Genomic DNA, 41,907 nt, shown 5'->3' on the forward strand with positions numbered 1-41,907 from the left:
ATTTAGTTTTCAAGGAGCGAAATTAAATAAGCAGAATCATAACGATTTTAAGTTGACACTATATTGCTAGCATTGGGTCCGCAAGTGGTTAACTGGCCAAAAAGAGGGGGAAGTGGTTAACCGAGAGCCGATTTTTGGGGTGCTTTTCAGCCCTCCTTCCCCTCGTTTTTTGGCTGTGGCAGTTTGGCATAGTTTGAGCTAATTTGAATAATTAAATATGAATTTGATGTAGCACACAGTATAAATGCTGGGTGTTTTTTTCATTTCAGGAACTCGTATTCCGGCGATAGAAAGAGCCGTCACTTCACTGTTAATTTTGAAGTGGCGGCTTTTTCTATTTAGAAAAGTTTTTAGTTGATATATTCGAACCAGACAGCTCCGTCAATTCCCAAAGGATGAAGACCTGTATTGACAGAAGGTGCATCTTTGATCAGCGGAAAAACAGTTGTGGTATTGTCGATAATTAGCTGATTTTTCCCGGGGACGATATAGTCGGTAATATCAAAGCGATAAGGTGCACCGATGGCCGGAAACAATGTATGTTGGTTGACGGTGAGCTGAATGACTTCATTGGCACCTTCGATAACAAGGAATACACCGGAATTGCTCTTTGCAGGGGAATCTATGGTAAAGGTTGTCTCGTATCGTATGATACCGTGGAAGCTTTCAAAGCCTGGCTCTATGCACAGATTTTCGAAAGAACTCCGACCGTGTACGGGACGAAAACTCCCGTGATCTTCGTAGGTTGAAACGGAAATAGCTACGGGTGTTTCGAGTTTATAGCGCTCTTTTACAAGTGAAGTATCCACTTTTTTGATACGAATTCCAGTAGTGTCTATGCCGGAGACAAGCAGGCGGGATTCGCCGGGTTCGAGATCCAGCATATAACTTTCAGCAGATGATTTCAGTGCGTATATACAGTTATGATAGACATCATATTCCGCAGAAGGTTTAAAAAACGAAAATGTTATGTCTTCATGAATCGGCTGCCAGATGGATTCGTTTCGAAGCATCATACACTGATAGTCATCCCCCTGATACTGATAAACCCGCAAATCTTTGTAAGGCTTCTCGGAGAGAATATGTACCATAGGAAGCTGTTGATTCTTTAAAAAAGCAGCAAATGCAGTGAGTGGAAGACAAGTGGCTTTTTTACGAATGATAGAAAGCAGCTTTGTGGCATCAACATGTTCACAGGAGTCAGACGGAAAAGCATCGATAAAAAGAACCGGAAAACCATGTTCGGACAGTGCAGCGATCCCATGAAGAACAGAAATTGGAAGTTTCTGTGCATAAGGAATGATCAGATACTTTAAGTGGAGTGTACCAAGTATCAGTTCCTGATTATCATTGAGGCAGGAGAGAAGATCTGGATAACTGATCTTCTCAGCCGGGATAACATCGTAATCTACCTGCTGTTCCATACAGATCCTTCCAAGCTTCTGAAAGAGCATGGCATCACCGGCCCATTCTGCTTCGCCGTGGTAAAGGATACCTACTTGTGAACAACTTCGTCCACCATTCAGAATATGTGCCATACGGTTCATATAGGTAAATAAGTATTTCATATATGGAGCCTGCAGATTATGTCCATGGGCATAAAAGTGGGGCGGGCAGTCCGGATCCGGAAAATCTTTTGCGGAAAAGGCATGTGGAACGAAGATATTGATTCCGCGGATCAGCATAAAATCTGTCAGCCATTTCATCATTTCCAGTCCTTCTGACCAGCCGTAGTTGCCAAATAGTTCGCACATAGCCCGCCCTTTCTTGGCCGGTTCAAGGTGGGCATCGCTGGAAGCGAGTTTCGCAAGGGCATAATGATAAAACTCTCCGTCAGAATAAGTATTCACAGAGGCGTGAGTGGTATGTGTATGCGTACGCCCCGGCATGACCTGGGAGGTTACAATGTCGATACCTGCCATATCCTGGCCAGCCATAGCGCGAAAATAGTGTCCGGCGCTTGGACCAAGACGGGAAGACGAATTATTGTCTTCCATAATATGTCCGATATATTCAACATTATGTGCACGGCACCACTGACCTAATTGCATGGAAAAATTCTTTTTATACAGATCCGTCACCAGATTCATGTACTGATAACGAAACAGAGAATCTGTTTCAGGAGAAACATCAAACCAGAGACGGACAAGACCTTCACGAGTGATGTTTTTTTCATAAAGAAGTTTTTCAAGTTCATCTGACCATGGCAGAGGCATATCTGTCTTGCCAACAATCGCGGAAAAATTAAACAAGCTATCAATACAATTGTAAAATCCAGGCTCATCTGAAAAGAATCCTGCAATGGTATTACCGAAATATTCATGATAATGTGCAAAATGAGGTTCATATACTTCATCCAGTAAAACCTTTACAGATTTTTTCTGCAGAAGATTGATGTAATCGTTGTAGGCAAGTCCTGCATGGTATGATTTATAGATAAGAAATAAACGATAGAAACCATCAGGGACTTCCAACGGTAAAAGACCGTTTTTAATAGATGAGGTAAGGGGAATACACTCATTGGTCAGATCATCGGATACCTCATCTTTTCGTCGATACAAAACAGCTGTAAGAAGTTCTTTTTCCTTTGCGAGAGGATGGTTTTCAGGGAGTGGAAATCCAGAGGAAAATTCACCCAGCAATGCATTTACATCCACGTAGGTTCGAGCCGGACCGACAAGATCTACACAGAGATGATAGACTGAGCACTTTTGCAGTTCTTTTCCCACTTTTTTCATTCCACCGTTTGCGTAGCCGGTAGGAAAATGACTGTCATCCAGAATCCATACTTTCATATTCCGCTGTTTTGCCTCATCAAGGATAATATCCAGATCGTGCCACCAGCCGGGGCCTGCGAAGTCAGGATGTGGACGGGATTCCAGACAAACAGCCTGAATTCCCATATCCTGGATGGTCTTCATGTACGTTCTGAGTACTGTTTCGGTTTCGCCATGCTGCCAGAAAAAAGGCAGGATGTAGTTTTGATAAGTTTCGTTCAGGGCTTCGTGAATTCTTGTTTCCATAGTACCTCCTAAAATGAATTGATTTGTGTATATTTTTTTCTGAACTCTCCTGGAGTCATATTCTGATATTTTTTAAACTGAATACTGAAATATTTATCATTGCTGTAACCCACCCGCTTGGCAATCTGTTTCGCAGAAAGACTGGTGTTTTGCAAGAGCTCTGCGGCATTTTTCAAACGTAACTGATTGATATAATCGTTAAAAGTATATCCGGTGTCTGCTTTGATTTTTCGCCCAAGATACAATGCATTTACGTGAAAACGGTCAGCGATCGTTTTAAGATTAATGTCTTCGGCGTAGTGGGATTCCAGAAAACGCAGAATCATTTTACAGGAAGCACCGGTAGTAAATTCCCCGTTATTTTGCTGGCACAAGAAAATGGTGTGAATAATGGCAAAAGTCTGATCGCGAATGGAACGATAGTCTGTGCAATCGGCCAGTGGATTGATCAGGTCATGAATATCGGTCTTGGAAGGAGCAGAGTCTGCTTTGGAATCAAGGTAATTTTCATATACTTTTGAAAGAGTCATGACAGCAAGCATCTGCAGTCCTTCCAGTGGAATAAAGCGGTTGTTGTACAGAACATCTGCAATGATTTCCTGAATCGAATCTTCGCTTTTATACAGACATTTTTCATTTAGATGAACCAGCTGATCGATTTCAATATGTGGGAGCATAAATGCATGGTTCTTTTCCAGATCTTCCGACCAGCGGATCTCATCCGCAGATTCACAGACAGTAGCCGTGTTGATCAAAAGAAAAGCGGAACGATAGCTGCCAACAATCTCGTCAACAGTGGTTACCAGTTTTCCGACCGCGATGGAGATACGGAAGTCGGACGTGACGGACAGGTACTGGGAAAGCCTGGAAAGGCAGGGATTTATCCGTTTTTTCTGTCCATCGTAATTACAAAAGAGAAGATACAAAAAACGCACGGTGTAGTCCGTAATCGGAAAGATATCCGGATAACAGGATAAATGGTGAATCACAGAATTCAGAGGCGGTTTGCCCTGCAATTGTGCGGAATCCATGGTGGCAGCAGAAAACTTGATGACAGCAATCTGGTAATTACAGTTTTCAAGGGGAAGATCTACATAATCCTGACGTTCCTGCAGATCTTCCACAGAAATTTTTCCGGTGATCAGTCGAAACAGCAGATTGTTTTTAAAAATCCGAATTCCTTCATCGACAAATATTTTATTTCGCTGTTCCGCCTCAATCTTCTTTTGTACCTGGCGAAGTGTGCGGGACATTTCCTGATGATCAATTGGTTTTAACAAATAGTTTTCAATACCGATCTGTGCGGCACTTTTTACGTAAGCAAAGTCAGAAAAACCGCTCAGAACAATGAATTTGGTTTTTATGCCGTGATTTCTGCAGGCTGTCATAAAGTCTATCCCGGTCATAACGGGCATTTTGATATCCGTGATCACAAGATCGACAGGATGCGTCTGAATATATTCGAATGCAAGACTTCCGTTTGGGAAAACCGCAGATATTTCCATATGAAAGTCCTCCCAGGAAAACATTTTCTGCAAACCGTTGCGGATTAATGGTTCATCGTCTATAAGAATTACATGTAGCATAACAATTCCTCCCTGCTAGTTCTGAGAAACTTTTACTGGAAATATAAATATGATTTCCGTGCCTTCCCCTGGGGTCGATAAAACCTCTAAATTGCTTTCGGGTCCATATAAAAGCTGTGCTCTCTGATAAATATTTTTTAAACCGATACGTTCAATATGATCCAGCGATTTTTCGGTAAAAGACTGTCTTAGCGTATGGAGATCTTCCTTTGTGATCCCGAATCCATTATCTCGCACATGAAATACGGCGAAGGTGTCCTGAAGTTTTCCTGTGATGGTGATGACATTAGTCTCATGGGAACTGTCAAAACCATGAAGAATGAAGTTCTCGATCATGATGATCAGTGCGTGCTGGATAATCGTTTCCGACAATAGTCTGTTGTCAATGTCAAAGCTGTAGTGAAGAAGATTTTTGTACTGAATATCACACAACCGCAGATAATTTTTACAGTTCTCAATTTCCTGCCGTACGGAAACCATGCTGTTTCCCTTGATGGAATTTCTGAGAATCTTTGACAGAATGTAGATCATTTCCGTGGTTTCAGAATCCCCATGCAACAGTGCGTTCATACGGATGGTTTCCAGGGTGTTAAAAAGAAAATGTGGATTAATCTGAGATTGCAGGAGCTTTAACTGATACTTTTGGGATTCAATCTCTGATTTATATACTTTATCAATATAACTGTTCAGATTCTCCAACATATCATTAAATGCGAATGAAATATCATCAAATTCATTTCTAGGTAACGGTTGTGTAGGGATTCTGGTATTCAGATTGCCCTGTTTTACTTCCAGAATAGAAAGATAAATTTTGTTTAGCTGGTTTGTGCTTTTATTCAGAAAAAGATACACACAGATTAAAGTAATTACAGTAACCGTAAACGTAATCAAAAGAATCAGAAAAATTGGGTAACGGATATCATTCCAGAGTGAGCCGCGAGAGATAAAACCGACAACATGGATAGAAGAATCTTCCGTTTTATCCGTGTTGATATAATATCGTTCTCCATGAAAGGCTATGGTTGTATCAGAACTTTTGGCAGGGGTTGCTGCAAGTTGTTCTTTCTCTGAGGGCTTCAGTTTGTTATCCGTTTCAAAAAGGATGTTGTTATCATTATCGAAAACCAGAAAAGCCCCCTTTACACCGGGATAATTGGTGGAAAGATAATTCTGTAGCCCTTTTGCACTGTAATCCGCCTGAATAGCACCGATGTTCTGAAAAGTAATTGTATTTTTCAGACAGTAAAGGAAACTGTATCCGGTGGAAGTGCAGAGCAGCTTATATACTTTGGACGGTATAACGCCCAGGCGCGTATAAGGATCCTGGTAAGTAGAAAGCATAGCGCTGAATTCGGCCTGATTTTCCGGAAAATCATATCGTCCGTTTTTGGTCACAGAATAGATACGGTTATCGTATGCAGAATAAATGGACATAGACGTTATCTGCTGGTTCAGAGAAAACGATTCACTCAGAAAACGATAGCAGTTTTCGCGAATGATCGGAGCATCGCTATCCGGTGAGATAAAGAAAAGTCCTTCACGATAAGAGTAGTAATCAAGATAAGCGTTGTTGATACACTGCATGAAACTGTCTTCCTGTTCTTCAATCATATGGGTCAGTCCGGATACTGCGGACATATTATAGTTGATACTATAGGTATGGTTCTGACGCGAAAAATTATAGTAAGTAATAATTCCAATGATTGTGATGGCCAGTAAAATAAGAAAAAATATAAAACGGTAGATATTTGAAATAAAGTGCATCTTATATTGTCTGTCTGTTGATCTCATAAAGTCACTCCTGTAAACGATTCTAAAGAGTAAAAGGATGAAAGTGGTATATCTATATTATATTCAGTATTGATAATTACGTCAATCGTTTGAAATTATAAAAAAGATAGGATGAATTATAAAAATAATCGCATAAAACAATAAAATTTTTGTAATCTCATGTATGATTTTTGAAATGGCAGTAAAAAAGATAATATGTGATAATAAAAGCAGAACAGGAAAACAAAACAGAGAAAGGGAGGGGTAATATGAGTAGTAAAAGTACAACAGGGAGATACAAAAACACACACATGACTAGAGGACAAAAAACGTTGTTACTGATGACGGTTCCGTCAATTTTGTTTATTATTGTGTTTTCCTATTTGCCAATTTCAGGATGGATTTATTCTTTTTTTGATTACCGGATCGGTTACAAATTATCGACCTGTGAATTTGTGGGACTGGATAATTTCCGATATGTATTCGGAGACCCATATATACTGAAGGTAATCGGAAATACGTTGATTATCAGTCTGGCAGGACTTCTCGGACTTCCGCTTGCAGGAATGATAGCTATTCTGTTGTCAGAAGTACGCGGAAGAATGTTCAAAAAAACAGTGCAGACAGCCATTACGATTCCAAACTTTATCAGCTGGATCATTATTTATTCAATTATGTTTTCTCTGTTTTCCAATGATGGATTACTTACGACTGTCATTCGGGGGATCACCGGAGAAACGGAAGCAACTACAACGCTTCTGACAAATCCCAATACGGCAAAGTTATTCATGATTTTAACAAATATATGGAAAACAGTAGGTTATAACTCCATCATTTTCTTTGCGGCAATCACTGGAATAGATTCCCAGTTGTATGATGCGGCAGCGGTAGATGGGGCTGGAAGATGGAAAAAAATGTTACATATCACAATACCTGGCATGCTTCCAACGCTGATTACGTTACTGATCATATCAATCGGAGCAATTTTAAATAACGGATTTGAACAATATTATGTCTTTGTCAATCCGATGATCCAGGAAAAAATGGAAGTATTAGACTACTATGTTTACCGGATCGGGATGTTGAACAATGATATTCCGGCATCAACAGCGGTCAGTATGGTGAAAACTTTTATCAGTGTCGGGCTTGTATTTGGTGTCAATAAACTGTCGAAAAAAACACTCGGACAGTCCATCTTGTAACAGACAGAAAGGAGGATGAGAAGATGAGAAACAAAAAGAAGATACAGCCAAAGGAGGTTGTCTTTCAGGTCTGTATGATTGTTCTTTTCTCCATCATAGTACTTAGTTGCATTTATCCGTTTTACTATATCTTTATTGCATCGATCAGCAGTCCGGATGCCGTGCAGAAAAGTACCATTACCTGGTATCCACTGGAACCTACATTGAAAAATTATAAGCAGATTTTTGAACTGAATGGGATTCTCCGTGCATTTTTTGTATCGGTTGCAAGGACGGTGGTCGGGACTGCGGTAACGTTGTATTTTACAAGTATTCTGGCATATACGTTAACAAAAAAAGAACTGCCGTTCAGAAAATTCTTTTATTCTATTGCAATTATTTCCATGTATATCAATGCAGGATTAATCCCGTGGTATCTGACAATGCGCAGTATCGGATTGAAAGATAATTTTCTGGTGTATATTTTGCCGACAGCCGTTTCGGCTTACAGTATGATTCTGATTAAAACCTATATGGAATCTATCGCAAGTGGAATTGAAGAATCGGCAATGATAGATGGAGCGGGATATTTTACAATTTTTTGTAAAATTATTATCCCGATCAGCAAGCCGGTTCTGGCAGCTATTGTTGTGTTTACAGCAGTAGGACAATGGAATTCCTGGACAGATAACTTATTGCTTGTAAATGATATAGATCTGAAAACGTTGCAGATGACTTTATTGGAGTATCTGAATCAGGCCACCAATATAGCGAATATGGCCAGGACAGGAGGTGCAGGAGCAGTTTCGGGTGCTGCGATCAGTCCATTTACGTTAAGAATGACGATTACGATGGTAGTCACAATACCAATTTTGGCAGTCTATCCATTTATGCAGAAATATTTTATCAATGGAATTATGATTGGAGCGGTAAAAGGGTAAGAAAAGAAAGAACAGGAGGAAATAATATGAAACGGAAAAACAGAAGAAAACGGATCGTGGCAACGGCAGGAGCAGCCATTCTTGCGTTACATATGATGGCGTGCGGAGGGACAGGAGAAGAAAGCAGCAGTTCGACAGGTGATTCCGGACAGAGCACGCAGGAAAATAATACAGATGCGCAGACAGATGGAGTGGAAGAGGTAACACTGGATATTTTTATCGACAGCGCAGGAGAAAATCCGATGACAGCGGGAATTCAGGAGGATCCGGTTGCACAGTATATTAAAGAGCAGACGGGTGTTACGCTGAATGTGGTTTTATACAGCAATGAAAAGGCACAGGCTATGGCGGCTAGTGGAGATTTGTATGATCTGAACCGTATGGATGCCAAGTATATCACACCGTTGATTCAGGCCGGCGCGTTGCAGAATCTGGATGATTATATGGAATATGCGCCAGATCTAACAGAGAATTTTTCCGGTATGCTTGAGTATAGTAAGGAGTATATGAGTGCAGGGAATGAGAAAGTTTATGCAATTTTTGCAAGAGGAAAATCAGAGCCTTCGGCGCTGGCTACTTCCAGATATGGAAACTTTATCCGATGGGACTGGTACAAAGAAGCAGGAAGTCCGGAGATTCAGTCGGTTGATGATTTTCTGAATCTTTTAAAGACGATCCAGACGAATCATCCGGAAACAGAATCCGGTAAGAAAACATATGGTATTTCCAGATTTAATGACTGGGGATTAAATCATGCTTTATCAGATCCGGTAATCTGGAAATATATGGGACAATATGGAATTAATGATGTAGCATCATTTAGTATACCTGATCTTGAATATATAGATCTGTATGATGAAAATCATATGTACTGGATTACGTCGGAAATGTATTTTAAAGCCAACCAGATGGGACTGCTGGATCCGGAAACATATACACAGAAAAATGAGAATTATACGCAGAAAATCAATGAAGGACAGATATTGTTCAGTTCTATGGAGTGGGATTGGGACACACTGAATGCAGAGTTGAACAAAACAGGAGAAGATAAAGTAGTAGATATTCCATGGGCAGACACAGAAGAATTTCCAGCATGGGTGTCCAGAGCATCAGAGTTTGGAATGTCAGCAAGAACGTATGTGGTTTCCTCAAAATGTGATGAGACAAAGATGAAAGGCATCATGCGCTTACTGAATTTTATTTTCTCAGAAGATGGTGCACGTACTATTATGAACGGGCCTAAAGGTGTTACCTGGGATTATGACGAAAATGGTGTTGCGGTGTTTACGGATGACTGTATTGAAAAAATGAAAGAGACCCCGGATTATCTGTTGGAACAGGGAGCAAACCGCTATCTGTCCATGATTGGGCAGGATTACGATTCCTATGCGATCAGTGCAGCAAATGAAGGGCAGTACATTGATCTGAGATTAAATAATGATTATGTGAAGGAACATATGACAGATGCAGACAAGGATTATTGTGCGTATTATAATGCAGAGACTCCGATTGAGGTAAGTACAAACAGAAAAAATCAGTCTACTATCTATGAAGGATATATTAACTTGATGCCGGCAGAGAATCCTACTGCCGTTCAGAGAAGCATGACAAAAATTGCAGATTACTTGCAGCAGGCAGTTCCGGATATGGTAATGTCTGATACACAGGATGCGTACGATCAGAAATACGAAGCGATTCAGAAACAGTTAAAAGAACTTGGCTATGATGAAGTAACGGAGTATTTCAAAGACGCATGGGAAAATGCGAAAACAGAATATGCAAAACTGACAGCAAAATAATGGCGGGTAGGATACAGATGTTTGCCAAGGATACTGAGGTCTGATATAATAAAAATTACCGTTTACAGAGAATGTAAGCGGTAATTTTTTGTATAATTTATTCGGAACGAACTGTAATATATTTTTGATTGCGACTTTTAGGTTTATCGGGAATAGTCATTTCTAATTGCCCGGATTCTAAAAGCGGATTGATATGCTTCAAAGTGAAGTTTCTTAAATCTTTGAAGCCGCAAAATACTGCAAGCTCTTTCTTGGATTTTGGTGTTGTGCAAAAAGCCAAAATCTGTTTGGACATCGTTGATAGTTCAATATCTTGGTGGGTAACTTGGTGGGTATCACCCTCTAAGTTGTAGTTTACATTTTTCAAGATGACTCTGAAATCTGTCGCTGTTGAGGAAAATTCGGGCTTATATGCCTCTGTGTATCCAGGCAGCTTTTCGGTTTCACTGACGATTTTGCGCAGACCACTTCCACGGCGTTCCATGTACTTCATGCGGTGGAACAGGTCAGCAATCACAGGGTTTCGTCGCATGGAACGAATACTGTAAATATCGTATTCCTGAATTGAGCCGCCGCCAAACATACCGCCAGGAGATGTGATTTCCACCCGATCATCAAACATATCAATATGGATTTCGCTGCCAAGCACAATATAATCACGATGGATAAGCGCATTGACAAGAGCCTCTGTCACAGCTCGTTCAGCATAATCCGGCTTGTCTACACGATACTGTGCCTCTTTGACAAAACGGACTTTGGAATTATTGCGAATAAATTCACTGCCGCTTTTCAGTAGATAAATCAGATTCCCTTCGTATTCTTTATCGTCCAGCGCATCATCAAAGATAGAGCCTTTTTCCAAGCCATTCCACCGGGTACAGAACATACGGGAGTTATAAACTGTGTGCTGATCGGTCATGAGCTTTCCGGCATTGGTCAAGAACCCATTTTTGTCAGCCAAACCGAAGGAGACATAATCGGATGGCTCGAAGCGGAGGCCGGTTCGTTCCAGATAGGTTGCTTCCAGAAGTGTAAAGCTGTAATCCTTTTTTACCGCGTCTGTTGTTAGGGTATCAAAGGACTGATTGGTTCCCTTTAAGATTAATTCATTCACAATGTAATCAGGGGCAATTACGCTTTCATTTCCAACACGGATATATGCTTCCATCACGCCGTCTGCCTTGTAATAATATGGGGTGCTGCGGCCGGGAGAAACCTCCAGAGCTAATAGATTTTTACCATCTTCCTGTAATGGTTTTAAGATAAACTGAGGTAATGGTGTGATTCGTTCTTTGATTAAGCGGCTGATCGCCTCAGCATCCTTTTGAACATCGGACAAGCCAATAGGTTTCCTGTCATCAGAGATTCCGAAAAACAGAGTTCCGCCGATTCCATTAGAAAAGGAACTGACACTTTTTAACTAGCTTTTGGGTTTCTTTATTTCAAGTGCAACTTTGAAATCACATTCGGTTGCTTCAGCAATGAGCTGTTCTATCATAGAAATCCCTCCTTTGAGGTTGTAGAAAGTTCTTTTTTATTATACCCAGCGGAGAAAGTTATTGCAACGATAGAAACAAAGAGTTCAGGGAAAACAAAAATATTTATGAGAAGAGGTAGGTGCTGTGCAAAGAAATTGAAAGACTGTGTTGGATAGGTTATATTATATATAGCAAAAGAAATGCCATGCTAGCGTTAAGTTTGCTAAGGAGAATAATATGGAATGGTTTGGAATTGTAGCATTGTTGCTGTTACTTTGTTATTCGGCGTATCCGGGAAAAGTAAAGCGTTTAGAAACGAAAGTAAAACGATTGGAGAAAAAGCAGAGAGGAGTGGCATATATGTCAAAGCTGATTAATGATCTTGTAGGAAAACAATGTATTATCAGATCAGAGTTCATTTTTAGTTTTGCGGGAAAAACTGAATTATCCTGCAAGATAATAGACGCAGATGATGAATGGATAAAAATTTGCTATACAGAGAAAAAAGATAAGCAGGTAGTTAAGCTGATGCGGATTGAAAATATTGAATCAATAGAAGAACAGTAAGTTCTATTTTAGAAATTCAGAGGAGTAAAGAGCATGGATTATAATTTACAAAAAAATCAAAATGCAGAACAGACTTATCATTCTATTCGTAATTCTATTGTGTCGGCACAACATCGTTTAAGCACAGCGGTAAATTCTGCTATGGTAACAACTTATTGGAAAATTGGAGAACAGATTTTTAAAGCATGTGGAGAAAATGATCGTGCAGAATACGGAAAGAAATTATTGGAATATCTTTCTGAGCAGCTGACCGCAGAGTTTGGAAAAGGCTTTGATAAATCGAATCTTCGTAAGATGAGGCAGTTTTATTGCACTTTTCCAATTCGAGACACACTGTGTCCTGAATTGAGCTGGTCACATTATCGTGTCTTGATGCGTATAAATGATGAACAGGCAAGAAGATTTTATATGGAAGAATGTGCAAAAGCAGCATGGAGTGTTCGTCAACTGGAACGGCAGATCAATACGATGTATTAGCAGCGTATTTTAGCAAGCCAGGATAAGATAGCGGTTGCAAATGAAATTCAAACAACAGAGCCAAAACCAGAATATGAGAAAATAGTGAAAGATCCTTATGTTATGGAATTTCTGCAGATTCAGCCTGACACACATGTATATGAAGGAGATTTGGAACAGGCATTGATTGATCATCTTCAACATTTCCTTTTGGAACTTGGAAGAGGATTTTCATTTGTAGCACGTCAGAAAAGATTTACATTGGATGGACAGGACTTTTTTATTGATCTGGTATTTTACAACTATATTTTAAAATGTTTCGTTCTCATTGACTTGAAAATGGGTAAACTGACCCATCAGGATCTAGGAAAAATGCAGATGTATGTGAATTACTATACTCGTGAAATGATGAATGAAGGAGATACGCAGCCTATTGGGATTGTACTTTGTGCAGATAAGGGAGATTCTATTGTAAAATATACGCTTCCTGAAGATAATCACCAGATATTTGCATCGAAATATTTCACCTATCTGCCGTCAGAGGAAGAATTGAAACGTGAATTAAATTTGAAAGAATTTCACAAAAAAGAATAAAAACGAAATATAGTAAAGGAGATTTACAATGGAGTTTTGGATTTTTATGTTGATTATGGATTTGCTTCTTCCATTTACGATGATTGGTTTTGGAAGATATTTTATGAAAAAGGCTCCAAAGGAAATAAATTCAGTATTTGGATATCGAACTTCGATGTCTATGAAGAATAAAGACACATGGGAATTTGCTCATAAATATTGTGGTAAAGTCTGGTATGTCTGTGGAATGGTTATGTTGCCAATAACAGTAATATTCATGCTTTTAGTAATCGGAAAAAATGAAGATTGTGTTGGGAGTATGGGAGGAATTATCTGTGGTGTTCAACTTATTCCTTTAATTGGGTCTATTCTCCCAACAGAAATAGCATTAAAAAAGAATTTTGATAAGAATGGAACAAGACGATAAAGTTTGCAGAATCAAGGAAATCGGGATTTAACGCTTGAAAAAAGGAGGAATAAACATGGCAAAGAAAGAAAAAAGATTTGAAGTTATATTTAGAGATGGAGGTGGGCTTAAGGATGAAGGAGTTCGCCAAATTCTTGTAGATAAAGAGACGGGAGTTAATTACCTTTGTTGGAAGTCCGGATATGGAGCCAGTATTACACCTCTTCTGGATTCGGAAGGAAAAGTCATAGTCACAAAGTAAAATCGGGAGTTAAAGGACAAAGCTTATGAAAAGCAAAAAGATAATTATAGGAGTCACTATCGGAATAGTCGCAGCAATACTTTGGAGCATTGTTTTCATAAACTCATTAAATAGCATGGCCGGAATTGGAATATGTCTGGGTATATCTTTTGGCATATCTGGCAGTCTTATTTTTTCAAAAAAAGATAAAGATAAGTGATGATACAACTCCAAGTTTGTAGAATTCAAAAATTTAATATGAAATGTGAGATAGAGCGTATGGAAATTAACTATACGTTCTATTTTTTTGCCTTTTTTGAAAAAGTGATTAAAAAACTATTGACATTTTGTTACTGGCAAGACCTTAAAGTCGATTCTGGTGAGCTGTGGCGCACGGCTGGCTCCTTTCGATATTGAGGAAGTTCGTGATATCACCATGTATGATGAGCTGTCCCTGGATACAGTGGGAGATGAGAAAACGGCTCTGTTCCTCATTATGAGCGATACAGACCCGACTTTTAATTTCCTGATTTCCATGATCTACACACAGCTGTTTAACCTGCTGTGCGAAAAAGCGGATGATGTTTATGGCGGCAGGTTGCCGGTGCATGTGCGTTGTCTGATTGACGAGTGTGCGAACATTGGTCAGATTCCGAATCTGGAAAAGCTGGTAGCCACCATCCGATCAAGAGAAATCTCGGCATGTCTGGTACTTCAGGCGCAGAGCCAGCTGAAGGCGATCTACAAGGACAATGCTGATACTATCATCGGCAATATGGATTCCCGTATTTTCCTTGGCGGTTCGGAGCCGACTACGCTAAAAGAGCTGAATCAGGCACTGGGGAAAGAAACGATTGATCTGTACAACACTTCCGATACCAGAGGCAACAGCCCATCTTACGGCACTAATTACCAAAAGGTTGGGCATGACCTGGCTTCGGTGGATGAACTGGCTGTGCTGGATGGCGGAAAGTGCATTTTGCAGCTACGCGGTGTCAGGCCGTTTGAGTCAGATAAGTACGATCTGACCCAGCATCCGAACTACAAGCTCACTGCCGGAGCTGATAAGAAAAACACATTCAGCATCGAGGCGTTTCTCGACCATCGGCTGAAGCTCAAGCCCGGCGATAAGTACGAAGTGGTTGACGCAGATCATGCCAAGTAAGTTTATTCCGGTGACGAAGATGTCATGGGTGCGCTGCTGGCAACAGAATAAGAAGAGGCGGCGAGCTGCCGCCTCTTTACATAGCCAGGTTTCTGATAGGGATTGGAGACCTGGCTATATGTTTGCCCATTTGCAGGTGCACATGCAGATGGAAAATCACTATTCATCAGCCCATAAGGGCGCAACGTACAAGGAGGTACACATTTATGGCATTTTTCAACAGCGCAGTAACAGTTCTTCAGACTCTCGTCATCGCACTGGGTGCCGGTCTCGGCATCTGGGGAGCCATCAACCTGCTGGAAGGCTACGGCAACGACAACCGTGCGACACGTTCGTAAGTGAAAAGCTTACGCACAAAGTCGAAGGGCAATTGTAGCCCGAAACTTTGGAGAACTGATATTCCGATTGGTGAAATGAGGGGGTAACGTCCCGAAGCGCCACCCTAATACTCCGAATGGCGGGGAGCATGCAACGGCTCTCTCCAAAAGTTTATAGAGCTCGGTGAAGTCGGCAGAGAGCAACCGTAAGACTGGTTTTCAGACCAGACACGAAAGCTGTCCAGAGGTGGATGGTGTTGCCTATATGCCGGGGGTCGGATATCCATGGTGAGAATGTATGAAAATACTGACGAAATTCTGAATGTACGAGTCTAAACGTTGATGCTGTCGAAAGGCAGTACACCTTTCATGGTGGTATCTGTGGGCGAGTAAAATTGGTTGTTATGAAAGTCCATGCATCGTTACAGGCGGTGCGGTTATGCATGACCAGATACAGGCTTAGAGGAAGAACCTAAAGATATCCAATGATAGGAATATCGGAACGTGGAAAGCTGGGAACACGGAGGCGGTTGCAAGCCAGTGATGTGGTGGATGGGAATACCTTCGCGAGAGGGCAATAACCATTCTTTATTCCAGTGAGAGTAGTGGCACAGTACCTGTGAAGCCGTGAATAAGTAAGCGGTGGAGGGATAGCCACAAGTCGAATTCAGCAAAGAAAATGAAAACACAACAAACACAGCTTCGAGTATGACAAAGAAAATCCAAACCGAAGGGAGAGGATGCCTGTGTTGACTTCGGGGCAGCAAGAAAGGAAAAGTAAACAGAGAAAAATCCGCAACTCAGAGTATTACGACATGGAAGGTACTCTTGACAGGCTGTATGCAGAAAGTAAGAAAGATAAAACCTTCAACCATCTGACGGAAATCATCGAGAGTGAAGAAAATATCAAGCTTGCATATAGAACGATAAAGAAGAATACAGGAAGTGATACTTCGGGAGTGGATAAAAGGACGATAGCCGACCTCGCAAAGTTAAGCGAGGAAGAATACGTCCATCTCATACGGAAACAATTCAGTAATTATCATCCACGACCCGTAAGGCGAGTGGAGATACCAAAGCCCAATGGAAAGACCAGACCTCTGGGAATCCCAACTATCGTAGATCGGATCGTACAGCAATGTATTTTGCAGGTCATGGAACCGATATGTGAAGCAAAATTCAGTGAGAACTCCAACGGGTTCCGCCCGAACCGTTCCGCTGAGACTGCTATTGCGCAATGCATGAGGCTGATACAGGTACAGCATCTGTACCATGTGGTTGACCTCGATATTAAAGGCTTCTTTGATAATATCAGCCATACAAAGCTGATTCGTCAGATATGGGCATTGGGAATCCGGGACAAAAAGCTGTTATGCATTATAAAAGAGATGCTGAAAGCACCTGTTGTTCTGCCAGATGGGAAGAAAACATATCCCGCACGGGGTACCCCGCAAGGCGGTATTTTGTCGCCATTGCTTGCAAACATCGTATTGAATGAACTGGATTGGTGGATTGCCTCACAATGGGAGGAGATGCCAACAAAAACAAAATTCAAAACGAGGAGCAATGCGCAGGGAACAGAAATTAAGAGCCACGCTTACAGGGCTCTGCGCCGGAGCAGATTAAAAGAGATGCATGCAGTTCGGTACGCAGATGATTTTAAAATTTTCTGCGCAACACATGAGGATGCTGTCAGAGCATACAAGGCAACAGAGTTATGGCTAAAGGACAGGCTGGGACTGGAAATCAGCCCTGACAAATCCAAAGTAGTAAATCTCAAAAGACAGAATTCTGATTTTCTCGGGTTCAAGCTGAAAGTTCGTAAAAAGGATAAGAAATATGTGGTTCGGTCTCATATGAGCGATAAAGCATACAAAAAGGCTCATGAAAAAGTCTCGGAAGAAGTAAAGAAACTGGCTCATTCGTCAGATGATAATGCTCAGTTCATGCAGCTTCAGAAATATAACTCTGTAGTTGCCGGACTTCATGAATACTATTGTATTTCTACAGAAGTATCCCATGACTTCAGCAGACTTGCCTTCAGTATCAACAAACAGCTCAGAAACAGACTGAAAGGAGACTTATCCAAAAAGGGACAGCTCAGAAATGGGTTCATTAAAGAAAAGTATGGAGCAAGCAGACAGATGAGGTTCCTTCATGGACGTCCGGTGGTTCCACTGGGATATGTCCAGTCAAAGAATGCCCAGCATAAAAGGAAATCCATCAATAAATATACGGTCAAAGGTCGGGAACAGATTCATAAGAATCTTGCAATCGACACAGCGACAATGTTATGGCTGATAAGAAATCCTGTAAAGGGCAGAACCATTGAATATGCGGATAACCGTATTTCTTTGTATGCGGCACAGTATGGTAAATGTGCAGTGACAGGAATTCCGATGGATTCCCACGATATTCACTGCCACCATAAAGTGCCGGTTAGCAATGGCGGTTCGGATGAATACGCAAATCTTATTCTTGTCAGCAAAGCGGTTCATATCCTTATCCATGCTTCTTCAGAACTTACGATTGAGAAGTACCTGAAATCCTTAAATCTTGACAATAAACAAATAGAAAAGCTTAACAAACTTCGTATTATGGCAGAAATGCCACCTATTATTCTTTGAATTTAATGCTGTAACGAAGTGTGTAAGTTGTGTTTAAAAGCCCTGGATGGCTGAATTCGATGGAGCGCCGTGTGCGGTGAAAGTCGCATGCACGGTGTGGAGCGGGGGAAAATCCGGAGATAACTTCAAAGGATTACCTATCGCTATCCGGTGCCAAGTCTCAGGGCATGAAACAGCTGATGGCTGGCGGCGTGGCACTGATCGGCACGACTCTGGTGCCGCTGCTTTCTGGATTTTTTGGTTAAACTACGATATTCTGAAACTGCAAAGAAACAGAATTCGACACCATCCGAAAAAGTCAATGAAAATCAATGTGAGTTGCGGTTTATAATCGCAAAACATATTGATTTTTTTATGTGCTTGCGGTATTATGGAACCATGGAGGTGGTTCCTATGATAGACAGACCGCTCTACGTCGATAAGATTATGGCCTACACCGACACACCTTTTGTAAAAGTGTTGACGGGTGTTCGCCGCTGCGGAAAATCCACAGTCCTTAAAATGATCATGGAGAAGCTGCAACAGGAGCATGGTGTTCCGTCTGAGAGGATTGTCAGCATGCGCTTCGATTCCATGGATTATGAGGATATGACAGCGAAGGATATGTTCAAGGCTGTCAAAGAAAAGCTAAATCCAACGGGGAGAACGTATCTCTTTCTGGATGAGGTTCAGGAAATTGAAGGCTGGGAGAAAGTAGTAAACTCCCTGGCAACGGATTATGATGTTGACCTTTATGTGACAGGCTCCAATTCCAGAATGATGTCTTCGGAAATAGCGACTTACTTGACCGGACGATATGTTTCCTTTTGTATCTATACGCTTTCGTTTCAGGAATATCTGGAATTTAAAAAGCAGTATACACAGGTAAAGGATATCCATGCTGAACTGGCAGACTATATCCGCTTGGGCGGCTTCCCTGCAACGCACCTGCGAGAGTATTCACAGGATGAGGTTTATACGATTGTCCGGGATATCTATAATTCCACGATTTTCTCGGATATCGTAAAGAGAAACCAGATTCGCAAGATCGACCAGCTGGAACGGGTGGTTCGGTACACATTTGCGAATGTGGGAAATTCATTCTCAGCAAAATCAATTTCTGATTATCTGAAATCAGAGCATCGTTCTATCGACAATGAAACGGTGTACAGCTATCTGGAAAAGCTGGAGAAAGCATATCTCCTTCATCGCTGTTCTCGATACGATCTGCGCGGAAAGGAGATTCTGAAAACGCAGGAGAAGTTTTATCTTGCCGATACCGCTTTGCGTTACAGCGTGCTGGGCTACACACCAGACAGCGTCGCTTCCAGTCTGGAAAATGTGGTGTATCTGGAACTTTGCAGACGAGGATATACCGTGACGATTGGAAAAACGCCGGATGGTGAGGTCGATTTTGTGGCGCAGAAGCAGAATGACCGGTTGTATGTGCAGGTCACACAGGAGATTAAATCCGAAAAAACAGAAAAGCGCGAATATGAACGGCTGCTGGAAATCCGGGATAACTATCCGAAGTATGTTTTAAGAACCGATGAATTTGCCGGAGGCAATTACCAGGGCATTAAGAGTATGCACATTGCAGATTTTCTATTGAGCACAGAATATTAACGATGAGGGCGGCGGTGAGCCGCCCTTTTTACATAGCCAGGTTTCTGATTGAAATGGGAGACCTGGCTATTTTTTTGCCCTTTTGCAGGTGCACATGCAGGGGGACATTCACTATTCATCAGCCCATTAGGGCGCATCGTACAAGGAGTTACACATTTATGGCATTTTGCAACAGCGCAGTAACCGTTCTTCAATCACTATTATCGTCAGCGTGTATGTGCTGTGTGTGGCAGTACCTACTGGCCTACACACAGTCAGCAGAAATTCTGTTCAGATGAATGTACAAAGGTAAACCACAACAAAAAATCATTGGAGTTTTACCACAAGAAGCAAAAGGAGAAAACACTATGCAAAGATTTATTACAGACGAAAGAACAGGTATCCGATACGAACTCATCGGAGATTACTATTATCCCTGCCTGATAGTAGAGGAAAGTCCTCCCCTTTCAAAATACGGACGGTTGCGGCAACGATATTTGAGGGAACATAAGCGTGTGCTATATTTTAATCTGCTGACAAGCGGAAAGTTATATGAACACCTTGCCGAAATTGATACTTCGGCTCGTGATATGGCGGAATATCTGATAAAGGAAATGGCAAAGAAGCAGGGTGTAACGGAAGAACTGAAAGCAACGGATATGATGAGATGGATAGGATTGATGAATAACATTCGAGCCTGTGCCGATGAGATTGTATTGAATGATATTGTGTATTCCTAACGGATACCAACCGAAGAAGAACTGCTGTCAAACCGATGGCAGTTTTTCTTTTTCGGCAAGTATTCAAGAAGTCATTAAGTCGTGAGTATAATCGAAGTGGTAGAAAAGTTATCTCTTATATCGGTTGTAACTTTTTTATGAACTCTATTGACAAGAAAACTTGGTATGTATATAATTTAAATATGCAAAGAAAACTTGGCATGGAGGTGTTTTTATGAAAAAGGACGAAATCTTAAATGCAAGCAGAAAAGAACATCGCAATAAGGACTTGGCTGAAATGGAAGTGGTATATCAAGCCGGAAGTCACGCAAGCAGAGTTGGTGCTTTAGTGTGTTGTTTGCTTTCGCTGTTATCTTCTGTGCTTGCTCATACTATGATTTACAGTCCGTGGGTTATATACTTCAGCATTATTGCAACACAATGGTTAGTTCGTTTTATCAAAATGAAGCGAAAGAGCGATTTGGTCTTGACTGTTCTGTTTTTTGTGCTTTCCATTTTGGCATTTGTTGGATTTGTTAGCCACCTTTTAGAGGTGAGAATATGAAAGAACAATTACAACTGAAAAATCACTTAAAGGAAGTTCGCACAGAAGCAAATCTTTCTCAAGCTCAGCTTGCAGAAATGGTAGGGGTATCAAGAAATACCATTAGTTCTATTGAAACAGGACAGTTTAATCCAACTGCAAAATTGGCTCTAATTCTTTGTATTGCATTGGACAAAAAATTTGAGGAACTATTCTATTTTTAGGAGGTCATTATGGAAAATATTATAATGTTGATTTTGGGAGTGTTCATATCTGTTGTGGGAATTGTAAATATCAAAGGCAATATCAGCACAATTCACTCTTATAACAGGCGAAAAGTAAAGGAAGAAGATATACCAAAGTATGGAAAAACAGTTGGCACAGGAACGCTGATTATAGGAATATCTCTTGTATTAGGTTTTATTGTTTCGTTTTGGAGTGAAATAATTATAGATTATATCATTCTTCCAGCAGTTATTGTCGGATTAGGCTTTATATTGTATGGACAGTTCAAATACAATAAAGGAATTTTTTGAGAATCAGGGAGGTATAAAGATGGAATTGAACACAATATCAGGTCTGGCGATAGCGGGAGTTATCTGCTCTGTTGTCCTCTCGATGGGGGTACCGATTGCTTTGTTCATTGCAGGAAGGGTGAAGCTTAAGGCAAGGATTTCCTCGTTCTTTATCGGAGCAGGAACCTATCTGCTGTTTGCCATGCTGTTGGAGCAGCAGCTGCATGTTCTTGTCATTCAGTTCTGCGGACTGAACGCACAGAGCAGGCCATGGCTTTACTATGTGTACGCGGCTTTGGCTGCAGCGGTTTTTGAAGAGACCGGAAGACTGATTGCCATGAAGTTCTGGATGAAGAAATGGCTGGATTTTCCAAATGCACTGATGTATGGAATCGGGCATGGCGGTGTAGAGGCCATTCTGATTGGAGGACTCTCCGGAATCAGCAATCTTGTGTCCATGCTGATGATCAACAGCGGAGCCATGCAGAATACGCTGGCGGCACTTCCTGCTGAGTCTGCAAACCAGACCGTGTCACAGCTGTCGGCCCTATGGACAACACCGGCACCACTCTTTTTTGTAAGCGGAATCGAAAGAATCAGTGCCATCATTCTGCATATCGGGTTGTCACTGCTGATCTACCGGGCGGTAAAGGCAGGCAAATGCAGGACAGCGGCTTTTACAGCGGTTCTTGCATATGGGATTCATTTTATTGTGGACTTCTTTGCCGTGGCAGGTCCGGCGCTTCTTCCCATCTATGTGATTGAAATTGGTGTCTTTGTGATGGCAGCCGGAACTCTTGTTATGGCGCTGAAGATGGGAAGGATGGAAGAACTGTGAATTCCGGTTTTCTGCTATCATAAAACAGAATATATCTGACAGAACGCACCGTAGAAATACGGTGTTTTTTGTTATCCCAAACCCACAATTTCATACACAACCACAGGTTAGTACAAACACTTTGCAATTTTTTGAAAGGCTTAGAAAGGAAATTTTCCCTGATTTTCGCCCCGAGAAATGACACAAACAAGGCTTAATGTATCTTTCCTGTGGTTTTTATTTTCAAACGGAAAGGTGGATTGATATGCCGAGAATGAGCAAGAAACGGAAACAAGAGTGGGCGTTGTTTCTGAATGATCGAAACCGCATTACCTACAACGAACTTTGCAGAAAATGCAGGAATGACTGTAAGCAGAGTTTTCGCTGTGTTGTGGTGCATTGCCCAAAATATTTATCGAAAAGGAGAACAAAGAACTATGAAAATGATTGAAAATGAAATGAATGTAACTGTACCTCTTGAAATTATCAAGGCAAGCGAAATTGAGCCGAAAGAAGTGAAATGGCTGTGGTATCCGTATATTCCGTTTGGCAAGGTTACTCTGTTGCAGGGCGATTCCGGCGATGGGAAAAGCAAGTTAATGTTATCAATCGTCGCCCTGCTCTCAAATGGAGAACCAAGAAGAAGGATGCTTCCAGATTATGGTACGGTGAGTATGAAGGGAACGCAGTATTATCGAAACCGTGTGACAGATCAGCAGGGACGGCGGGTTTCCTTATATGCAAGACGACTATGATTTAAACCAGGCAATCTGTTTTTCTTTGAAAAAGTCAGGATATGGAGTTTTGGGGGCGGCTTTTATGGAAAAGGGATTGCACCAGAGCGGCAGGCACAGATTTTTACAAGATTTTACTGTGAACCGGAGGTGCATGACAAGCCTGGTGTTGGAATTACCATCTTTCTTGCCAGCCGGAAACCTGCAAAAATGGAAGCTGCTGTTTCGCCTATCGAGGCACTTGGCTATCGTCCTTCTCATAACGCATCAAAAATAAGAAAAGCAGGAGAGGGAAATTTGCTCACAAGACTTTTCGGGGAACAGTTCACAAAAGATAAGAAGAGGACTTTTATGGTACTGTTGTCTCTGGCTGCCAGTTTGTCTGTGTACCTTTGTGTTGTGACCATGCTGGACAGCCAGGCTGCAAGAACCATTGTATCCAATTTTATGGACAGTGATCTCACAGGTTGGAATGGAAGTATTGTGGAAAGGATTAGGGAGTAGATTAATTGTTATTGAGCCGCATTTTTACGAAAGGGACATGTCAACTTTGGACTTGGAACTTTCATAGTAAAAATGCGGCTCTTTTGTCATATTAATTAACAACCAATGTTAAACATTTTGCAAATCGCATTAAATAATTCGGTGCAGCTATTGAAATTAAAACACATAGTTTCGACCTCCTTATTTTTATTTACGCGAGCAACGAGCCGAAGTAATAGTAACACTTTATTTCAAGAAAATATGGATCAGCTTATCATAAATCCGTCTATAAGGCTGATACCTCATCGGCAGGTCAATCCAGGTCTTTTTGTCTACAATGCTCTTGTAATGGGAAAAGGTTTCGAAGCCTTTCTGGCCGTGATAGCTTCCCATACCGCTTTCTCCGAAGCCGCCGAATGGCATTTCGCTGGTGGCGAGGTGAATGATCACATCGTTGATACAGCCACCGCCGAAGCCACATTCAGAGGTGACTTTTTCGCAGATGGCTTTGTCCTGGGCAAAAATGTAAAGAGCCAGAGGATGAGCCATGGAATTTACCTTTCGGATTACTTCTTCTATGGAATCAAAAGTAAGGACAGGCATTACCGGTCCGAAGATTTCTTCCTGCATTACGGCATCTTCGAAGGTTACCTGATCCATGACTGTAGGTTCAATCTGTAAAGTTTCGGGACAGGCATTTCCGCCGCAGATGACTTTCGCAGGATCGATCAGGTTCTGAATGCGGTTGAAATGCTTTTCGTTGATAATCTTTCCGTAATTTTTGTTATCCAGAGGTGACTTGCCAAACTGCTTACGGATCTGTTTCTGAATCTGTTTCAGAAGCTCATCCTTTACTTCCCTGTGACAGTAAATGTAATCAGGGGCTACACAGGTTTGTCCGCAGTTCAGATATTTTCCGAATACAATACGTTTGGCGGCAAGCTTAATATTTGCAGATTTATCCACGATGCAGGGGCTTTTTCCCCCAAGCTCCAGGGTGACTGGAGTGAGGTGCTCGCTGGCATGGCGCATGACCTCTTTTCCTACAGCCTGGCTGCCTGTAAAAAAGACGTAGTCGAAGTGCTCCTGAAGAAGACAGGAGTTTTCCTGGCGCCCGCCCATAACAACAGCCACATATTCTTCTGGAAAACATTCACGGACGATTTCGCAGATGATATTGCTGGTGGCAGGAGAGTAGGCACTGGGTTTTAATACTGCAGTGTTTCCGGCGGCGATGGCGTCTACCAGCGGATCAAAGGTAAGCAGGAAGGGATAGTTCCACGGGCTCATGATCAGGGTGACACCGTATGGGGACGGCTTCCTGTAACTTCTGGAATGGAACTGGGCAAGTGGTGTGTGCACGGTTTTTTCTTTGGAAAAAGAGTGGATGTGCTTCAGTATATAGGTAATCTCGCTGAGAACGAGACCGGACTCGCACATGTAGCTCTCGAAGCTGCTTTTTCCAAGGTCTGACTTCAGTGCAGCATTGATCTGCTCCTGGTGGGACTGGATGGAGGTTTGAAGCTTTTTTAAGGCAGTGATGCGAAAGTCAATGTTTAAGGTAGCGCCTGTATAAAAATAGTTCCGCTGCTTGCGGATGATTTCCTGGATTGCTTCCTGGGTCATGGGAAAGTCCTTTCTGATTATTTATAATTTATTTGATGTTTTGAAATATAGTTTACATAATGTAAAAGGCTATAAAGTGGGGGATGTTAAACTATCTTATTTAAATTGAGATTAACTAATGTAATGTTATAAAGGTGACAATATGGTATTTTTCAAACACGCTTTAGCTTTTATTGCACTGTGTTCTCTTTAGCCGGCATCAGCATATAATAAAATTTCTCCAGCTCCTGTGCATCCATCAGTACCGGTACCGGATACAGCGGATTCGCCTCTTTGTCCGCATAGTGGGACAGCTTCGGAATGTCTTCTTCCTGAATTTCCGGGATGGTATCGCCGATTCCGAAGCGGGCCTTCATGTCTTTGACCGCCTGGATAAAGTTTAATGCGGCTTCTTCTTCCGGTGTTTCTTTGGAGGCAACCCCGGCAGCAACAGCAAGGACTGCCAGCTTCTTATAAATTGTTTTTCCGTAAGCTTCCAGAACATAAGGGAGAAGTACAGCGTTGGCAAGTCCATGTGGAACATTGTATTGTCCTCCCAGAGAATGGGCAACTGCATGTACATAGCCTACATAGGATTTTGTAAAAGCGCAGCCAGCGAAATAAGAGGCGCGGAGCATATTCCGGCGCGCTTCTTTATTGCTTCCGTCGGTGTAAGCAGTGTCCAGATTTTCGAAAATCAGCTGCACTGCATCCCGGGCATTTTTACGGGTGCCTGGTGTAGTGGAATTACCAATATAAGCTTCCACTGCGTGGGTGAGTGCGTCCATACCTGTAGTAGCGGTGATGAATGGTGGAAGGCTTAATGTGACCTTGGGATCAAGCACAGCGTATCGGGGAATCAGCGGGAAGTCATTGATGGCATATTTATGCCGGGTTTCGGCGTCCACGATTACCGCTGCCAGTGTAGTTTCGCTTCCGGTTCCTGCAGTGGTTGGAACGGCGATAAGAAGTGGAAGCTTTTTGTGCACTTTCAGGATTCCTTTCATCTTTGCAAGAGACTGATGAGGTTTGGCGACTCTGGCACCTACTGCCTTGGCGCAGTCCATACTGGAGCCTCCGCCGAAGCCTATAATGGCCTGACAGTTATTTTCATGATAAAGTTCAAGTGCCTCAGCCACATTCACAGTGGTAGGATTTGCTACTGTTTTGTCATAAAGGATATAGGGAATGCTGCTGTCTGTCAACACTTTTTCAAGGCGGTCTGTAAGACCAAGCTTATGGATTCCTGCATCTGTAATAATCAGCACATTTTTACATTTTTTCTTTTTCAGCACATCGGGAACGGCTTTCAGACTGCTGATGATCTCAGGATTTCGGTATGGCAGGAATGGAAGGGCAAATTTGAATACATTCTGAAAAATCCGACAGTATATTTTTTTTAAGGGATTCATATGGAAGTTCTCACTTTCTGTTGATAAACGCTCTAAAATATAACGTTGCATCAACCGGTTCTATTGTGTAATTGTTCAGTACCTTCACAGCTACATGCTTTGTGGAATAGTTACTTTATTGTACTTTTTTTATCACGTATGAATTATATCATGTTATCAAATATTGTAAAGATAAAACAATTTTATTATAAAACAAATTTTGGCGTTCATAGCATAACACGCTCTGGTGATTTATTGAAAATAATGAAATAAACACCTGTGTCTCGACTGGCGCCTTCTGTTGTGATATACTAAAACAAGAGATTTTTACAACAGGAGGCGTTTTCGTGGGTGAACAGTCAGAGAAAATAAAGAAAAATATTTGTATGGGGCTGCTGGCTCATGTAGATGCAGGAAAAACTACATTGTCAGAAGCACTTTTATATTTAAGCGGCAAGATACGAAAGCTTGGAAGAGTGGATCACAAGGATGCATATCTGGATACCTCTCCCCTTGAGCGCGAGCGGGGAATCACGATTTTTTCCAAGCAGGCAGTGCTGGAATTCCCGGAAACAAGAGTTACCATTCTGGATACGCCTGGGCATGTGGATTTTTCTGCAGAGATGGAACGTACCTTGCAGGTTCTGGACTATGCAGTGCTTTTGATTAACGGTGCAGATGGTGTGCAGGGACATACGGTGACTTTATGGAAATTGCTTGAGCGGTACCAGATCCCCACATTTATTTTTGTGAACAAAATGGATCAGGAGGGAACGGACCACGACGCACTTTTGACCGAATTGAAAAAAAGGCTGAATGAAAACTGCATGGATTTTTCAGAAAATGAAAATGCTGATGGAGATTTGGAACCGGAATTACCGGCAGGTGAAAAAGAACAGCAGAATTTGATGGAAAATAAATTTTCTGAAGAATTTCTGGAGAGCCTTGCCATGTGTGACGAGGAACTGCTGGAAAAATATCTGGAAACAGGAGAAGTATCCAGGAGAGAGATTACCGGTCTGATCGCAGATCGAAAGGTTTTTCCATGCTATTTTGGCTCTGCCTTGAAAATGGAAGGAGTAGAGAAGCTGATCCACGGACTGGACAGGTACACCAGATGTCCGGTATATCCTGAGGCTTTTGGTGCGAAGGTTTATAAGATCGCCAGAGACGATCAGGGAAACCGTCTTTCCTATATGAAGATTACAGGCGGGACACTGAAAGTAAAAGAACTTCTTATTACCAGCAAGGGAAATGTGGCTGCAGGAGAGGAAGTATGGGAGGAAAAGGCAGACCAGATCCGGATTTACTCCGGCGCCAGATTTGAATTGGTGAAAGAAGTGCCCGCGGGAACCGTGTGCGCAGTGACAGGTCTTTCCCATACTTTTCCAGGACAGGGACTTGGCGTGACGGAGAATTCCAATATGCCAGTACTGGAGCCGGTACTGAACTATCAGATTATTTTGTCGGAAGGCTGCGATGTGCACCAGATGCTGAAGAAGCTGAGAGAACTGGAAGAGGAAGATCCTCAGCTTCATATTGTATGGGACGAGCAGCTGGGAGAAATCCACGCCATGCTCATGGGAGACGTGCAGATCGAGATCCTGAAAAGGCTGATCTGGGAGCGGTTCCATGTGGCTGTGGATTTTGGAACGGGAAATATTGTATATAAAGAGACCATTGCGGCACCTGTGGAAGGTGTGGGACATTTTGAGCCTTTGCGCCATTATGCGGAAGTTCACCTTCTTCTGGAACCAGGGGAGCAAGGAAGCGGAATGCAGTTTTTTACCGCCTGCAGTGAGGATGTGCTGGACCGGAACTGGCAGAGACTGATCCTCACCCATCTGGAAGAAAAGGAACACAGAGGAGTGCTGACTGGTGCACCGATCACAGATATGCAGATTACTCTGCTTACCGGACGGGCCCACCAGAAACACACGGAAGGCGGAGATTTCCGTCAGGCTACTTATCGGGCTATCCGTCAGGGGCTTAAGAAAGCACAGAATGTTCTGCTGGAGCCTTACTATGAATTTCGGCTGGAAGTGCCGGTGGAGGTTGTTGGCCGTGCAATGAATGATATCAAGAAAATGCAGGGAACTCTTCTTCCTATGGAGACAGAGGAAAATACCGCTATTTTGAAGGGGAAAGCGCCTGTTTCGACTATGCGCGATTACCAGAAAGAAGTAGTTTCTTATACAAGGGGAATGGGAAGGCTGTTCTGCAGTTTAAAAGGATATGAGCCCTGTAAAAATAAGGATGAGATCGTGGAACAGATCGGCTACGATTCTGAGCGGGATCTGGATAATCCTACCGGGTCTGTATTTTGTGCCCATGGAGCCGGATTTGTGGTGCCATGGTATGAAGTGGAAGAGTATATGCACCTGGATACTGGGATTACGGCAGAGTTTGAGGATAATCTCAGCGAGGAAGACTGGGAAGATGCTGCGTCAGGCTCTGGGAATCCTGCAAGTGGAGACGATACTGCTCAAAGTGCCAGAAATTCAGCACGCAGTGGAGCTGGCAGTACAGGAACTGCCAGAAATACATCTGGAAGTGGAAGCCGTGCGGGAAGCGGTTACCAGCCGCCGGAATCTGCCTACCGTGGAAGCTATGAGGATGACAAAGAACTTCAGGCCATTTTTGAGCGTACCTTTGGTCCGGTGAAAAGAGACCGCGTGTCTTCTTATAAAAAAGTGGTAAGTGCCCTATCTTATTCTGGCAGCAGTTCTTCTGTAAAAAAAGACCAGGAAGAATACCTTCTTGTGGATGGTTACAACATTATTTTTGCCTGGCCGGAGCTGAAAGAACTGGCAGATGCGGATGTCCGTGCAGCACAGACGAAGCTGATGGATATTTTAAGTAATTATCAGGGATATAAGAAATGTACTTTGATTCTTGTATTTGATGCTTACAAGGTGGAGGGACACCAGGAGGAAGTGCTTACTTATCACAATATTCATGTGGTTTACACAAAAGAAGCGGAGACTGCCGATCAATATATTGAAAAAACAGTCCACAAAATCGGCAGACAGCATCAGGTAACGGTTGCTACTTCAGACGGACTGGAACAGATTATCATTATGGGTCAGGGCGCCAACCGTATTTCCGCAAGAGGTCTGAAAGAAGAAATCGAAGAGACCAGAAAGCAGCTCCGCCAGGAATGGCATCAGCACCGCCAGTCCAGTCATACCTATCTTTTTGATCATGCGGATGCGGAGACAGCAAAGCTGATGGAAGAAGTCCGGCTAGGGAAAAAGAAATTATAGGGTTTCTGTTCATGGAGTGAACAATAGCATTATTGGAATTAATGTTTTCCATTGGCAATTTGACAAACTCTTTGCCATCTGTTAAGGTGGTGTGCAAAGTGGTGTTGCAGCTATAAAGGAGATGTATAAAAATGAGAGAGAAGCTCACCAAAAAAGACGTAGAGAAAATTGAACAGGAGATTGAGCACCGTAAGCTTGTTGTCCGCAAAGAGGCAATTGAGGCAGTAAAGGAAGCACGTGCCCAGGGCGATTTAAGTGAGAATTTTGAATACTACGCTGCCAAGCGTCATAAGAATCAGAACGAGAGTCGCATCCGCTATCTGGAGAATATGTTAAAAACAGCAACCATCGTTTCTGATAAATCCTGCAGTGACGAGGTTGGAATGGATGACATTGTAGAAGTTTATTTTGAGGAAGATGACGAGATTGAGAAATATAAGCTTGTTACTTCCATCCGGGGAAATTCCATGGAGAACAGAATCAGTATTGACTCTCCGATTGGCATGGCACTGAAAGGACATAAGATTGGCGACAGAGTGGAAGTAAAGGTAAATGACAATTACAGTTATTTTCTGGAAATCCGCTCCATCGATAAAACCCATTCAGAGGAAGAGGAAATCCGAGGATTTTAAAAGTATTAGAGCGTGTAACAGTGAAGATACGGAATCATTACACGTATTATATAAAAATCCCGCATGAGATATGCAGTGATAATTGTAAAATTATTCTTCATGTTTCCTGTGGGATTTTTTGAATGTAAAATTTGGAAAATACAGTAAAATCAACTATCAAACAAATATTTTACATTTTCAACAGCCTGGCTTTACATTTTTCCTGTATAAGAAAATCCAAGATTGTAAAGTATTTTACATATATTTAACATTCTTCTCACCCGAAACTTTACATAGCCCACTTATATTGGTTTTGTAAACAAAAGAAATTAAGAACCCAATAAACTTTTAAAAGGATAAAAAAAGGAGAGGAAACGTAATGGATTTTTTTAGCATTCTGACATTAGTCGGCGGACTGGCGATGTTCCTTTATGGAATGCAGGTAATGGGAGACGGTCTGGAAAAGCTTTCCGGCGGTAAACTGGAAAAGATTCTGGAAAACCTTTCATCTAACCGTGTGAAAGCAGTTTTGGTTGGTGCAGCAGTTACTGCAATCATTCAGTCTTCATCGGCAACCACAGTTATGGTAGTCGGCTTCGTAAACTCGGGAATCATGCATCTGTCCCAGGCTGTTGGCTTTATTATGGGCGCAAATATCGGTACTACTGTTACCGCATGGATTCTCAGCCTGGCAGGAATTGAAAGCTCCAATTTCTTTGTAAGACTTTTGAACCCAAACTCATTTTCACCGATTCTGGCATTGATCGGAGTTGTTTTTATTGTCTTCCTTCATGATGAAAAGAAGAAAGATATTGGAAACATTCTGGTTGGTTTCGCAGTGCTGATGTTCGGTATGAATACCATGAGCGGTGCCGTAAAACCTCTGGCAGAGGTACCGGAATTTACAAACATCCTTCTGAAGTTCTCCAACCCTGTTTTAGGTGTGCTGGCCGGTGCACTTCTGACTGCTGTTATTCAGTCTTCATCAGCTTCTGTTGGTATTCTCCAGGCGCTTTGTGTAACTGGTGCAGTCCGTTACGGAGCAGCGCTTCCGATTATCATGGGACAGAATATTGGAACCTGTATTACAGCAATGCTTTCTTCAATCGGTGCTACTAAGAATGCAAAACGTGCAGCAATCGTTCATCTGTACTTCAATATTGTAGGAACTGTTACATTTATGGTTGTATTCTATGTGCTGAATGGATTTTTACATTTCTCTTTCATTGAAGAAGTGGCAGGTCCTGCCGGCATCGCAGTGATCCACAGTGCCTTTAACATCATTGCAACACTTGTACTTCTTCCATTTGGAGATATGCTTGTAAAAATGGCATGTGCAACTGTCCGTGATACAAAAGAGGAGAAAGTTATTTCCGCAGAAGATCAGGAGTTTATGATCCTGGAATCCCGTTTTCTTAGTAATCCTGGTATTGCTATTGAGCAGAGCAAAACAGCTGCCAGGAAAATGGCAGAGCAGTCCAAAACCGCTTTGAACCTTTCTTTTGGTTTGCTGGATGATTTCCAGGAGGAGACAGCTTTCCGTGTGGAAAAGATTGAAGCAAAGGTTGACCGCTATGAGGACGAACTGGGAACCTATCTGATCAAGTTGAATCAGAAAGATCTTTCTCTGGAAGACAGCCACAGCTTGTCCATTATGCTTCACTGTATCGGAGATTTTGAGCGTATTTCCGACCACGCACTTAGCATTATGAAATCTGCAAAGGAAATTTCAGAAAAAAATGCCCGCTTTTCAGACAAGGCAGTGCAGGAACTTCACATTATGGAAAAAGCCGTGTCGGATATTGTGGAAAAAGCGTATAGCGTTTTTGCAAACCAGGACATGAGAGCTGCCGAAGAAATTGAGCCTCTGGAAGAAGTGATCGATGAGCTCAGCCGTGAGCTGAAAAGACGTCATGTAAATCGTCTTCGTGCCGGAGAATGTACAATAGAGATGGGATTTGTGCTTTCTGACATTACAACCAGCCTGGAGAGAATCGCAGATCATTGTTCCAATATCGGAGTCTGTGTGACTCAGGTGCATGAGGATCTTTATGATACCCACAGTCACCTTGACACTGTAAAAAATGCACCGGGAGAACATTTCCATCACGAACTGGAGGTTGCCCGTGTGAATTATATGCTTCCGTAACCGGGAGAGTAGATGTTGCCAGTTGCTGCTCTGGAAAAATTCCTGTGAGAATCATTTCCGGAGGCAGCGACTGGTAATATAATTTTTGTGGCGCAAAAACATGCAAATGCATGATTTCTGTGCATCGCGAAGCTTGTTACTGGTCAGGTCGTGAACGGTAACCTGTTTTCCTGCTTTTTACCGTGACTTTACAGTTGTGCACTTGTATAAGGGGAAAAAAGTACGTATACTAAGAAATAATGATGATTTACAGGTAATGTAAAAAATAGGTAAGACATGGGAGGAGAATACTAAAAAATGATTTTTTGTGTTGAAGATGATAACAACATCCGTGATCTTTTAGTATATACATTAGAGACGACCGGATTTCATGCAAGAGGGTTAGAAGACTCCCAGGAATTGTGGAAAGCCCTTGCAGAGGAGGAACCAGAGCTGATTCTTCTTGATATTATGCTTCCGGGAGAGGATGGATATTCCATTCTGGAAAAACTGAAAAAATCTTCCGGAACCAGAGATATTCCCATCATTATGGTAACTGCCAAGGAAGCAGAATTTGATAAGGTCCGTGCTCTGGAAGCCGGTGCAGACGATTATATTACCAAGCCCTTTGGAATGATGGAATTTATAGCCAGAGTGAAGGCGGTGCTCAGGCGCAGCAGCCGCCACGGAGATGACAGAGAGCTTAGCTGTGAGGAACTTCGTATTTTTCCAGGCCGTCATCAGGTGTATTGTGATGATCAGCCTGTGGAGCTTACCCGCAAGGAATTTGAACTTCTTCTGTATCTTATGGAAAACAGAGGAATCGTTATGACCCGTGACCAGATTTTGTGCCATATATGGGGATATGATTTTGACGGGGAGACCAGAACTGTGGATGTACATGTGCGAACCCTTCGGCAGAAGCTTGGGGATACCGGCAGACTAATCGAGACTGTCCGCGGCGTAGGTTACAGAATGGCAGACAAGGGAGGCAGTCAAGGATGAAAAAGAAAATCCTCAGTCATACCAGTGTGATGATCGTTCTCACGGTTATCCTTACCTTTATAGCCGCCAGCTTTGTGATGTATGATAAGTTTAACAGTACTATGAAAAAGGGCGTCCGAGATGAAGCTGAATATGTAAAAGTGGGGATTGAAGAAGTTGGAGAAGAGTATTTAAACGGAAATGTGGGAAAAACCACAGATACACGTATTACGCTCACCGATTCAGAGGGAAACGTGCTCTATGATAATGAGGCAGAGGCTTCAAAGCTTCCAAACCACAGCAACCGTCCGGAATTTATCCAGGCCATGGAAGATGGACAGGGAGAAATTGTCCGTTATTCGGAAACCTTGTCACACCAGACCTTTTATTATGCGGTGAGGTTGAATGATGGCAGAATCCTCCGCCTGGCAAAAACAACAGACAGTGTGTTCCATACGTTGCTTAGCAGCTTTATCTGGCTGGGACTTTTGATGCTTTTGATCATTCTGGTAGAAATCGTGCTGGTGCAAAGGCAGACAAAGAGTCTGATCGAGCCGGTGAACAACCTGGATCTGGAGCATCCTCTTTCGAATGTATGCTACGAAGAACTCCGTCCTTTGCTGATGCGGGTGGATCAGCAGAATAAGCAGATTGCAAGCCAGCTGGAGGAGTTGAAGAAGACAGAGGCTGTGAGAAGGGAATTCTCTGCAAATGTTTCTCATGAATTAAAGACACCTCTGATGTCCATTTCCGGCTATGCGGAGCTGATGATGAATGGAATGGTGAGACCGGAGAATATTGCTGATTTTTCAGGACGAATCTATAAGGAGGCCAATCGTCTGGGAAATCTGGTGGCAGATATTATCCAGCTGTCGCGCCTGGATGAACAGCAGGATGCAGTGGTCTCCATGGAAAGTGTAGAGCTTGATGAGCTGGCAAAGGATGTGGTAAACAATCTCCGGGATCATGCGGAAAAGAAAAACATTTCGTTGGATTATTGTGGTATTCCAATCAACATTCAGGGAGTACGGCATGTTTTATATGAAATGCTGTACAATATTGCGGACAATGCTGTTCGTTACACCAATCCGGGAGGACACATTCATATTTATGTAGGCAGAAAAGGGAATCGTCCTTTTTACCGGGTTGAGGATGATGGAATCGGAATTCCGAAATCTGAACAGAAAAGAATATTTGAGAGATTTTACCGGGTGGACAAAAGCCATTCGCGGCAGACCGGAGGAACTGGTCTTGGACTGTCCATTGTAAAGCATGGGGCAACCTTACATCATGCACAGATCAATGTGGACAGCGATCTTGGAAAAGGTACAAAAATGGAGCTGCTTTTTTAGAGCGTGTTGAAAAAGGCTTTCTGCAAATTGTGACGTACAGCTTGCAGAAAGCCTTTTTGGAACATACTGAGGCAGCTCCTTTTTATATAAGCATAAATAAAAAAATTACAGTTCGCTCAGTGCATCCTCATCTGCCACAATAATTGCATTGGGATGGAACTGAAGGATGGAAGCCGGGCACTGTGGGGTAACAGGTCCTTTGATCGCAGCAGCGAGAGCCTTAGCTTTATTCTTGCCGTTAGCTACAAGAAGAATGGTCTTTGCGCTCATAATATTGCCGGTTCCCATAGAAATAGCCTTGCGTGGCACATCCTCCTCGCTTGCAAAAAAACGCTTATTCGCCTGGATGGTAGCCTCTGTAAGATCTACACAGTGTGTGCCAGCCTGGAAATGGTCGTCTGGTTCATTAAATCCGATGTGGCCATTAGGTCCTATTCCAAGAAGCTGAAGGTCTGCAGCTCCCATATTCTTAAGCAGCGTATTGTAAGCTTCGCAGCAGGCCTCTGTATCCGGATTGGTTCCGTCCGGAACATAGGTATTCTTAATATCTATATTGACTCTGCTGAACAGGTTCTTGTTCATGAAGTAACGGTAGCTCTGGTCATTGGATCCGTCCAGTCCGACATATTCGTCCAGGTTCACAGACTTTACATGGGAAAAATCCAGTATTCCCTCTTCATACATAGCAGCCAGCTGATCGTAGGTACCTACCGGGGAAGAACCGGTAGCAAGACCAAGGATACAATCCGGTTTGGACAAAATAACACCGGCGATAATGGTAGCTGCAGTACGGCTCAGCTCTTCATAATTCTTAACTTTAATTACTTTCATTTTACCTCTCCTTCTTTGTCAATAAGTGAGTATGATCACTTTAACAAGGTGCAAAAAAATGACGGCATTATCAGAATGCTGTCATATAAAAACCCTGCCCTTGTTCCTAAGACAATATCAGTATACCCTATATTTGGGCGAAATGCCATAAATATTTCTGCTTTTTTTTGCTTTTTTTGGTGAAAACTGATTGCAAGTTTCGAAAGCTTTTCCTATAATGAATTTATAACATAGAAATTTACCCTGGGGATAAATAAAATGAAAAAAACGTACACCCTGAAAAGGGAACTTACTCTTCTGATGATAGTGACCTCTGTATGCACCCTGCTGTCTGTATGCGCAGCTGTTTTCTATGTCTTTTTTTCTTTCTTTTTCCAGAAAACACAGGAAGATATTGAATATGTACTTCGCTATACCAGTCAGCAGTATGAGGCGCATATGCAGTTTATTGAGGATAGCGTGATCGCCATACGTCATAATACGGTACTGGATGAATTTTTTCAGAAGGAAGAATACGACCTGGAGGAAATAGAACCACAGCTTTCCTACAGCATGGAACTTTTTTCAGAGCGGAATATGGTAGAACGTCAGCTGCCTTTTGTCACTGGAATTTATTTGTTTAATAATGGAAATGAATGTATTTATGAGCACTATTATGCAACTACCCTGGCAGCAGGGAGAGAACAGAAGCGAAAATACGAAAAACTACAGCAGGAGTTCAAAGGCACCAGTGACCAGTATGCCTGTTTGTCCGATGAAGATGAATTGAATATTTTTTTTCGTATTTATGATGAGAATATGGCAGAAAAAGGAACCGGAATCGTGCAGATCAGCCAGAGTGCAGTAGCGAAAGTTCTGGAAACGGTACAGCTGTATCATAATGGAGGATGGGCAGTCCTGGACAAAAATGATCAGTTGCTTGTCTCAGAAGGCGCTCCGGAGCTGGTGAAAAAGCTGCAGACCTCTGAGAATTCATGGAGTGGAACAAAAGACCTGGAGGGTGCGAAAGTGATCGGCTATGGAAATCCCTGCGGATTTGGAGTACGCACGGTGATCACAGTGGGATATGGGAATATTTTTTCTATTTTGAAGCCCACTCTTTTTATTGTTCTTGTGGGTTTTGTTGTGGTACTGGGAATTGCATTTCTGGTTTCATATGCTATCAGCTACCGCTTTACAAAACCGGTCACCAGGATGATCCAAAGCATACAGGCCTTTGGAAAACCGGATCTGAATGTCAGAATGGAAGATTCTTCTATTCTGGAGTTTCATGACATGGGGATCGTGTTTAATGAGATGGCAGACAGAATCGAATATCTGATCACCCAGGTTTATGAAAAAGAAATTGTGGCAGCCAGATCCCAGGTAAAATATCTCCAGTCCCAGATAAATCCCCATTTCCAGTTTAATATTCTGGCCATGCTGAGTCTGAAAGCGAAAATGGCAGGAAATGAAGAAGTTTACGATGGGCTGAATGCTTTTTCCAGACTGATGCAGGGCAAGATATTCCGGGAAAAAGAGATTAAGATAAAGGTAAAAGAGGAACTGGAAATCGTTCAGTTCTATTTATATCTGCAGAAGAGCCGTTATCAGGCCAAACTGTCGTATGAGGTGAAGCTTGAGGATGAAAAAATCGGCGAAGATCTGATTCCTCGTCTTCTTATTGAGCCTTTGGTGGAAAATGCAGTTTCACACGGTCTGGAACCAAAGCGGGAAAAAGGAAATCTGCAGGTCCTTTTATATGAAAGGGAAATGCTTTATATCTGGGTAAAAGATGATGGAGTAGGCGTTGGTCAGAATCAGATGAAGGCAGAGGAAAATAAAGAAAACATTCCCCATACCCATGTGGGATGGGAAAATACAAAGAAAATGCTCCGGATCCTGTATGGGGATCATTACAAGTTCCAGGTCTGGAGCGAACCGGGAAAGGGAACGGAAATAGAAATTGCAGTTCCAATTGAAAGAGGTGGAAATTATGTGGAAAGTGATAGCAGCCGATGATGAAGGATACATCAGAGAGGCTTTGCAGAAGCTGATAAACTGGGGAAAAATGAACTGCTCTCTGGAGAAAGTAGTCAGTGATGGACAGGAGCTGTTGGAAGAAATCGGGGAAGAAATGCCGGACATTGTGATCACAGATATACAGATGCCTGGTGCTGACGGGTTAGAAGTATGTAAATATATATACGAAACCTGCCCGGAAACCCAGGTGATCATCCTTACCGCATATTCGGATTTTGAGTATGCCAAACGTGCCATTAAATACAGTGTATGTGAGTATGTGCTTAAGATTTCCATTATAGACGAACTTCCCCAGGCAGTGGAAAAAGCAATCGGAAAGCTGTCCAGACTGAAAAAAGAGCTTGAAATCCAGGAGCATACGAAGGCAGAAGAACCGGAATCATTGCTTGACCAGATCGAACAGTATCTGGAAGAAAATTTTCGCAAAAAGATCACGCTGGATGATATTGCAGATACTCTGCATGTGAACCGCAGCTATCTCAGCCGTTATTATAAGAATAAAACAGGTGTGAATCTGTTTGATGAGATTCTAATAAAAAGGGTGGAAAAGGCGAAAGAATATTTGCAGAGTACAGAGATGAAGACCTATGAGATTTCAGAAGCGGTAGGAGTGGAGGATGCCGGTTATTTCTCTAAAATGTTTAAAAAGATAACTGGGGTATCACCGAAAGAATTCAGGAAAAGAGAACAAAATGAAGAGAAAAATTAGAGCCCTTTTCTTTCGCATCGGAATAGCTGGAAGCCTGCTCCTTGGAGGCTGCGGAAAAGAAGAAAAAGAGCCTGTAACCATCACGATGATTCATGCATGGGGTGGAACCGGTGAAGACCATGTGGCTATGCGGGATATTTACGATGGATTTCAGAAGGAGAATCCGGACATTGAGGTGCAGCTGATCTCCATGCCAGGAAGAAAGGAAATGCTGCGTAAGGTGGAGGACATGATCATGGTGGGAGATATGCCGGATGTGATTACCTTCAGCGGTATGGGACAGAATACAACCTATGATTTTATTGTAGAAAATGATATGGCGCTGGATATTATGCCCTATGTGAAAAAAGATGAAGAGTTTGCCTCCAATATTTCCCAGACCAATCTGAACTATTGGACCACAGAAGAAGGGGAGCTGTTTACAGTGTCAGATGTTTTGTCCTTAAGTGGTGGTTATTGGTATAATGAAGATATTCTGCATGCAGCTGGCGTAAGGGAAATTCCCAGGACCTGGGATGCTTTTCGCGGTATGTGCTACAAGATCTGGAAATGGTCGGAGCGTGAGAATAATGAAATTGCTTCGCTTCAGACATCTCCGGAGGGCTATCTTTATTTTATGGACCATATGCTTCTGGAAGAAGGTACAGAAAAGGACAGAAACGATATCGGTACAATTTCAGAGGTGTTGAAACGGCTGCAGGAAATTTATGTATATTCCACCTCCGAAAATGCAGAATACAGTTATTTGGATGAGACCAGATTGTTCAATGAAGGAAAGCTTGCCATATATGTGAATGGCGTATGGGGCGCTTCCTTGATTTCCGAAAACATTAATGCCAAGTATGCACTGCTTCCAACTACATCCGGGAAAAATCTGTCTTGCGAATCTGCCTGTTTTGGTTATGTGCTTGGAAAAAGTGGAAACGAACAGAAAGAGGAGGCTTCCATCCGGTTCCTGAAATATATGCTAAGCAAGAAGGTGCAGACGCGGATTTTGGAGGAAACAGAGCAGATTCCGGCGAATAAGCAGGTAGTTCTGGATTCTTACGAGAAGGAAATGCCGCGGCTGTTTCAGGCTGCTTCTCTGGTTCTAAGTGCAGAGGATAAAATTGAAGTTCCGGATAATCTGTGGACTTATGAACAGAAAGCCTATTTTACAGAAAACATTTTCAGAGAGCTTACCGGTAAAATTTCACCGGAAGCTTTTACCCGGCAGCTGGGTGAAATGAAAATAGATAAATAGGGAAAATAAAGATAAGGAAAATATTGCCGTCAGGTAAATATTTTCCTTATTTTTATTGTGAAAATGTCAATAAATACCTGTAAATTGCAAATGGGATTCATTCAAAAATACTAAAAACAAGGGTAAAATAAGGACAGTTAAAGCAAAGACGTATAATTTATGAAGGAGGATTTTTGTAATGAAGAAAAAAATGGTAAGTGTTTTACTGGCAGCAGCAATGGGGACTACTGCACTGGTTGGATTTGGAACGACTGCTTATGCAGATGATGATGTTCTGGAATTTTACCATGGATATTACCAGGATGAGAGCGAGTGGGCTGCAGCTCAGGTTATGAGGGATATCTATGATGAGTTCGCAAAGGAACATGCTGATGGATCAGTTACATTCAAACCAATCGCTGTAGAAAACAGAGATGACATTGTAAGTGCACAGGTTGCTGGCGGTTCCTTCCCGGATCTGGTAGATGTAGGCGGTGGCGGAGTTCCGCAGGCAGCACTTTCCCAGGATCTGGTATACGATCTGAAACCGTATATCGATGAAAATGGTCTGCAGGATGCAGTTGGTCTTAACTATACACAGCATGATATGGATGGTCATATTTATGCAGTGCATGATCAGATTGAGAGCCGTGGCTTATGGTATAATTCCGATATTTTTGAAAAAGCCGGAATTACAGAGGAGGCGTTTGCAGACTGGGATTCTTTTGGAGAAGCAATGGAAAAAATCCGTGCTTTGGACGAGGATGTGTACGGATACATTGCAGGACAGGGCTCCAGCTATATTGTAAACACGGTTATGGCTTCCACAGATGCAGGCAAGAAAATGCTGGAATCTGAGCTGACAGAGGACACCATCAATTCAGAGGAATTTGCAGCTGCATTTAAGACTGCTGCAAACCTGGATCAGGCAAATGGTTCTGAGCATACTACAGATGATAACGGAAATCTTATGGCAGAATTTAATACAAATGGTAAGGCTGGTGTTCTTTTCAATGGTGTATGGAATGCAAGTGGAATTGATGCGTCTTTAACAGATGCCATTGAGCCTGCTTTATTCCCTGGAAATATTGCAATCGCTTCTGCAGGCGGCGGACTTGCTGTGGCAAATAACATGAGTGATGAGAAAACAGAGCTGGCACTTGAGTTTATCAAATATATGACAAGTGCTGAGGTTCAAGAAAAAATCTTCACTGGCGTACAGGCAAATCCATGTAACACAACAGTTGATTTGAACGCACTTGCAGAAGAGAGTGATGATGCAGCTACAAGAAAGCTTGCACAGGCTTGTTCTCAGGTAAATGAAGCTGATACTGTAGTGATTGACATGAACTATACCTGGGGATCTGACGTGGACAAAGCTATCATCAATGCATTGATGGAGTGTGCGGTATCAGGAACAGATATTGATGCAAGATTTGCAGCACTTCAGACAGAGCTGATCGCGTTGGTTGCTTAAAGCACACAGCTGTGATGAACAGAAACTATGAATGAAATAGAAGAGGGAGGGGAGAAATCTCTTCCCTTTTTGGAGGTATGAATTTGGAAAATCAGAATGCTGCGAAAAAAAGAAAGAATAAGCTGGGTACGCGGAGAAAAGGATTTATTATAGCGTTTCTTGCGCCTACCCTGATCGCATTTTGCGTATTTTATCTGTATCCCATTATTACGGTGTTTATCACTTCTTTCTGCAAATGGGATTATACCAATATTACTAGTCCGGAGTTTTTCGGCTGGAGCAATTTGTGGGATAATTATGATTATATTTTTAACAAGTATCCATTTTTCTGGGAAGCACTGAAAAATTCAACCACCTGGGCCATTCTTGGAACAGTGGTACAGATTCCCATTGCTGCTTTGATCGCTCTGGCCCTGTCCAGAAAGGTAAAAGGTATTAAATTTGTACGAAATGTCTATATTATTCCGAATATGATCTCAACTGCCGCTATGGGCATTGTATTTTTACAATTGTACAACCCTTCTTATGGAATTATCAACCCGATCATTCGTCTTTTCAACAAAGAATTCAGGGATAATATCCTACTTCTGAAAGGACCGGCTTTTGTGGCCATGACCTGTGCCTATATTTTCTTTACAGGAACTACAACTTTAATGATTTTGGGGAATATTATGGCAGTGCCGGAAGAGGTAAGAGAAGCAGCTATGCTCAACATCATAAACTTAAGATTAGATATTACACATTTATATTATCCTGCTAAAAACTCATTTCAAAAGGGCAGAT

The 41,907-nt window shown here is 42.2% G+C and carries 34 protein-coding genes and 6 pseudogenes; 33 read left to right on the forward strand and 7 right to left on the reverse strand.

Annotated elements, in window-relative coordinates:
* Positions 1–350: 350 nt before the first annotated feature.
* From AB5Z12_RS15075 to AB5Z12_RS15085, 3 genes are read right to left on the reverse strand one after another with little or no spacing between them, the layout of a single operon-like run.
* Positions 351–3,023 carry a hypothetical protein gene (locus tag AB5Z12_RS15075; protein WP_368357358.1) on the reverse strand — a complete coding sequence of 891 codons (2,673 nt, stop codon included), beginning with the start codon at positions 3,021–3,023 and terminating at the stop codon, positions 351–353.
* Between the two features lie 8 nt (positions 3,024–3,031).
* Positions 3,032–4,609, reverse strand: coding sequence for a response regulator (locus AB5Z12_RS15080; protein ID WP_195379862.1), 1,578 nt, complete (start codon positions 4,607–4,609; stop codon positions 3,032–3,034).
* A gap of 15 nt (positions 4,610–4,624) precedes the next feature.
* Positions 4,625–6,400, reverse strand: a complete 1,776-nt coding sequence (locus AB5Z12_RS15085) for a sensor histidine kinase (RefSeq protein ID WP_195379861.1) — start codon at positions 6,398–6,400, stop codon at positions 4,625–4,627.
* A gap of 248 nt (positions 6,401–6,648) precedes the next feature.
* Here AB5Z12_RS15085 and AB5Z12_RS15090 point away from each other — a divergent pair, with 248 nt between their 5' ends.
* The 3 genes from AB5Z12_RS15090 to AB5Z12_RS15100 are packed head-to-tail and all read left to right on the forward strand — an operon-like array spanning position 6,649 to position 10,300.
* Positions 6,649–7,581: an ABC transporter permease subunit gene (locus tag AB5Z12_RS15090; protein ID WP_195379860.1), complete on the forward strand. Its 933-nt coding sequence runs from the start codon at positions 6,649–6,651 to the stop codon at positions 7,579–7,581.
* Positions 7,582–7,604: 23 nt separating this feature from the next.
* Positions 7,605–8,501: a carbohydrate ABC transporter permease gene (locus AB5Z12_RS15095; protein WP_195379859.1), complete on the forward strand. Its 897-nt coding sequence runs from the start codon at positions 7,605–7,607 to the stop codon at positions 8,499–8,501.
* Positions 8,502–8,527: 26 nt separating this feature from the next.
* Positions 8,528–10,300 carry a hypothetical protein gene (locus AB5Z12_RS15100; protein ID WP_368357359.1) on the forward strand — a complete coding sequence of 591 codons (1,773 nt, stop codon included), beginning with the start codon at positions 8,528–8,530 and terminating at the stop codon, positions 10,298–10,300.
* A 97-nt stretch (positions 10,301–10,397) separates the two neighbouring features.
* Here the strand turns inward: AB5Z12_RS15100 and AB5Z12_RS15105 are convergent.
* A pseudogene (locus tag AB5Z12_RS15105) lies at positions 10,398–11,798 on the reverse strand (ATP-binding protein).
* 217 nt (positions 11,799–12,015) lie between these two features.
* Between AB5Z12_RS15105 and AB5Z12_RS15110 the strand changes: the two are divergent.
* From AB5Z12_RS15110 to AB5Z12_RS15200, 19 genes and pseudogenes are all read left to right on the forward strand, one after another.
* Positions 12,016–12,345 carry a hypothetical protein gene (locus AB5Z12_RS15110; RefSeq protein WP_015515227.1) on the forward strand — a complete coding sequence of 110 codons (330 nt, stop codon included), beginning with the start codon at positions 12,016–12,018 and terminating at the stop codon, positions 12,343–12,345.
* A 33-nt stretch (positions 12,346–12,378) separates the two neighbouring features.
* Positions 12,379–12,822, forward strand: coding sequence for a DUF1016 N-terminal domain-containing protein (locus AB5Z12_RS15115; RefSeq protein ID WP_330656033.1), 444 nt, complete (start codon positions 12,379–12,381; stop codon positions 12,820–12,822).
* Positions 12,823–12,906: 84 nt separating this feature from the next.
* Positions 12,907–13,395, forward strand: coding sequence for a PDDEXK nuclease domain-containing protein (locus AB5Z12_RS15120; protein ID WP_330608443.1), 489 nt, complete (start codon positions 12,907–12,909; stop codon positions 13,393–13,395).
* A 28-nt stretch (positions 13,396–13,423) separates the two neighbouring features.
* The gene (locus AB5Z12_RS15125) at positions 13,424–13,801 is read left to right on the forward strand and encodes an SdpI family protein (protein WP_161276517.1); all 378 of its coding nucleotides are present in this window, start codon (positions 13,424–13,426) and stop codon (positions 13,799–13,801) included.
* Positions 13,802–13,856: 55 nt separating this feature from the next.
* Positions 13,857–14,042, forward strand: a complete 186-nt coding sequence (locus AB5Z12_RS15130) for a DUF6440 family protein (RefSeq protein WP_187565450.1) — start codon at positions 13,857–13,859, stop codon at positions 14,040–14,042.
* A gap of 25 nt (positions 14,043–14,067) precedes the next feature.
* Entirely contained in the window at positions 14,068–14,241 is a 174-nt protein-coding gene (locus tag AB5Z12_RS15135; protein WP_187565451.1) for a hypothetical protein, read from the forward strand.
* Positions 14,242–14,376: 135 nt separating this feature from the next.
* Positions 14,377–15,186: pseudogene (locus AB5Z12_RS15140) on the forward strand (VirD4-like conjugal transfer protein, CD1115 family); the annotation flags it as partial.
* Positions 15,187–15,392: 206 nt separating this feature from the next.
* Positions 15,393–15,506: pseudogene (locus AB5Z12_RS15145) on the forward strand (Maff2 family mobile element protein); the annotation flags it as partial.
* 737 nt (positions 15,507–16,243) lie between these two features.
* Positions 16,244–18,130: a group II intron reverse transcriptase/maturase gene (gene ltrA / locus AB5Z12_RS15150; RefSeq protein WP_062807140.1), complete on the forward strand. Its 1,887-nt coding sequence runs from the start codon at positions 16,244–16,246 to the stop codon at positions 18,128–18,130.
* Between the two features lie 149 nt (positions 18,131–18,279).
* Positions 18,280–18,375, forward strand: a pseudogene (locus AB5Z12_RS15155) (Maff2 family mobile element protein); the annotation flags it as partial.
* 148 nt (positions 18,376–18,523) lie between these two features.
* Positions 18,524–19,735, forward strand: coding sequence for an ATP-binding protein (locus tag AB5Z12_RS15160; RefSeq protein WP_195379856.1), 1,212 nt, complete (start codon positions 18,524–18,526; stop codon positions 19,733–19,735).
* A 347-nt stretch (positions 19,736–20,082) separates the two neighbouring features.
* Positions 20,083–20,454, forward strand: coding sequence for a TnpV protein (locus AB5Z12_RS15165; RefSeq protein WP_173769856.1), 372 nt, complete (start codon positions 20,083–20,085; stop codon positions 20,452–20,454).
* Between the two features lie 214 nt (positions 20,455–20,668).
* Positions 20,669–20,998: a DUF6442 family protein gene (locus AB5Z12_RS15170; RefSeq protein WP_005608366.1), complete on the forward strand. Its 330-nt coding sequence runs from the start codon at positions 20,669–20,671 to the stop codon at positions 20,996–20,998.
* Positions 20,995–21,201, forward strand: a complete 207-nt coding sequence (locus tag AB5Z12_RS15175) for a helix-turn-helix transcriptional regulator (RefSeq protein WP_003865061.1) — start codon at positions 20,995–20,997, stop codon at positions 21,199–21,201. Before AB5Z12_RS15170 ends, AB5Z12_RS15175 begins: the two co-directional genes overlap by 4 nt.
* Before the next feature lie 9 nt (positions 21,202–21,210).
* Entirely contained in the window at positions 21,211–21,513 is a 303-nt protein-coding gene (locus AB5Z12_RS15180; protein WP_008121271.1) for a hypothetical protein, read from the forward strand.
* Between the two features lie 19 nt (positions 21,514–21,532).
* On the forward strand, positions 21,533–22,330 hold the full coding sequence (locus AB5Z12_RS15185) for a YhfC family intramembrane metalloprotease (protein ID WP_226854287.1): 798 nt from the start codon (positions 21,533–21,535) through the stop codon (positions 22,328–22,330).
* A 244-nt stretch (positions 22,331–22,574) separates the two neighbouring features.
* A complete protein-coding gene (locus tag AB5Z12_RS15190) occupies positions 22,575–22,760 on the forward strand; it encodes a hypothetical protein (protein WP_226854288.1) in 186 nt (61 codons plus the stop codon).
* A pseudogene (locus AB5Z12_RS15195) lies at positions 22,696–22,947 on the forward strand (AAA family ATPase); the annotation flags it as partial. The gene AB5Z12_RS15190 and the pseudogene AB5Z12_RS15195, both read left to right, overlap by 65 nt.
* 246 nt (positions 22,948–23,193) lie before the next feature.
* Positions 23,194–23,547: a hypothetical protein gene (locus AB5Z12_RS15200; protein WP_226854289.1), complete on the forward strand. Its 354-nt coding sequence runs from the start codon at positions 23,194–23,196 to the stop codon at positions 23,545–23,547.
* 225 nt (positions 23,548–23,772) lie between these two features.
* Here the strand turns inward: AB5Z12_RS15200 and AB5Z12_RS15205 are convergent, their stop codons facing one another.
* Both AB5Z12_RS15205 and AB5Z12_RS15210 read right to left on the reverse strand, forming a co-directional pair.
* Positions 23,773–25,152 carry an aldehyde dehydrogenase gene (locus AB5Z12_RS15205; RefSeq protein ID WP_173718205.1) on the reverse strand — a complete coding sequence of 460 codons (1,380 nt, stop codon included), beginning with the start codon at positions 25,150–25,152 and terminating at the stop codon, positions 23,773–23,775.
* Positions 25,153–25,322: 170 nt separating this feature from the next.
* On the reverse strand, positions 25,323–26,543 hold the full coding sequence (locus tag AB5Z12_RS15210) for an iron-containing alcohol dehydrogenase (protein WP_187565459.1): 1,221 nt from the start codon (positions 26,541–26,543) through the stop codon (positions 25,323–25,325).
* A 365-nt stretch (positions 26,544–26,908) separates the two neighbouring features.
* On the opposite strand from AB5Z12_RS15210, the gene AB5Z12_RS15215 reads away from it, so the two are divergent.
* The 6 genes and pseudogenes from AB5Z12_RS15215 to AB5Z12_RS15240 all read left to right on the forward strand — a co-directional run.
* Positions 26,909–29,788: an NYN domain-containing protein gene (locus AB5Z12_RS15215; protein WP_368357361.1), complete on the forward strand. Its 2,880-nt coding sequence runs from the start codon at positions 26,909–26,911 to the stop codon at positions 29,786–29,788.
* Positions 29,789–29,919: 131 nt separating this feature from the next.
* Positions 29,920–30,420 (forward strand): transcription elongation factor GreA, encoded by a 501-nt coding sequence (greA, locus tag AB5Z12_RS15220; protein WP_148461684.1) that lies wholly within the window; start codon positions 29,920–29,922, stop codon positions 30,418–30,420.
* Positions 30,421–30,778: 358 nt separating this feature from the next.
* The gene (locus AB5Z12_RS15225; RefSeq protein WP_148461683.1) at positions 30,779–32,548 is read left to right on the forward strand and encodes a Na/Pi cotransporter family protein; all 1,770 of its coding nucleotides are present in this window, start codon (positions 30,779–30,781) and stop codon (positions 32,546–32,548) included.
* A gap of 297 nt (positions 32,549–32,845) precedes the next feature.
* Positions 32,846–33,532, forward strand: a complete 687-nt coding sequence (locus tag AB5Z12_RS15230; protein ID WP_173735103.1) for a response regulator transcription factor — start codon at positions 32,846–32,848, stop codon at positions 33,530–33,532.
* Positions 33,529–34,863: an ATP-binding protein gene (locus AB5Z12_RS15235; RefSeq protein ID WP_148461681.1), complete on the forward strand. Its 1,335-nt coding sequence runs from the start codon at positions 33,529–33,531 to the stop codon at positions 34,861–34,863. The genes AB5Z12_RS15230 and AB5Z12_RS15235 overlap by 4 nt, the downstream gene beginning before the upstream one ends.
* A 19-nt stretch (positions 34,864–34,882) precedes the next feature.
* A pseudogene (locus AB5Z12_RS15240) lies at positions 34,883–34,933 on the forward strand (DUF6783 domain-containing protein); the annotation flags it as partial.
* 35 nt (positions 34,934–34,968) lie between these two features.
* Here the strand turns inward: AB5Z12_RS15240 and nagB are convergent.
* Positions 34,969–35,694, reverse strand: a complete 726-nt coding sequence (nagB, locus tag AB5Z12_RS15245) for a glucosamine-6-phosphate deaminase (RefSeq protein WP_173718210.1) — start codon at positions 35,692–35,694, stop codon at positions 34,969–34,971.
* Positions 35,695–35,952: 258 nt separating this feature from the next.
* Between nagB and AB5Z12_RS15250 the strand changes: the two genes are divergently transcribed.
* From AB5Z12_RS15250 to AB5Z12_RS15270, 5 genes are all read left to right on the forward strand, one after another.
* Complete coding sequence (locus AB5Z12_RS15250; RefSeq protein ID WP_195391683.1) at positions 35,953–37,695, forward strand: sensor histidine kinase; 1,743 nt, start codon at positions 35,953–35,955, stop codon at positions 37,693–37,695.
* Positions 37,670–38,425 (forward strand): response regulator, encoded by a 756-nt coding sequence (locus AB5Z12_RS15255; RefSeq protein ID WP_195391682.1) that lies wholly within the window; start codon positions 37,670–37,672, stop codon positions 38,423–38,425. The genes AB5Z12_RS15250 and AB5Z12_RS15255 overlap by 26 nt, the downstream gene beginning before the upstream one ends.
* On the forward strand, positions 38,409–39,668 hold the full coding sequence (locus tag AB5Z12_RS15260) for an ABC transporter substrate-binding protein (RefSeq protein WP_195391681.1): 1,260 nt from the start codon (positions 38,409–38,411) through the stop codon (positions 39,666–39,668). The genes AB5Z12_RS15255 and AB5Z12_RS15260 overlap by 17 nt, the downstream gene beginning before the upstream one ends.
* Before the next feature lie 178 nt (positions 39,669–39,846).
* Entirely contained in the window at positions 39,847–41,124 is a 1,278-nt protein-coding gene (locus AB5Z12_RS15265) for an ABC transporter substrate-binding protein (protein ID WP_195391680.1), read from the forward strand.
* Positions 41,125–41,207: 83 nt separating this feature from the next.
* A partial coding sequence (locus AB5Z12_RS15270) for a carbohydrate ABC transporter permease (protein WP_368357360.1) occupies positions 41,208–41,907 on the forward strand: 700 nt, incomplete at its 3' end.

The sequence above is a fragment of the Ruminococcus sp. RTP21358st1_G6_RTP21358_211008 genome, assembly GCF_040908885.1.
Classification (GTDB): domain Bacteria; phylum Bacillota; class Clostridia; order Lachnospirales; family Lachnospiraceae; genus Blautia_A; species Blautia_A faecis.

Bases quoted from the DNA above. Each gene is read 5' to 3' on its own strand.
- AB5Z12_RS15260 (WP_195391681.1), top strand. From the start codon at position 38,409: ATGAAGAGAAAAATTAGAGCCCTTTTCTTTCGCATCGGAATAGCTGGA.
- AB5Z12_RS15205 (WP_173718205.1), bottom strand. From the start codon at position 25,152: ATGACCCAGGAAGCAATCCAGGAAATCATCCGCAAGCAGCGGAACTAT.
- ltrA (WP_062807140.1), top strand. From the start codon at position 16,244: ATGCCTGTGTTGACTTCGGGGCAGCAAGAAAGGAAAAGTAAACAGAGA.
- AB5Z12_RS15170 (WP_005608366.1), top strand. From the start codon at position 20,669: ATGAAAAAGGACGAAATCTTAAATGCAAGCAGAAAAGAACATCGCAAT.
- AB5Z12_RS15125 (WP_161276517.1), top strand. From the start codon at position 13,424: ATGGAGTTTTGGATTTTTATGTTGATTATGGATTTGCTTCTTCCATTT.
- AB5Z12_RS15180 (WP_008121271.1), top strand. From the start codon at position 21,211: ATGGAAAATATTATAATGTTGATTTTGGGAGTGTTCATATCTGTTGTG.
- AB5Z12_RS15115 (WP_330656033.1), top strand. From the start codon at position 12,379: ATGGATTATAATTTACAAAAAAATCAAAATGCAGAACAGACTTATCAT.
- AB5Z12_RS15075 (WP_368357358.1), bottom strand. From the start codon at position 3,023: ATGGAAACAAGAATTCACGAAGCCCTGAACGAAACTTATCAAAACTAC.
- AB5Z12_RS15230 (WP_173735103.1), top strand. From the start codon at position 32,846: ATGATTTTTTGTGTTGAAGATGATAACAACATCCGTGATCTTTTAGTA.
- AB5Z12_RS15265 (WP_195391680.1), top strand. From the start codon at position 39,847: ATGAAGAAAAAAATGGTAAGTGTTTTACTGGCAGCAGCAATGGGGACT.
- AB5Z12_RS15080 (WP_195379862.1), bottom strand. From the start codon at position 4,609: ATGCTACATGTAATTCTTATAGACGATGAACCATTAATCCGCAACGGT.
- AB5Z12_RS15095 (WP_195379859.1), top strand. From the start codon at position 7,605: ATGAGAAACAAAAAGAAGATACAGCCAAAGGAGGTTGTCTTTCAGGTC.
- AB5Z12_RS15215 (WP_368357361.1), top strand. From the start codon at position 26,909: ATGGGGCTGCTGGCTCATGTAGATGCAGGAAAAACTACATTGTCAGAA.
- AB5Z12_RS15100 (WP_368357359.1), top strand. From the start codon at position 8,528: ATGAAACGGAAAAACAGAAGAAAACGGATCGTGGCAACGGCAGGAGCA.
- AB5Z12_RS15135 (WP_187565451.1), top strand. From the start codon at position 14,068: ATGAAAAGCAAAAAGATAATTATAGGAGTCACTATCGGAATAGTCGCA.
- AB5Z12_RS15225 (WP_148461683.1), top strand. From the start codon at position 30,779: ATGGATTTTTTTAGCATTCTGACATTAGTCGGCGGACTGGCGATGTTC.
- greA (WP_148461684.1), top strand. From the start codon at position 29,920: ATGAGAGAGAAGCTCACCAAAAAAGACGTAGAGAAAATTGAACAGGAG.
- AB5Z12_RS15175 (WP_003865061.1), top strand. From the start codon at position 20,995: ATGAAAGAACAATTACAACTGAAAAATCACTTAAAGGAAGTTCGCACA.
- AB5Z12_RS15165 (WP_173769856.1), top strand. From the start codon at position 20,083: ATGCAAAGATTTATTACAGACGAAAGAACAGGTATCCGATACGAACTC.
- AB5Z12_RS15160 (WP_195379856.1), top strand. From the start codon at position 18,524: ATGATAGACAGACCGCTCTACGTCGATAAGATTATGGCCTACACCGAC.
- AB5Z12_RS15130 (WP_187565450.1), top strand. From the start codon at position 13,857: ATGGCAAAGAAAGAAAAAAGATTTGAAGTTATATTTAGAGATGGAGGT.
- AB5Z12_RS15250 (WP_195391683.1), top strand. From the start codon at position 35,953: ATGAAAAAAACGTACACCCTGAAAAGGGAACTTACTCTTCTGATGATA.
- AB5Z12_RS15210 (WP_187565459.1), bottom strand. From the start codon at position 26,543: ATGAATCCCTTAAAAAAAATATACTGTCGGATTTTTCAGAATGTATTC.
- AB5Z12_RS15085 (WP_195379861.1), bottom strand. From the start codon at position 6,400: ATGAGATCAACAGACAGACAATATAAGATGCACTTTATTTCAAATATC.
- AB5Z12_RS15090 (WP_195379860.1), top strand. From the start codon at position 6,649: ATGAGTAGTAAAAGTACAACAGGGAGATACAAAAACACACACATGACT.
- AB5Z12_RS15110 (WP_015515227.1), top strand. From the start codon at position 12,016: ATGGAATGGTTTGGAATTGTAGCATTGTTGCTGTTACTTTGTTATTCG.
- AB5Z12_RS15235 (WP_148461681.1), top strand. From the start codon at position 33,529: ATGAAAAAGAAAATCCTCAGTCATACCAGTGTGATGATCGTTCTCACG.
- nagB (WP_173718210.1), bottom strand. From the start codon at position 35,694: ATGAAAGTAATTAAAGTTAAGAATTATGAAGAGCTGAGCCGTACTGCA.
- AB5Z12_RS15190 (WP_226854288.1), top strand. From the start codon at position 22,575: ATGCCGAGAATGAGCAAGAAACGGAAACAAGAGTGGGCGTTGTTTCTG.
- AB5Z12_RS15255 (WP_195391682.1), top strand. From the start codon at position 37,670: ATGTGGAAAGTGATAGCAGCCGATGATGAAGGATACATCAGAGAGGCT.
- AB5Z12_RS15185 (WP_226854287.1), top strand. From the start codon at position 21,533: ATGGAATTGAACACAATATCAGGTCTGGCGATAGCGGGAGTTATCTGC.